General features: G+C 64.5%; 52 protein-coding genes and 12 pseudogenes (1 of these 64 only partly in view). 28 read left to right on the top strand and 36 right to left on the bottom strand.

Going from position 1 to position 56094, the window contains the following annotated elements:
- The 6 genes and pseudogenes from ALC15_RS25055 to ALC15_RS25030 all read right to left on the bottom strand — a co-directional run.
- Nucleotides 1–110 (bottom strand): annotated as a pseudogene (locus ALC15_RS25055) (feruloyl-CoA synthase); it reaches 1761 nt to the left of the window's first position.
- Nucleotides 107–901, bottom strand: coding sequence for a crotonase/enoyl-CoA hydratase family protein (locus ALC15_RS25050; protein ID WP_050629564.1), 795 nt, complete (start codon nucleotides 899–901; stop codon nucleotides 107–109). The pseudogene ALC15_RS25055 and the gene ALC15_RS25050 overlap by 4 nt, the downstream one beginning before the upstream one ends.
- 427 nt (nucleotides 902–1328) lie before the next feature.
- Nucleotides 1329–1790, bottom strand: a complete 462-nt coding sequence (locus tag ALC15_RS25045) for a DUF3237 domain-containing protein (protein ID WP_050629563.1) — start codon at nucleotides 1788–1790, stop codon at nucleotides 1329–1331.
- A 4-nt stretch (nucleotides 1791–1794) separates the two neighbouring features.
- Nucleotides 1795–3111: a TRAP transporter large permease gene (locus ALC15_RS25040; protein ID WP_050629562.1), complete on the bottom strand. Its 1317-nt coding sequence runs from the start codon at nucleotides 3109–3111 to the stop codon at nucleotides 1795–1797.
- 6 nt (nucleotides 3112–3117) lie between these two features.
- Nucleotides 3118–3627, bottom strand: coding sequence for a TRAP transporter small permease (locus tag ALC15_RS25035; protein WP_035652977.1), 510 nt, complete (start codon nucleotides 3625–3627; stop codon nucleotides 3118–3120).
- A 211-nt stretch (nucleotides 3628–3838) separates the two neighbouring features.
- Nucleotides 3839–4873, bottom strand: a complete 1035-nt coding sequence (locus tag ALC15_RS25030; protein WP_050629561.1) for a TRAP transporter substrate-binding protein — start codon at nucleotides 4871–4873, stop codon at nucleotides 3839–3841.
- 270 nt (nucleotides 4874–5143) lie between these two features.
- Between ALC15_RS25030 and pobA the strand changes: the two genes are divergently transcribed.
- From pobA to ALC15_RS25015, 3 genes are all read left to right on the top strand, one after another.
- The gene (gene pobA / locus ALC15_RS25025) at nucleotides 5144–6313 is read left to right on the top strand and encodes a 4-hydroxybenzoate 3-monooxygenase (RefSeq protein ID WP_050629560.1); all 1170 of its coding nucleotides are present in this window, start codon (nucleotides 5144–5146) and stop codon (nucleotides 6311–6313) included.
- Nucleotides 6314–6360: 47 nt separating this feature from the next.
- The gene (locus ALC15_RS25020; protein ID WP_050629559.1) at nucleotides 6361–6939 is read left to right on the top strand and encodes a glutathione S-transferase family protein; all 579 of its coding nucleotides are present in this window, start codon (nucleotides 6361–6363) and stop codon (nucleotides 6937–6939) included.
- 120 nt (nucleotides 6940–7059) lie between these two features.
- Entirely contained in the window at nucleotides 7060–7515 is a 456-nt protein-coding gene (locus ALC15_RS25015; RefSeq protein ID WP_050629558.1) for a PaaI family thioesterase, read from the top strand.
- Here the strand turns inward: ALC15_RS25015 and ALC15_RS25010 are convergent.
- The gene (locus ALC15_RS25010) at nucleotides 7512–8405 is read right to left on the bottom strand and encodes a LysR family transcriptional regulator (protein ID WP_050629557.1); all 894 of its coding nucleotides are present in this window, start codon (nucleotides 8403–8405) and stop codon (nucleotides 7512–7514) included. The genes ALC15_RS25015 and ALC15_RS25010 overlap by 4 nt on opposite strands.
- Nucleotides 8406–8511: 106 nt before the next feature.
- Here ALC15_RS25010 and ALC15_RS25005 point away from each other — a divergent pair, with 106 nt between their 5' ends.
- A complete protein-coding gene (locus ALC15_RS25005; RefSeq protein WP_050629556.1) occupies nucleotides 8512–9147 on the top strand; it encodes a pyridoxamine 5'-phosphate oxidase family protein in 636 nt (211 codons plus the stop codon).
- On the opposite strand, the pseudogene ALC15_RS25000 reads toward ALC15_RS25005, so the two are convergent.
- Both ALC15_RS25000 and ALC15_RS24995 read right to left on the bottom strand, forming a co-directional pair.
- Nucleotides 9144–9873, bottom strand: a pseudogene (locus ALC15_RS25000) (glutathione S-transferase family protein). The gene ALC15_RS25005 and the pseudogene ALC15_RS25000 sit on opposite strands and share 4 nt — an antisense overlap.
- Nucleotides 9874–9937: 64 nt before the next feature.
- Complete coding sequence (locus tag ALC15_RS24995; protein WP_050629555.1) at nucleotides 9938–10171, bottom strand: hypothetical protein; 234 nt, start codon at nucleotides 10169–10171, stop codon at nucleotides 9938–9940.
- A 170-nt stretch (nucleotides 10172–10341) separates the two neighbouring features.
- Here ALC15_RS24995 and ALC15_RS24990 point away from each other — a divergent pair, with 170 nt between their 5' ends.
- Together ALC15_RS24990 and ALC15_RS24985 are read left to right on the top strand one after the other, a co-directional pair.
- The gene (locus ALC15_RS24990) at nucleotides 10342–11040 is read left to right on the top strand and encodes a helix-turn-helix transcriptional regulator (RefSeq protein WP_050629554.1); all 699 of its coding nucleotides are present in this window, start codon (nucleotides 10342–10344) and stop codon (nucleotides 11038–11040) included.
- Complete coding sequence (locus ALC15_RS24985) at nucleotides 11040–11375, top strand: YkgJ family cysteine cluster protein (RefSeq protein ID WP_050629553.1); 336 nt, start codon at nucleotides 11040–11042, stop codon at nucleotides 11373–11375. The genes ALC15_RS24990 and ALC15_RS24985 overlap by 1 nt, the downstream gene beginning before the upstream one ends.
- A 7-nt stretch (nucleotides 11376–11382) precedes the next feature.
- On the opposite strand, the gene ALC15_RS24980 is transcribed toward ALC15_RS24985, so the two are convergent.
- A complete protein-coding gene (locus ALC15_RS24980) occupies nucleotides 11383–11784 on the bottom strand; it encodes a hypothetical protein (protein ID WP_050629552.1) in 402 nt (133 codons plus the stop codon).
- A 169-nt stretch (nucleotides 11785–11953) separates the two neighbouring features.
- The gene (locus ALC15_RS24975; protein ID WP_094194084.1) at nucleotides 11954–12307 is read right to left on the bottom strand and encodes a DUF3307 domain-containing protein; all 354 of its coding nucleotides are present in this window, start codon (nucleotides 12305–12307) and stop codon (nucleotides 11954–11956) included.
- Between ALC15_RS24975 and ALC15_RS45535 the strand changes: the two genes are divergently transcribed.
- Nucleotides 12294–12623: a hypothetical protein gene (locus ALC15_RS45535; protein ID WP_210168605.1), complete on the top strand. Its 330-nt coding sequence runs from the start codon at nucleotides 12294–12296 to the stop codon at nucleotides 12621–12623. The two genes, ALC15_RS24975 and ALC15_RS45535, sit on opposite strands and share 14 nt — an antisense overlap.
- Before the next feature lie 90 nt (nucleotides 12624–12713).
- Nucleotides 12714–14113, top strand: a pseudogene (locus ALC15_RS24970) (TAXI family TRAP transporter solute-binding subunit).
- Nucleotides 14114–14403: 290 nt separating this feature from the next.
- On the opposite strand, the gene ALC15_RS24965 reads toward ALC15_RS24970, so the two are convergent.
- From ALC15_RS24965 to ALC15_RS24945, 6 genes are all read right to left on the bottom strand, one after another.
- Nucleotides 14404–16155 (bottom strand): hypothetical protein, encoded by a 1752-nt coding sequence (locus tag ALC15_RS24965; protein ID WP_200914693.1) that lies wholly within the window; start codon nucleotides 16153–16155, stop codon nucleotides 14404–14406.
- Between the two features lie 185 nt (nucleotides 16156–16340).
- The gene (locus tag ALC15_RS43500; protein ID WP_157860939.1) at nucleotides 16341–16559 is read right to left on the bottom strand and encodes a hypothetical protein; all 219 of its coding nucleotides are present in this window, start codon (nucleotides 16557–16559) and stop codon (nucleotides 16341–16343) included.
- Between the two features lie 199 nt (nucleotides 16560–16758).
- Nucleotides 16759–17133 (bottom strand): DUF6894 family protein, encoded by a 375-nt coding sequence (locus ALC15_RS47650; protein ID WP_347336313.1) that lies wholly within the window; start codon nucleotides 17131–17133, stop codon nucleotides 16759–16761.
- A 30-nt stretch (nucleotides 17134–17163) separates the two neighbouring features.
- The gene (locus ALC15_RS24955) at nucleotides 17164–17925 is read right to left on the bottom strand and encodes a Crp/Fnr family transcriptional regulator (RefSeq protein ID WP_050629618.1); all 762 of its coding nucleotides are present in this window, start codon (nucleotides 17923–17925) and stop codon (nucleotides 17164–17166) included.
- 238 nt (nucleotides 17926–18163) lie between these two features.
- Nucleotides 18164–18526 carry a PRC-barrel domain-containing protein gene (locus ALC15_RS24950; RefSeq protein WP_162240513.1) on the bottom strand — a complete coding sequence of 121 codons (363 nt, stop codon included), beginning with the start codon at nucleotides 18524–18526 and terminating at the stop codon, nucleotides 18164–18166.
- Nucleotides 18527–18616: 90 nt separating this feature from the next.
- A complete protein-coding gene (locus ALC15_RS24945; RefSeq protein ID WP_244486247.1) occupies nucleotides 18617–18907 on the bottom strand; it encodes a hypothetical protein in 291 nt (96 codons plus the stop codon).
- A 171-nt stretch (nucleotides 18908–19078) separates the two neighbouring features.
- Between ALC15_RS24945 and ALC15_RS24940 the strand changes: the two genes are divergently transcribed.
- The 3 genes from ALC15_RS24940 (at nucleotide 19079) to ALC15_RS24930 (ending at nucleotide 19811) form a co-directional block, all read left to right on the top strand.
- Nucleotides 19079–19270 carry a hypothetical protein gene (locus ALC15_RS24940; RefSeq protein ID WP_050629547.1) on the top strand — a complete coding sequence of 64 codons (192 nt, stop codon included), beginning with the start codon at nucleotides 19079–19081 and terminating at the stop codon, nucleotides 19268–19270.
- A gap of 35 nt (nucleotides 19271–19305) precedes the next feature.
- Nucleotides 19306–19521, top strand: a complete 216-nt coding sequence (locus tag ALC15_RS24935; RefSeq protein ID WP_050629546.1) for a hypothetical protein — start codon at nucleotides 19306–19308, stop codon at nucleotides 19519–19521.
- Nucleotides 19522–19592: 71 nt separating this feature from the next.
- Entirely contained in the window at nucleotides 19593–19811 is a 219-nt protein-coding gene (locus ALC15_RS24930; RefSeq protein ID WP_050629545.1) for a hypothetical protein, read from the top strand.
- Between the two features lie 31 nt (nucleotides 19812–19842).
- Here ALC15_RS24930 and ALC15_RS24925 read toward each other — a convergent pair whose 3' ends face one another.
- Nucleotides 19843–20700, bottom strand: a complete 858-nt coding sequence (locus tag ALC15_RS24925) for a DUF6537 domain-containing protein (RefSeq protein ID WP_050629544.1) — start codon at nucleotides 20698–20700, stop codon at nucleotides 19843–19845.
- Nucleotides 20701–20729: 29 nt separating this feature from the next.
- Nucleotides 20730–21397: pseudogene (locus tag ALC15_RS24920) on the bottom strand (Crp/Fnr family transcriptional regulator).
- A gap of 328 nt (nucleotides 21398–21725) precedes the next feature.
- On the opposite strand from ALC15_RS24920, the gene ALC15_RS24915 reads away from it, so the two are divergent.
- Together ALC15_RS24915 and ALC15_RS24910 are read left to right on the top strand one after the other, a co-directional pair.
- Nucleotides 21726–22838, top strand: a complete 1113-nt coding sequence (locus ALC15_RS24915) for a cyclic nucleotide-gated ion channel (RefSeq protein ID WP_050629543.1) — start codon at nucleotides 21726–21728, stop codon at nucleotides 22836–22838.
- 11 nt (nucleotides 22839–22849) lie between these two features.
- Nucleotides 22850–23634 (top strand): annotated as a pseudogene (locus ALC15_RS24910) (enoyl-CoA hydratase/isomerase family protein).
- Between the two features lie 58 nt (nucleotides 23635–23692).
- On the opposite strand, the gene ALC15_RS24905 reads toward ALC15_RS24910, so the two are convergent.
- Both ALC15_RS24905 and ALC15_RS24900 read right to left on the bottom strand, forming a co-directional pair.
- Nucleotides 23693–24127: a DUF6157 family protein gene (locus ALC15_RS24905; protein ID WP_050629542.1), complete on the bottom strand. Its 435-nt coding sequence runs from the start codon at nucleotides 24125–24127 to the stop codon at nucleotides 23693–23695.
- A gap of 14 nt (nucleotides 24128–24141) precedes the next feature.
- On the bottom strand, nucleotides 24142–24795 hold the full coding sequence (locus ALC15_RS24900) for a glutathione S-transferase family protein (RefSeq protein WP_050629541.1): 654 nt from the start codon (nucleotides 24793–24795) through the stop codon (nucleotides 24142–24144).
- An 82-nt stretch (nucleotides 24796–24877) separates the two neighbouring features.
- On the opposite strand from ALC15_RS24900, the gene ALC15_RS24895 reads away from it, so the two are divergent.
- Entirely contained in the window at nucleotides 24878–25888 is a 1011-nt protein-coding gene (locus ALC15_RS24895; RefSeq protein ID WP_050629540.1) for a helix-turn-helix transcriptional regulator, read from the top strand.
- Here the strand turns inward: ALC15_RS24895 and ALC15_RS24890 are convergent.
- From ALC15_RS24890 to ALC15_RS24850, 9 genes and pseudogenes are all read right to left on the bottom strand, one after another.
- Nucleotides 25882–26292, bottom strand: coding sequence for a hypothetical protein (locus tag ALC15_RS24890; RefSeq protein WP_050629539.1), 411 nt, complete (start codon nucleotides 26290–26292; stop codon nucleotides 25882–25884). The two genes, ALC15_RS24895 and ALC15_RS24890, sit on opposite strands and share 7 nt — an antisense overlap.
- Before the next feature lie 71 nt (nucleotides 26293–26363).
- A complete protein-coding gene (locus ALC15_RS24885; RefSeq protein ID WP_050629538.1) occupies nucleotides 26364–27074 on the bottom strand; it encodes a nitroreductase in 711 nt (236 codons plus the stop codon).
- A 2-nt stretch (nucleotides 27075–27076) separates the two neighbouring features.
- Nucleotides 27077–28320: pseudogene (locus tag ALC15_RS24880) on the bottom strand (acyl-CoA dehydrogenase).
- A gap of 29 nt (nucleotides 28321–28349) precedes the next feature.
- Nucleotides 28350–29596, bottom strand: a pseudogene (locus tag ALC15_RS24875) (acyl-CoA dehydrogenase).
- A 12-nt stretch (nucleotides 29597–29608) separates the two neighbouring features.
- Nucleotides 29609–30735: pseudogene (locus tag ALC15_RS24870) on the bottom strand (acyl-CoA dehydrogenase family protein).
- 156 nt (nucleotides 30736–30891) lie between these two features.
- Nucleotides 30892–32760, bottom strand: a complete 1869-nt coding sequence (locus ALC15_RS24865; protein WP_050629537.1) for an AMP-binding protein — start codon at nucleotides 32758–32760, stop codon at nucleotides 30892–30894.
- Nucleotides 32761–32801: 41 nt separating this feature from the next.
- Entirely contained in the window at nucleotides 32802–33608 is an 807-nt protein-coding gene (locus tag ALC15_RS24860; protein ID WP_050629617.1) for an enoyl-CoA hydratase/isomerase family protein, read from the bottom strand.
- Nucleotides 33609–33770: 162 nt separating this feature from the next.
- Complete coding sequence (locus tag ALC15_RS24855; RefSeq protein WP_050629536.1) at nucleotides 33771–34529, bottom strand: SDR family NAD(P)-dependent oxidoreductase; 759 nt, start codon at nucleotides 34527–34529, stop codon at nucleotides 33771–33773.
- A 46-nt stretch (nucleotides 34530–34575) separates the two neighbouring features.
- Nucleotides 34576–35159 (bottom strand): annotated as a pseudogene (locus ALC15_RS24850) (TetR family transcriptional regulator).
- Between the two features lie 249 nt (nucleotides 35160–35408).
- On the opposite strand from ALC15_RS24850, the gene ALC15_RS24845 reads away from it, so the two are divergent.
- Both ALC15_RS24845 and ALC15_RS24840 read left to right on the top strand, forming a co-directional pair.
- Entirely contained in the window at nucleotides 35409–36581 is a 1173-nt protein-coding gene (locus ALC15_RS24845) for an acetyl-CoA C-acetyltransferase (protein ID WP_050629535.1), read from the top strand.
- A gap of 185 nt (nucleotides 36582–36766) precedes the next feature.
- Nucleotides 36767–38311, top strand: a complete 1545-nt coding sequence (locus ALC15_RS24840) for an acyl-CoA synthetase (RefSeq protein WP_050629534.1) — start codon at nucleotides 36767–36769, stop codon at nucleotides 38309–38311.
- Between the two features lie 87 nt (nucleotides 38312–38398).
- On the opposite strand, the gene ALC15_RS24835 is transcribed toward ALC15_RS24840, so the two are convergent.
- The gene (locus tag ALC15_RS24835) at nucleotides 38399–38869 is read right to left on the bottom strand and encodes a hypothetical protein (protein ID WP_244486246.1); all 471 of its coding nucleotides are present in this window, start codon (nucleotides 38867–38869) and stop codon (nucleotides 38399–38401) included.
- 163 nt (nucleotides 38870–39032) lie between these two features.
- On the opposite strand from ALC15_RS24835, the pseudogene ALC15_RS24830 reads away from it, so the two are divergent.
- A pseudogene (locus tag ALC15_RS24830) lies at nucleotides 39033–40179 on the top strand (alpha/beta fold hydrolase).
- A 106-nt stretch (nucleotides 40180–40285) separates the two neighbouring features.
- Complete coding sequence (locus ALC15_RS24825) at nucleotides 40286–40663, top strand: hypothetical protein (protein WP_050629532.1); 378 nt, start codon at nucleotides 40286–40288, stop codon at nucleotides 40661–40663.
- A 74-nt stretch (nucleotides 40664–40737) separates the two neighbouring features.
- Here ALC15_RS24825 and ALC15_RS24820 read toward each other — a convergent pair whose 3' ends face one another.
- Entirely contained in the window at nucleotides 40738–41460 is a 723-nt protein-coding gene (locus tag ALC15_RS24820) for a hypothetical protein (RefSeq protein ID WP_050629531.1), read from the bottom strand.
- Between the two features lie 167 nt (nucleotides 41461–41627).
- Here ALC15_RS24820 and mbfA point away from each other — a divergent pair.
- From mbfA to ALC15_RS24795, 5 genes and pseudogenes are all read left to right on the top strand, one after another.
- Nucleotides 41628–42598, top strand: a pseudogene (mbfA, locus tag ALC15_RS24815) (iron exporter MbfA).
- Nucleotides 42599–42614: 16 nt separating this feature from the next.
- Nucleotides 42615–43481, top strand: coding sequence for a hypothetical protein (locus ALC15_RS24810; RefSeq protein WP_128089578.1), 867 nt, complete (start codon nucleotides 42615–42617; stop codon nucleotides 43479–43481).
- 37 nt (nucleotides 43482–43518) lie between these two features.
- Nucleotides 43519–44049 (top strand): cytochrome b, encoded by a 531-nt coding sequence (locus ALC15_RS24805; protein WP_050629530.1) that lies wholly within the window; start codon nucleotides 43519–43521, stop codon nucleotides 44047–44049.
- Between the two features lie 82 nt (nucleotides 44050–44131).
- Nucleotides 44132–45604 (top strand): amidase, encoded by a 1473-nt coding sequence (locus ALC15_RS24800; protein ID WP_050629529.1) that lies wholly within the window; start codon nucleotides 44132–44134, stop codon nucleotides 45602–45604.
- 184 nt (nucleotides 45605–45788) lie between these two features.
- On the top strand, nucleotides 45789–46142 hold the full coding sequence (locus tag ALC15_RS24795) for a nuclear transport factor 2 family protein (RefSeq protein WP_050629528.1): 354 nt from the start codon (nucleotides 45789–45791) through the stop codon (nucleotides 46140–46142).
- Nucleotides 46143–46308: 166 nt separating this feature from the next.
- Here ALC15_RS24795 and ALC15_RS24790 read toward each other — a convergent pair whose 3' ends face one another.
- Nucleotides 46309–47397 carry a Zn-dependent alcohol dehydrogenase gene (locus ALC15_RS24790; RefSeq protein WP_050629527.1) on the bottom strand — a complete coding sequence of 363 codons (1089 nt, stop codon included), beginning with the start codon at nucleotides 47395–47397 and terminating at the stop codon, nucleotides 46309–46311.
- 52 nt (nucleotides 47398–47449) lie between these two features.
- Nucleotides 47450–49231, bottom strand: a complete 1782-nt coding sequence (locus ALC15_RS24785) for an acyl-CoA dehydrogenase family protein (RefSeq protein WP_050629615.1) — start codon at nucleotides 49229–49231, stop codon at nucleotides 47450–47452.
- A 71-nt stretch (nucleotides 49232–49302) separates the two neighbouring features.
- On the opposite strand from ALC15_RS24785, the gene ALC15_RS24780 reads away from it, so the two are divergent.
- A complete protein-coding gene (locus ALC15_RS24780) occupies nucleotides 49303–50004 on the top strand; it encodes an SDR family NAD(P)-dependent oxidoreductase (RefSeq protein ID WP_050629526.1) in 702 nt (233 codons plus the stop codon).
- Nucleotides 50005–50162: 158 nt separating this feature from the next.
- On the top strand, nucleotides 50163–50993 hold the full coding sequence (locus ALC15_RS24775) for an enoyl-CoA hydratase (RefSeq protein WP_050629525.1): 831 nt from the start codon (nucleotides 50163–50165) through the stop codon (nucleotides 50991–50993).
- A gap of 121 nt (nucleotides 50994–51114) precedes the next feature.
- Here ALC15_RS24775 and ALC15_RS24770 read toward each other — a convergent pair whose 3' ends face one another.
- Both ALC15_RS24770 and ALC15_RS24765 read right to left on the bottom strand, forming a co-directional pair.
- Complete coding sequence (locus tag ALC15_RS24770; RefSeq protein WP_050629524.1) at nucleotides 51115–51738, bottom strand: GNAT family N-acetyltransferase; 624 nt, start codon at nucleotides 51736–51738, stop codon at nucleotides 51115–51117.
- 66 nt (nucleotides 51739–51804) lie between these two features.
- Complete coding sequence (locus ALC15_RS24765) at nucleotides 51805–52008, bottom strand: DUF1127 domain-containing protein (RefSeq protein ID WP_050629523.1); 204 nt, start codon at nucleotides 52006–52008, stop codon at nucleotides 51805–51807.
- A gap of 118 nt (nucleotides 52009–52126) precedes the next feature.
- On the opposite strand from ALC15_RS24765, the gene ALC15_RS24760 reads away from it, so the two are divergent.
- The 3 genes and pseudogenes from ALC15_RS24760 to tcuA all read left to right on the top strand — a co-directional run bounded on the left by ALC15_RS24760 (nucleotide 52127) and on the right by tcuA (nucleotide 55990).
- Entirely contained in the window at nucleotides 52127–53026 is a 900-nt protein-coding gene (locus tag ALC15_RS24760) for a transcriptional regulator GcvA (protein ID WP_050629522.1), read from the top strand.
- A gap of 162 nt (nucleotides 53027–53188) precedes the next feature.
- The gene (gene tcuC, locus ALC15_RS24755; RefSeq protein WP_050629521.1) at nucleotides 53189–54511 is read left to right on the top strand and encodes an MFS transporter; all 1323 of its coding nucleotides are present in this window, start codon (nucleotides 53189–53191) and stop codon (nucleotides 54509–54511) included.
- A gap of 79 nt (nucleotides 54512–54590) precedes the next feature.
- Nucleotides 54591–55990 (top strand): annotated as a pseudogene (gene tcuA / locus ALC15_RS24750) (FAD-dependent tricarballylate dehydrogenase TcuA).
- Nucleotides 55991–56094 lie beyond the last annotated feature (104 nt).

Here is a 56094-nt window from a genome sequence, read left to right as displayed (position 1 = left end):
AGATAGATGGTGCCGTCGGCGCGGCGCTCGACGGTGACGTCGGGATTGCCGAACGAGATCGGACGCAGCGGATGCGCATTCGCAGCTGATGCAGACGTCGTGACGCTCATGTCGGCTTCACCTTGGCGGTCTTGCGATCCAGAAAGGCGCGGATCCGCTTTTTGGCTTCCTTGTCGCTCTGCGCCACCGTCGCCATCAGCGATTCCATCAGGAGGCCGGTCTGCGGATTGGCCTCGGCGATCATCGGCAGCGCCTGCAACACCGCGAAATTGGTCAACGGCGCGTTGGCGGCAACGCGCTCGGCGAGCTCCAGCGCCTTGGGCAATGCGCCGTCTGCTTCGGTGAGGTATTGCGAGAAGCCGTAGGCCGCACCTTCGGTCGCCGAGTAGACCCGGCCGGTCAGCATCATGTCCGCCATCCGCGGCACCCCGATCAGGCGCGGCAGCCGCACCGACCCGCCGCCGCCGACGAAGATGCCGCGCTGCCCCTCCGGCAGCGCGAAATAGGCCGACGGCTCGGCAACCCGGATATGCGCCGCGCAGGCCAGCTCCAGCCCGCCGCCGATCACCGCGCCCTTCAGCGCGGCGATGACAGGCACTCGGCAATACTGGATGCGGTCGAACACGCGGTGCCACATCTGGGAATGCACCAGCCCCTCGGTGGCGTCGCGCTCGGTGAGTTCGGAGAGATCGAGGCCGGACGAGAAATGGTCGCCGACGCCGTGGATGACCACCGCGCCGATTTCCTCAGGGATGGCAGAAAAACAGTCCCGCAGCGCCAGGATAATGCCATCGTTCAGCGCATTGCGCTTGGCGGGCCGGTTCAGCCCGACGGTCAGCACCGCCCCTCGCGTCTCGATCCTGAGCAGCGAGGCGTCACCCGCGTCGGCAGCGTTTCCCATGGCGTTATTGTTTCCTGTTCAGAATAGTTATGTTTTATAACTATCATCGCAGGAGTCAATATGGGTTCACGATCGCCGTCCTGGCGAAGCTAGGACCCATAACCACCGCACTTGATGATGAATGGCATCGTGGCATCGACGCGCGCGACAATTGGGATTGGGGGTAATGGGTCCTGGCTTTCGCCAGGACGACGTGAAAATGGCGCTCGATTCAAGATGTCCAACAACGCGGTGTCATCACCAGCGAAAGCGGGTTTCCAGTATTCCAGAGGCAGCAGTGCTTGCGCCGAGAGGCCGAGGCGTACCGGATCGCCCGGTCGAGCCGGGCGATGACGGTGTGGGTGGGCCACGCCTCGCAATCTCGCGACGTGAATAGTCCGAGCTTTGCTTTTCGTCTCGTGCGGGCGCGACGAACCTGCCTAAAGCCTCACAACACCTGATGCACGTCGATCACGACGCGGTCGGCGTGGCGAGCGGCGGAACCGATGAAGATGCGCTCCATCAGCCAGCGGTATTTTTCGGCGCCGGTTTCGAATTTCGGCACGGTGCGGAAATAGATCAGCTTCGGATCGACCGGCTCGCCGCGCTTCAGCTTCTGCAGAAGTTCGACCGGCCCGAAGCGGATTCCCTTGTTCTCGACATAGACGACGGCGCCGTCGTCGGTCTCGAAGGCGTATTTGGCCTCGAGGTCGATCAGCTCATTGGGCCGGATGATCTGGAAGTCGGCGCCGAAGGGAAGCACCTTGCCGTTGATCCCCTTGCCTTTCACGTCGCCGCCGATGATCGGGATGATGCGGCGGACGCCGGTGCCGATATCGCCGGCGGACGTCACTTCCGCGATCCGGGCGGTGATGGTGAAGACATACTTGGTGTGGAGTTCCGGGCTCATCCGCCTAGCCTATCATGCGCTGCGGCAGCCAGGTGGCGAGCAGCGGGAAAAGGATCAGGATCACCAGTCGGATCAGGTCGGTGATCACGAACGGGAGCACGCCGACGAAGATCGTCGACATGTTGACGTCCTTGATCACGCTCTTGATCACGAACACGTTCATCCCGACCGGCGGATGGATCAACCCGAGCTCGACCGTCATGACGATGATGATGCCGAACCAGATCGGGTCGAAGCCGAGCGCGGTCACCACCGGGAACACGATCGGCACGGTGAGGATCACCATCGCCATCGCGTCCATCAGGCAGCCGAGCACCAGATACATCATCAGGATCAGTGCCAGCACGCCATAGGGTCCGATGCCGAGCCCGGTGAGGAATTCGGTGACGTGCTGCGGCGTCTGGGTGATGGTCAGGAAATAGCCGAAGCAGAGCGCGCCGATCAGCACGGTGAACACCGCAGCCGCGGTGCGCGTCGCCTGCAGCAGCGATTGCAGGATGCCGTCCTTGGTCAGCTTGCCACGGAGGAGGCCGATGATGAAGGCACCGACCGCGCCGACCGCGCCGGCTTCGGTCGGCACGAAGAAGCCACCATAGAGGCCGCCGATCACGAACAGGAACAGCAGCAGCGGCGACCAGACGTCGCGCAGCGCCATCAAGCGTTCGTGCCACGATGCCTTCTTTCCCGCCGGCAGGAAGCCCGGCCGCGTCACGCCGATGATGCCGATCGTGATCATGTGCATCAGGATCGCAAGCAGGCCCGGCACCACGCCGGCGATGAACAGCTTGCCGATGTCCTGCTGGGTGATGATGCCGTAGACCGCGAGCACGGTGGACGGCGGCAGCATCGCCCCCAGCGTGCCGCCGACCGCGATCACGCCGGTCGCGAACGACTGCGGATAACCGAAGCGGCGCATCTCGGGGTAGGCCACCGCCGAGAAGGTCGCGGCGGTGGCGACCGACGAGCCCGAGATCGCGGCGAATCCGCCGCAGGCCGCAATGGTCGCGATGCCGAGCCCGCCCTTCCAATGGCCGACGAAGGTGTTGGCGGCGCGGAACAGCTCACGGCTGATGCCCGAGACGGACACGAAAGCGCCCATCAGCAGGAACATCGGGATCACGCCGAACGAATAATCCGTCACCGTGCGCATCGTGGTCTGGCCGACCAGCTTCAGCGCGGGGGCAAAGCCGGTGAGATAGCCGAAGCCGGTGATGCCGACGAGGCCCATCGCCATGCCGACGGGCACGCGCAGCAGCATCAGCGCAAACAGGCAGACAAAGCCGACGACGGCGACGGCCTCGGGACTGAGATCAAGACTCATGGCCGTCTACTCCGCCGTCTTGATCTTGGCATCGTGGATATCTTCCGGATGGAAGATCAGGCGGTAGGTGCGGATCGCGATCAGCAGCACGGCCGAGACGTCGCCGATCCACGACACCAGGAAGAACGGCCAGACCGGGACGCCGAGGTCCATCGTCACGATATGGCTGTTCCTGGTGTCGATCACCTTGTCGACCAGCGTGTAGGTCTGCACGCTCACCACGAACAGCAGCACCAACGTCGCGAAGATGTCGATCCAGCGCTGATAGCGCGGTGAGGCATTGGCCCAGACCAGGTCCACGGTGATGTGGGTGCCGCGATAGCTCGTCGCCGCTATGCCCCAGAAGATCAGGATGCCGAGCAGGAACTGGCCGAAATTGTAGTAGTCGGGGATCGTCACCGCGAAGAACTTGCGCATGAACACCGCGGTGAAGGTGTTGAGCGCGACGACGCCGACGAAGAAGGCCGCAACCCATTCGATCGAATCGATGAAACGGTCCATGAAATTCTTGCGCACCGGCTCGGGTGGACCGGTGATCGCGCCGTCCTGGGTGACTTCGGAATTCGCGGCCATGATTTGATCTTCGCTTCCCGCGGCTCGTCATTCTCGGTGCGCAATTGCGCACCTGGGGGCGCGACGAAGTCGCGAGCCCGGAATCCATAACCACGATAGTGAGTAAGGATTCCGGGTCTGCGCCAAGTGGCGCATCCCGGAATGACGAAGTCGCCTAGATCCCCGCCTCGTACTTCTTCAGCGTGGCCTGCAGATCGGCCTCGATCTTCTCCGGATCGCCGCCGGCCTTCTTCACCGCCTCGGCCCAGCTGTCGCGCAGCGGCTTGACCGCCTTCTTCCACTCGGCGAGCTGATCAGGGGTCAGCGGATAGACCTCGTGGCCTTGCAGCGCCTTCATCTTGGTGCGGCCGTTGGCTTCGAAATCGGTCCAGGGATCGGTGACCTTGGAGGCCCATTCCGGCGTGCAGTGATCGTCGATCACCTTCTTCTGGGCGTCCGACATCGAATTGTATTTGGCGAGATTGATGTTGTAGGTGAACACCGTCGTATAGAGCGGCACGTCCATGTGGTACTTCACCACCTTGTCGATGCCGAACAGGAAGATCGAGCCCCAGGGGAAGGTGATCTCGTCGGCCACGCCGCGTTCGATCGCGTCACGCGATTCCGGCGCGGAGGCCTGCACATTGGTGCCGCCGAACATCTTCACCATCTCGCCGATGGTGCTCTGCGCGGGCCGCACCTTGACGCCGGAGAGGTCGCTCGGCAGCACGATCTTCTTCTTGCCGTGCAGCGCGCCCGGATCATGGATGAAGGCGAAGCAGAGCTTGGTGTCCTTCATCTCGGTCGGTGCGTATTTGTGGTACCATTCGTTCAGCGCCAGCGTGCCCTTCTTGCCGTCCGAGAACACGAACGGGAGCTGGCCCGCAGCCGCGATCGGGAAGCGGCCGGGCTGATAGCCGGGATTGACATAGGTGACGTCGGCGATGCCGTCGCGCGCCATGTCGTAATGGTCGAACGCCTTGCCGAGCTGCTCGGACGGAAACACGGTGACCTTGATGGTGCCGCCCGATGCCTTCTCGATGTCGGCGGCCCAGGCCTGCGTCGCCGGCACCAGCGGATGCGCCGGCGGCACCCAGAGCGACACCTTGAGATTGACGGTCTTGTCCTGCGCCAGGGCAGGTCCAATGGCGGGACCCGCGGCCGGTATGACGGCGGCTGCCATCAGCAGCGCCAGCACTGTTTTCCTCATCACGCCTCCTCCTCTCCATGACGGCGGGCTTCTTGCCCGGTCTCGTTACTTAACATGTTATCTAATTCGCCCGCATATTCAAGACGGAATATGCGGGGCGGACGCCTCGTCGCACCCGGCCGCTCCGGCATCTTGCGATGCGGCGAAAGCAGTCCGCGGCAAATCGGCCTTGCCAAACCTGTTATATGATATAGTTGCCATGGCAAGTTGACGGTGTCCGCCCGGCGCGGGGCGCCCGACTCAAGCCTATCCGATCGGGAGGAGCAGGTATTGCGGACAAAAGTAGCAATCATAGGCGCAGGTCCGGCCGGACTGTTGCTTGGGCAACTACTTCATACTTTCGGCGTAGACAACGTCATTCTCGAGCGGCAGACCCCGGACTACGTGCTGGGGCGGATTCGCGCCGGCCTGCTCGAGGAAGGCACGGTGTCATTGCTCGACAGCGTCGGCGCGGGCGCCCGGCTGCACCAGGAAGGCCTGGTGCATCACGGCGTCGAGCTGGCCTTCGGCGGCGCGCGGCACCGCATCGACATGCATGCGGCGACCGGCAAAACCGTCACGATCTACGGCCAGACCGAAGTCACGCTCGACCTGATGAACGCCCGCAAGGCCGCCGGCCTGACCACGATCTACTCCGCCGCCGACGTCAAACCGCACGACTTCGACACCGATCATCCGCGCGTCAGCTACGTCAAGGACGGCGTCGCCCATGAAATCGCCTGTGATTTCATCGCCGGCTGCGACGGTTTCCATGGCATCAGCCGGGCCAGCGTTCCGGCCTCGGCGATCACCAGCTATGAGCGGGTGTATCCGTTCGGCTGGCTCGGCATCCTCTCGGAAACGCCGCCGGTCTCGCCGGAACTGATCTACAACAACCACGAGCGAGGCTTTGCGCTGTGCACGATGCGCTCGACCCATCGCAGCCGCTACTACGTGCAGTGCCCGCTCGACGATCAGGTCGACCAATGGTCGGACGAGCGGTTCTGGGACGAACTGAAGCGGCGGCTCGACCAGAAGGCCGCCGATGAGATCATCACCGGCCCCTCGATCGAAAAGAGCATCGCGCCGCTGCGCAGCTTCGTCGCCGAACCGATGCGGTTCGGCCGCATGTTCCTGGCCGGCGACGCCTCGCATATCGTGCCGCCGACCGGCGCCAAGGGCCTGAACCTTGCGGCCAGCGACGTGCACTATCTGTCGCAAGCGCTGCGCGAATATTACGACGAGAAATCCTCCGCCGGCCTCGACGGCTATTCGGCCAGGGCGCTGGCGCGGGTCTGGAAGGCGGTGCGCTTCTCCTGGTGGATGACCTCGATGCTGCACAAATTCCCCGACGAGGGCGAATTCGCCGCGCGCATCCAGATCGCCGAACTCGACTACCTCGTCAGCTCGAAGGCGGCGTCGACCTCGCTGTCGGAGAACTATGTAGGGCTGCCGTTCTAGGCGATGATGGAATAGGCTGGCGTCTCAAGGTTCCGGGAGCAGCCACCATGTTCACACTGTACTTCGCACCGGGCGCCAGCTCGATGGCGGTGCACATCGCCTTGCACGAGATCGGTACGGGTTTCGAAGCCCGGCCGATGTCGTTCAAGCGCAACGACATGCAGGCCCCCGACTATCTCGCACTCAATCCGGAGGGCAAGGTCCCGACGCTCGTGATCGACGGCCGGCCGCTGACCGAGGTGGCGGCGATCCTGTTCTATCTCGCCCGGCGCTTTCCTGAGGCCAACCTGCTGCCGCGCGACAATCTCGAGGCCGAGGCGCAGGCGCTGTCGTGGATGTCGTTCATCGCTTCCACGCTGCATCCCGCAAGGGCGCGCGGGCTCGATTACGCGAAGACCGTCTGGGGCATCGCCGACCGCCGTCTCGGTCACGGCTGGGCGATCGGCAGCTATTCGGTCGCCGACATCCATCTGTTCCGCCTGTACTGGCGGCTCGCCAATTCGGTCAAGCTGCCGCCGGAGACGTTTCCAAACCTCACGGCGCATTACGAGAGAATGATGGCGCGACCGGCGGTGCAGAAGACGATCGAGATCGAGAGCGAAGTCGGCTACGAATTGCCGGCGTAGCGGCCGCGCGTCGGTGCTTTCAAACACCCGCGCAAATGCCGTTTAAAACTTTGTAGGCGGTGAAACCGTCATCGACATCGCATTCAATGGCGTCAACCCAACGTCATAAGCGAGATTCAGATGACCACCGAAACGCAACTTGCTCCCGACATTCCCCAAGACATCCCGCAAGGCTTCGAGCCGCTGTTCCGCAAGAGCCCGCTCACCGAGCCGTGGGAGCCGCTCTACCAGAAGAAGACCGAGCGGTCCGTCATCATCGGCCTGCGGCTGGCCCGACCGCACACCAACGGCCGCGGCCTGATCCATGGCGGACTGATCGCGGCACTTTCCGACAATGCGATGGGCTATAGCTGCGGCCAGGCGACCGGCTGGACCACCTCGTATGTGACGATCTCGCTGACGGTCGATTTCGTCGGCTCGGCCAATGTCGGGCAGTGGCTCGCGATCGAGAGCGACGTGATCAAGACCGGCAGCACGATCTGCTTCGCGCAGAGCCTGATCAAGGCCGATAGCGTGACGATCGCGCGCGCCAGCGGCACCTTCCGCGTGGTGCCGAAGAAGCCGCCGGTGAGCTAGCTGAAATGCCAGTCGGTGATCTCGGTGACGAGATCGATGAAGGTCCGCACCTTCGCCGACAGCAGCCGGGATGTCGGATAGACGACATGGATCGGCACCGGCGGCTGCTCGAACGCGGCGAGCACGATTCGGACCCGCTTCGCCTTCAGCGATTCGGCGGCCTGGTAGGCCATCACCCGGGTCAGCCCGCCATCCTGCTCGGCGAATTGGATGGCGGAATCCGAGCTGTTGCTGGTGAAGCGCGGCGTCGGGGTGATGCGGATCTCCTGGCCGTCCTCCACGAAGCGCCAGTCAGGCGTCGCGGTCATGGCGCCGAACTGGATCGTGTCATGGGAGGTCAAGTCTGCCGGCCGCTTCGGCTCGCCGCGGAGCTTGAGATAGCCGTGTGAGGCCACCACGATGCGGCGCATCTGGCCGACATGCCGCGCCACCAGAGTCGAATCCGGCAGGTGCCCGAGCCTGACCGCGAGGTCGACGCCGTCCTCGACGAGGTTGATCCGGCGGTCCGACAGCCGCAGGTCGACGCCGACATCGGGATAGCGCTTCAGGTAGGCGGAGACGACCGGGCTGACATGCAGCCGGCCGAAGCCGAACGGCGCCGAGATCACGAGGCGCCCTTCGGGGCGGGTGCGCTCGCTCTCCACCGCGTCCTCAGCCTCCTCGACATCGGCGAGGATCCGCCGCGCCCGCTCCAGATAGCGCGAGCCGGCGTCGGTCAGCGTCACCTGCCGCGTCGTCCGTTGCAGCAGCCGCGCGCCGAGCCGCTCCTCCAGCGCCGCGATCAGCCGGGTGATGGCGGATGGCGACAGGCCGAGCTTGCGGGCGGCAGGGGCAAACCCCTCGAGGTCCGCCACCGCGACGAAGGCCTGCATGGCATCGATCCGGTCCATGGAACTATTGCATAATCGGCAACAGTGAAGTGTCAATTCACAAGATTGCTTACGATACGGAAACGTCCATGTTGTGGTGGCAGGACGCCCGTTTCGGGAGGCCAAGATGTCCGATGCCCACACCTATCCCAGCGACGTCGCCTTCACCCCGGCGGTCAAGGCGATCCAGACCCGCAAGGGGTCGCGCGATACCTATGCCGAGGTCGAGGCGCACGGCGGCTGGCGCACCGAGATCGACGAGAACCTCGCAGGCTTCCTCGGCGAGGTGAACAGCTTCTATTTCGCGACCGCCTCGGCGGACGGACAGCCTTATATCCAGCATCGCGGCGGGCCGAAGGGCTTCATCAAGGTGCTCGACAAGCACACCATCGCGTTCACCGATTACAGCGGCAACCGGCAATTCATCACGCAAGGCAATCTCTCGGAGAATCCTAAGGCCTATATCTTCGTGATGGACTATGCGCATCGCCGCCGCGTCAAGCTGTGGGGCGAGGCGCGGGTCGTGGAGGACGATCCGGCGCTGACACGCGCGCTGATGCCGCAGGGCTATCGCGCGCGTCCCGAGCAGGTGATCATGTTCAAGGTCGCGGCGTGGGACACCAACTGCCCGCAACACATTCCGCAGAAGTTCGACGCCGCCGATGTGGCACAAGCCCTCGCCGCGCGCGATCAGCGCATCGCCGAGCTCGAGGCGGAGCTCGCCGCATTAAAGGGCCAGCCCGCGCCTGCTGTGCCGACCTAAGCTGCCTGCTGCTGCAGCGGCGCCCAGGCGAACTCCGGATAGTACTGCTGCATCATCCGGCCGACATAGGCGGTGAGATTGTCGAACTTCTCGGTACGCTCGCGCAGCGGCGAATCGAAGAACGGCGTCAGGATCCCCGCGAGCGCGCCGAATGCAGTGGCGTCCGAGCCGCAAGGTGCGTTGCCCATCAGATAGGGCTTGTCGCCGAGTTGCACCGAGAGCGCAAACAGCGAGCGCATGGCGACATCGACGTCCTCGTCGGGGCCGTGGCGGCCAAGCCCGCTCAACAGATAGTTCTCGGCGACGCGGAACTGGGCGTCCTCGCGCATCTTGTCGCGCAGATGATCGGGCGCGCCGTCGAAGAAATGCGCGGGTCCCTTGGCGAAATTGGTATCGTCGACCCAGCGCGCGCCGACCAGCGCCCAGTAGACGTGATGCTCGATCATGCGCTCGAAAGCCCAGGCCTGCGCGCGCCTGCAGGCTCAGCGGCGCATCGAAATCGAAACCGTATTTGCCCTCGATATGGGCGCGGATGAAGGTCGAATCGGCGATCGTCTCGCCGTCGTCGACGATGAACGGCAGCTGGCCCTTGGGAGAGGCCGGCGGCATCGCCTTTTCCTTGGTGTAGGCAAGCCCGGCCATCTTGAGCTGGACCTCGGTCTTGGTCACGAAGGGGCTGATTTCCGGCAGCCCGAAGCCCGTGCCAAAGCCAAAAAGCGTAATCATATGAAGCTCCCGATCGCCTGTGGTCGTGAATTGAAGCTAGCTGTCCCCTGCTGCCAGCATGGTGTCAGCAGTAGTGGCATTCACTGCCGAGCGGGGTTGCGGGCGCGAGGCGGCGAACCGCCTCGCGAACCCGCTTGACCAGCCGTGCCCGCCCGTAGGACCAGACCGTGCTGACCGACTGTGCGATCAGCGCGACCAGGGCCCAGCGCAGGTCGCCGGAGGTGGAGTAGACCGTGACCAGTTGTTCCAGTGCGAAGCTCTGCGCTTGCCGGAAACCGAGTTCATCAAGATTCGTCATGGACAAATTCCCTTCACTTGAGGTGTTGTCCTGATATAGCCCCCAGCTGCTGCCAACATGCTGTCAGCAGCAGTGACAGGGGGCGCGAAAAGGCGACGCGTCGAGACACCGCGAGATCCGTCAAGACAGTCGTCAAGACCGCTGCAAGAGAGCGACCAAAGAGAACTGCCATGAGACGCGCCGACCGGCTGTTTCAGATCATCCAGGTGCTCCGCCGCACCCGCAAACCGTTGACTGCGGACGCGATCGCAGCCGAGCTCGAGACCTCGAAGCGGACCATCTATCGCGACATCGCGAGCCTGATCGAGCAGCGGGTACCGATCCGCGGCGAGGCCGGCATGGGCTACATCCTCGAGAAGGGTTTTGACCTGCCGCCCTTGATGCTGACACCCGACGAGATCGAGGCCTGCGTGCTCGGCGCACAATGGGTGATCGGCCACGCCGATCCGGCATTGGCGCGCGCGGCCGAGGACCTGATGGCCAAGATCGCGGAGACCGTGCCCGACCGGCTGCGGCCGTTCGTGCTGGAGCCGGCGAGCCGCGCTCGCTCCGCCTGGAACCGCGAGCCCGACCGTATCGACATGGTCAGGACCCGCAGCCAGATCCACGAGGGCAAGAAGATCACGCTGAACTATCGCGACGAGCATGGCCGCGACAGCGAGCGCACGATCTGGCCGATCGCGGTCGGCTATCACGAGGCGGTGCGGCTGCTCGCCGCCTGGTGCGAACTGCGCAGGGATTTCCGCAGCTTCCGCACCGACCGCGTGGTCACCGCTGTTTACCACGACGAGAAGTATCCGGAGCGGCGCGACCTGCTCAGGGCGCGCTGGCGGCGCAGCCTAGTCTGGGAAGCACCGAGGGACACCTGATGGAGGATGACGCGATCGATACGGCCGGCGCAAGCCCCTGCCAGTCCTGCGGCGCCTGCTGCAGCTATTCGGAGAACTGGCCGCGCTTCACGACCGAGGACGATGCAGAGCTCGACCTGATCCCGGCGCAATTCGTCAACGCGCGACAATCAGGGATGCGCTGCGAGGGCGATCGCTGCTCGGCGTTGTCGGGGAAGATCGGAGAGGCGACGCGCTGCGTCGTCTATGCGGTGCGGCCGGAGGTGTGCCGAACTTGTCTGCCGGGCGACGCGGAATGCGCGATGGCGCGCCGCCGGCACGGGCTGCCGCTCATTCCGGGCGCGCAACCGACTTGAGCAGGGCTTAAGCCGTGACCCTGTCGCTGACATCCTCGTCGTCGAGCTCGTCATCGACAACGGGCGCGAAGGTCGACAGCGGCTTGGTCGACAGCGTGATCGGCTTGCGGCCACCATGCGACACGGTCGCAGTGCGAGCCGGCTCGCGCGACAGCGCATAGAGCGTCGACCCGACACGGCCGCCGGAATTGACCAGCTCCCATTCGCTGCAGCTCGACGCGATCGCCACCGCGAGCGCGTGCAGATGGCTGCGCCGATAGCAGAATAGCGCCAGCCTCGCCCGGACATCGGGCGCGACATTGGCGACCAGCAGTGAAAGCCCGTTGGGATTGGCGCGGTACATCTGGCCGAGCAGGTCGTCCGCAACTGGGCAGGCATCGTTCTCGAAGGCGTCGCGGCTTGAAAACATTTGCAAATCCCCCTCGATCGGGAAGATGCCGCGCAATCCTCTAACGAAAGGTTAACCACGGCCTCCGGTCGTCTCCGGAGAGGCTTGCCCGTTGCACGCGAATCACATCCGCCCGCGGTCGGCGGATGGTCGATTGCCTGAAATGAAGGAAGAGGCGTCCGTCAGCCGCTCAGTTCGCGGCCATGTAGATCGACAGCGCGAAGCCGGTGAGGTGGTGCAGCGCCTGGTCGACCCCGATCAGGGTCCAGAACCAGGGATGGTGCGCTTCCAGCGTCACGCCGAAATGCGAGGCGCAGTATCCCTTGCAGCGATCGACGATGACGTGGATCACGAAGTCGACGAAGGCGACGTACCAGAACCGCGGCGCCACCACCAGGATCAGCGCCAGCGCGACCGCGAGATGGACCAGGCAATGCGCGAGCAGCGGCATGGCCCAGCCGGTCTTCTGGTCCTTGCCGATCGCCATCCAGGCGTTCTGCAGCATGAAGTCGGCGATGATGTGCTTCGCCGTGAGAAGCAACATCCATCCCACCAGGGCACCAACCGACACCGACGACGACATGGCAGGAAACAACAAGCTGACGCCCTTTACTTCGATGAATGTGATTGCAAGAAATCCGGGTCAGGCCGTCAGCATAATTCCGCAAACCGAAGCTTGTCTCATTTATGACATCTCCGGCGACGGAATGCACCTGCGGCCCGTCGAAAATCACATCTGGGTGCAGCCGTCGACAGTGGCGATCGTCATGTCGCAGCGCGGCGCAGGCGAGCCAGGATCAAGGTTACGGCCGGCGGCCGGTTTGCGTTCCGCCCGGGGAAGTATATCGTCGCCTGCGTAGGAAATTTTCTTTCTTTTATAGTGATTTACGGATTCACCGGGCAGCGCGGCGCCGTTCCGGCAACGGGCCGTCCCGGACGGGTGATCAGCCATGAGTGCCGAAGCCCCCTCGCCTGCGCCAACGCCGCCGCAGCCGCGCGCTCCGGTCGCCAAGAGCAACCGCGCGCAGATCGTCGTCTTCACCCTGCTGACACTGCTGCTCAGCGCCGTCACCGTGGCCGGCGGCCGGCTCTGGCTGCGCAACTCCGAGACGCTGGTGTTCGCGGTCGGCGATGCCAACGGCCCGGAGGCGAAGTTCGCCGCCCGCCTTGCGACCGTGCTGAAGACCAATTCGTCGCGGCTGCGGCTGAAGATTGCGCCGAACCCCGACAATGCCAAGCGCTGGCACAGTTCGATCGCCGCGACGCCTCGCTTGCCATCCTGCGCACCGACGCCAAGGTGCCGCCGCGCGCCCGCGCCATCGCGATCCTCGAGCATGACGTGGTGCTGGTGCTCAGCCCCGGCGGCAAGAAGATCAAGTCGCTGCCCGAGCTAAAGCGGAAGAAGATCGCGGTCGTCGGCGACGGCGAGAACAGCGTCAATTTTGTCCGCAGTGCGCTCGAGATTTCCGACAGCCCGGATGCCGCGCAGCGGGTGCAGCAGGCGCCGCCGAACACGCCGCTGGACAAGCTGTTCGCCTCGGGCTTTGCCGCCGTGGTCGTGATCGAGCACGCCTCGAAGATCATCAAGGACAAGACCTACGAGCAATATGCCAAGCGCTCCGGCGGGTTCACGTTGAACGCAATCGACGAAGCAAAGGCGCTGGCGCGCAAATATCCGGCGATCTCGGAGGAGACGATCTCGACCGGGATGCTGTCGTCCTCGCCCGCGATCCCCGATGACGAGGTCGACACTATCGGGCTGCAATGGCTGCTGGTGGCCCAATCCTGGATGCCCACGACGACGGCCGCCGAGCTCGCGCGCATCGTCTATGAGAACAAGTCCGAGCTCGCGCTCGACAACGGCTTCGCCTCCAGGATCGAGCCGGCAGCGACCGACAAGGACGCCTTCATCGTCGCCCATCAGGGCGCCGCCGAATACATCAACGACGACACCAAGTCGTTCATGGATCGCTACAGCGACGTGATGTATCTCGGCGCCGCCGCGCTCAGCATCATCGGCTCGATCTTCGCCGCGATCTACACCAAGATCACCCGCGTCGCGCCGGCGAAGGCCAGCGAGCTGGCGGGCCGGATCCTCGATATCGGTGAACGCGTCGCGCGCACCACCTGCACCGAAGACCTCGACGAACTGCAGGACGAGCTCGAGGCGATCCTGCGCGGCGCGGTGATCGGCCTGCGCGACGGCACGGTTTCCGGCGACGGCCTCGACACCTTCAAGCTCGGCTACGAGCTGGTCCGCGACGAGATCGCCCTGCGCCGCGATCACCTCAAGCGCCATCCCCCGGCCGTCGACGACAATCTCGTGGTGGTGAAGAGCGCGAACGCGTGAGTTCTGTTTCAACCGCCGAGCAACTCGTTCGGCGTCATCACGCCGCGCATGCGGGTGATCCGGTGCGAGAGTCCACGGCTCTCCCCGTGCGTCGTCCCTGCGAAAGCAGGGACCCATGTTCCGCGGCGGGCGTAATGAATCGGACCTGTCGTCCCAGCGTCGCTCAACAATGACAGCGATGACAGTTGAGGATGGAATATTGGAGCAAGAAACGTCAGTGCCCGGCGCAAGGCCGGGCATGACGAACCGGCGGAGACAAGCGCGGCAGACAGCGCCGCAACCCCCTTGCTTCAATCGGTGTCGCGGCAGTCGCCGTCGCCCCTGCCGTGGCCGCACGAGCTGCGGTCATGGGCTTCTTCATCGCGGCCGAGGTCGGTGCCGGGCGTGAACGACACGCCGCGCAGCGCTTCGCCGGCGTTCGCGGTACGCAGCGTGGCAAAATGCTCGCCGGCCGGAAGCGTGGTGGCGGACAGCTTGTCGGTGATCGACACAAGCCGGTTCGGATCCGCACCCTGGTCACCGCTGCCGCTTACGGTCGCGGTGATCGCAAAGATCGTCGCGGTACCGTCGCGGTTGACGCGGCCGGTGATGTTGCGCAGGCCGTCGGTCGCCGGCGACCACGGCAACTTGGTCGCCGCATTGTTGCCGGTCGGATAGCCCTTGACCGTATAGGGCACGCCGAGGCCAAGTCCCGCCTGCAGCGTGTAGGCAAGCGTCCAGGTCGTGCCGTTGAACACCCACTTCTGCAATCCCGCGCCGGTCTGCGACGCCGCCGCGGTGTAGGTGTTCGAGGCCGCATCATAGGTCGTGGTGCCGTTGCCCTCATCCGCCACATAGAGCGTCTCGGCGTCGGCGAACCACACGCCGAACGGGAACGAGGTCGCGGTCTTGGCCGGATTGGTCGGGAAACCGCTCAGCACGCACATGTTGTAGGGCGTGACGCCGGTCGTCTGCACCGTCGCGGCGTTGTAGAAGATCGGCGTCGTCGGCAGCGTCGCCGACGGGTTCGGCACCCCGGTGCCGTTCGGGCACGCCTTCGGATTGCCGTTGGCGGCGTTGCCGGAGGTGTCGATGAAGTACAGCGTGTTGACGCCGTTGCCGCCGCTGCCCTTGGTCAGGTAGACCACGTTGTCGAACACGGTCAGACCGCGGAAGTTGGTGTCCTTGCCGATCTTGTCGATCGGCTGGCCGAGCTCGGTGACATTGAAGCTGCCGACCGGAGTCGGCTGGGCCGGATCGGGCTGCTGGGCAAGCGCCGCATCAGCCTCCGTCATGATCTGGGTGCCGGTGCCGACGATCACGCCGACCGGCTGCGTCTTGCCGCCGTTGCCGGCGTTGCCCACCGTGTAGAAAACCCTGCCGCCATGGCGATCGTTGAGGATCGCGGCGCGGCCGTTGTTGCCGCTATAGGCGTTGGTCTTGGTGAAGTGGAAGCGGCCATGCTCGTCGACTTCAGCGACCAGGCGATAATAGGTGCTGGTCACCGGGTTGGTGGGATCGACCACGAAGGGCGTGTTGGAGTTGGAGACATCGATCGCGCCGATCGGGGCGAGGTAACCCATGAACGATACGGTGCGGTGATCGAGCGACAGATTGAGCGCGAGCTCGGATTTCGACGAGAAGCTCGTGACCATCTGGTCCTTGCCCGGCGAGACGCCGCGCGAGGCGCTGTTCGGCACCTCGCGCGAGCGCACATGGTCACCGTCGAGCCGCAACTCGTCGAGCACGATCTTTGCGGTCAGGCCGAACGAGCCGTCGACGAGATCGTTGTTGAACACGGTCGGATAAGTGCCATCCGCCGTGGCGGTCACGCAGTTGGGCGACACGCAGTTCGGAGGCAGCTGGGTGACGCCGGGCGTGATGGTCACGGCGTTATTGGCGAACACGGCGCGGCTCAACAGCAAATGGCCCGGCCGGAAATGAATGTCATCCTCATCGGCGCGCGCGAAGCTGCCGGCAAGCGCGGTCGAGGCGAGCGTGAGTGCAAGAACGGATTTGGAAAGCGGAAGCCCGACAAACAGGCGTGATCCTCTGGCGATCATTGTCATTCTCCCAATGTAAGATTTTTGCAGAGCGAGTGCCGTAATTGCCCACCGCGTCGAGGGGATCGACGCGCGCAATCTGCGGGCGGATTGTTACAGGAGTGCGAACGCGACGACGGCGGAAGGCCCAAGGCTCGATCGTGCTCGCACGAACGCACGCGCGTTTCCGCTCTCCCTGGCCTTATTCACTTGTCACCGTAATGAGTTCGCCGCTTCGGCGTGAAGCCGCCGAAGATTTCACCAGCTCGGTAATCCAGATGGACGGCGCCGCCACTGAAACATTGCGACACATTGTGTTGCCATCGTCGTGTCGAATCACCCGCTCGGGACTTCACTTTGCGGGCGCGCTTGATCGCGCTCGCGATCATGAATTGGCTGCCACCGCTTGGAACGAAGCGGAACACCGGGAGTCGACTCATAGCTCCCGACTTTTAGCCCCCGAGCGCATCGGGAGTAGCGACCCCCTGGTGCCGCCAAACCTCCGGTCCCGGGGGTCGCTGGTCGGCTCGTCCAGGTGCGGGATATTTGTGGCGCTACAAGACCGCGAAAGCGAGCCTTGGGTGGCCCTTGGGTGCGCGGACTTCACAGTCAGTTGAGGCAGCCTTATTGCCTTAGATGGGTCGTCTCGAAAACGAAGACGACCTTGAAGACGGGGCCGTCTTCGGTCCGCACCTCGATCGCAAAATCGTGCCGGTCGTCCAGCGACGCAAGGTCTCTGGCCAACTCGCCGAGCGTACGAGCGGCCTCTAGTTCTGCGGCCCGTTGATCTTCAAATTCCAGCCCCTCTTCATCCGGATAGAGCCCAGTGCCATCTCTGATATCGAAGAAATAGCGCACCATCCAATCGCCTCCATCATTGTCGGCGACAATGGTCAACAACGCGAAGCATAGGGAAATCGTTCCTAAGCGGGCGACGACAGCCAGGCGCTCATGCGAACCGCTGCGCGCCTGATGCCGCTTGCACCCGTGGAGGACCAAGCGTTGCGTCTCCCCGAAAGGACGCGCCGGTCATCCCGCGGCGGCGTCCGACGGCGTGCCGACGGCGTCGAGCTGCCGCCCCTCGTGATCCATGTGCAGATAGTTCGGATTGAACAGGCCGGCGCGCATCAGCCGGTCGAGATTGGGGACGGACAGGGTCTTGCCCTTGAGCACGATCAGCCCCTCGGCGCGCAACTCCTGTAGCGTCCGGTTGACGTGGACCTTGGAGAGTCCAGTGGCGTCGGCGAGGTCGCCCTGGGTCAACGGGAAGTCGCAGCTGTCGCCCTGGGTCAATCCGGCAAGACGCAGCCGCAGCCAGATCTCGCAGAGCAGATGAGCGATTCGCTCCAGCGCCGTGCGCTGGCCGAGGCTCATGGTCCATTCGCGCTGGATCGCCGCATTGACCAGGGTTTCCCACCAGAACGCGGTGACGATGCGCGGATGCTCGGCCGCGACCTTGTCGAAGAACTCGCGCGAGAGATCTGCGATCGACACCGCGGTGATGGTGCCGATCGAATGATCCATCTCGCGCAGGATGAAGACGTTCACGTCGCAGATGTCGCCGGGCAGGAAGAACGACACCACCTGGCGCCTTCCGTCCTCGAGCTGCTTGTAGCGACAGGCCCAACCGGAGAGGATCAGATGGACGTCCTTCGGCTTCTCGCCTTCACGGACGATATCGACACGCGGCCCAAAGTGGCGGACACGCTCGGTCGACGCGCGATTGAGAATGACGTGGTCTACCGGCGAAAGCCGTACGAACTGCTCTAATTTACGGACTAGCGACGCCAACGACATTGATCTCCCCGGATGTCTAATCGGGTAACTGCCGGGCCGTTTTCAATAACGTATGTTACATTGCACAGCTATTGACGTCTGTGCACTAGTGTACAGACGCCGGAGGACTCGACGGTTACAGTCCTCAAGCGCCGTACAATTCGGTTACTGTCAGGGCATCGCCGCCGTTGGCGTTTCAAAAGCCTTGCAAGGGGCGGCCTTGCAAAGCGCCAGCCCTGCAAGCCGTCGCCGCTCAGACGAGCGGCACACCGTAGTAATCATTCACCGCCCGCGTGGTACCGATGTCGGCCCAATTCCAGTCCCGCTCGCTGCCGTATTTGGGCGCGCCGCGCAGCTGCTGCTCGGTCACGCCGGTGACGTAGCCGCCCAGCCTTGTGTCGTATTTGAGCGACTGCCAGGGCAGCGGATAGTGGTCGTTGCCGAGGCCGAGAATGCCGCCGAAGCCGAGCACGGCATAGGACACCCGGCCGCTTTTCTTGTCGATCATCACGCGCTCGATCGAGCCGATCTTGCGCTCGTCCGATCCATAGACCGCGGTGCCTTCGACCTTGTCGCTGCCGATCAGGTTTCCGAGCTCCTTGTCGTCCATCGCCATATCATTCTCCATCGATCTCCCGGGGCCAACGATGGAGCAGCACCTTCGTTCCTGCCGCGTTGCCGCAGGTGCTGCACAGCAAAACATGGTTCAGCCGCTTGGGGGATCTCCGCGATCGTCCGACATCATGCCGGATCCCGGAGTTTTGTCCGCGTCGTTCAACTTTGGATCCCGCGTCGCTTCGGGCTTTCCCGGTTTTCGCTGATCCGTCTTGTGGGCGGTCTGCGCGCGCGCCTTGTCGGCCGGTTGCTCCTGGCCCTTGTCGTCCTTCACGATGCCATGGTTCGAATGTGCCATTGCGTTTCCCTTGGTTCGTTCCCTTGGTTCGATTGCCTTGAAGCTATGCGGGCCCCGGCGATGCAATTCGCCGAGGCCCGTCACCAGAGTGGTCCACTGCCTTCGGGGAGCAAGCAGCGAACGCACGAGCGTTACGCATGGCGCCGAAGATCGTTCCTGCGGTGCTAACGACGATTTCGTTTAAGCCGATGTCATGGGTTAACGACGGCCTCTTGGGAACATGCCTAGTATCGCTGGTTCCACTCTGGAGGCAGCATGATCAAGAAGAAGCGCAACAGGTCGCGGCCTCCCGGATCGTTAGAAGATCGCCTGCAGAAATTCGCCGAGGATTCGCGCCTTGCAGCGCGCAAGCTGCCACCGGGACGGGAACGCGAAACGCTGATGAAGAAAGCCAGGCAGACCGAGACCGTGATGGAAGTCAGCGAGTGGCTGACACTCCGCAAATAGCCGCGCCCCGAAGATGGCCGACAGGGAGAGCTGCGATGATCGAGGAACGGTTTGACTCACGCACGCTTGCCGCCATGAACTTCGCGCTCGACCAGGTCTGCGCCGATGCGCTCCATGGCGAGGAACATGCCACCCGCAAGCGCGTTGCCAGATACATCATCAAGTGCGCCAGGAGCGGCAGAACGACGCTCCCCGAGCTCACCGAAGCCGGGCAGCAGGCGCTGGCCAAGGCCATCGCCGCGGCGGGATAATCGGCACAACCTGCCTTACAACCCGTCTTGCAGACTGCCTTGCTCCTGGCCTTCAGCAAAGGCAGAACCCCATGCGCATTGCAATCAGCATCGGCCTGCTCGTCTTCCTCGTCGCCGTCGGCGCCTACGCCTATGAAGGGCTCACGGTAGACGCTCCGGTGCCGACCTTCGGCATCGTCATGTTCACGATCGGAATTGCAGTTCTGGGCACGGTCTGCGCCGGCCTGATGGGCCTCTTGTTCTATTCCAGCCGCCGCGGCTACGACGAGCCGCCGCATCTGAAGCGGTAGATCCCTCAGAGGCCCCTCGCCTCTTGACCCGTCATCCCCGCGCGCGAATCTCCGCGATCTTGCGCTTGAGCGACGCCTGCCGCGGATCGGGCATGATGGCGGCGCGGGCCTCGGTGATGGCGCCGGCAAGGTCGGCAAGCGCGAGCACGCCGTCGAAGGTCGGCTTGACCAGCCCGTCGATGATCACATGCCAGTCCGCGATGCCCTGGCGATAGGGATCGCCGTACCCCTGGATCATGGTCGCGGTCTGCACGACGGCCGGGGCGGCGGTCGGCTGCTTGGTCAGGCTGCGGTCGATCATGTGCAGCCAGCGCTCGACCCAGACCCGCTCCTTGGCGTAGCGCCCCGAGAACAGCCGCCAGCGCTTCAGGCCCGCCTCGATCCTGAGCCGGCGAACGCTGAAGCGATTGTTGGCGCTGAAGCGGATCGACACCCGGCGGCGACGCCAGCCGAACTGGTCGAGCACGGCAAGCATCGGATCGGCGACCATCTCCGGCAAGGCTTCGATCAACTCGTCAAGGCGGAGCTTCTTGACGTCGTCGGCCGAGCGCACGGCGAGGCCGGCCGCCGCATCAACCTCACCAAGCTTGAGCTGTGCGATCCGGATTGCATCCTCATAGGCCATGCGCTCCGCCATCAGGCAGGCGATGTCGCCGAGCAGCGCGTCGTCGACGCCGCGGCGGCCGACGAAGCGATTGAGCCGGTCGACATAGAGCTGGGCGTAGCTCGTGCTCTGATAGGCGATCAAGCGATGGATGGCCTCGGTGACAACAGGCCCGAGATGACCCGGGCAGGCGTCAGGCAACACGGGCGGCCCCTCGTCCTCATCGCCGATGATGTCGGCGAACAGGTAGCGGAGCGAAGCCAGCAGACTGTCGTCATCCGGCACTGTGGCGCCTCAATAACTCGTCGCGGGGCTCATGCAGGTTTGGGCTCCGCGACTGGTGGGGTGGCGTGCTGCGCGAGCCGCTGCTCGAGCGTCGCGATATTCTGGAACAGGCGGGCGGAGAACAGACGCAGCAAGTAGAAGCCGAACGCCGGGTTCTGGACGTAGAGCTGCTCGACCTGGTCATAGGTCACCGACAGCACCATGCCGGTCTCGACGCATTCCAGCGTCTGGGTTCGCGTGTTCGACGGCGACAGCATGCCGAATTCGCCGACGAGGGCGCCGACCGGCAGCTCGATACCGGATTCGACCAGGCGGAAGCGACCGCTGACGATGTAGAATATGCTGTCGGCCTTCTCGTCCTTGTAGAACAGGACCTCGCCCGCGGCGCATTTGCGCTCCGTCGTGAACGGCCGCAGCCAGTCCATCGACAGGTCGCTGTTGACCGATCGCTTCACGCTGCGGACCAGCTGCAGCATCTGGTGCAGACGATAGGTGTTCACCGGCAGCAGCACGGCATGCAGGATCAGCGTCCCGTAATTGTGGGTCGGGATCGCGGTCACGATCAGGATGATGTTGGTCAGGATGGCGAAGACGCGCAACGGGATCATGGTCCGCATCGACAGCGTCGCGACCACGAAGATCGATGCGAAGAAACTACCGGCGGCGCGGCGTGCTCCGCGAGATGTGAGGTATCCATCGGAAACCAACCAATCCTCAAGAAATGAACAGGATCGCCTTATTAGTCGCTTCATTCCTGCCGAGGTTGCCGACCCTCGCGTCGCAGGCCAACATCCCCTGATATAGGAAGGAAAAGGCGACGATTTGTCCGATTTCTCACATTCGCGGGCGCAAAATCGGGCCAACATGGTTATGCCATTCGTCCGGCCTATGGGCCTTTTGCCGCGATCATGCCGCCACCGCCTGCGCGTTGACGGCCTCAACCGGGAGAGGCACGTTGTGACCTCGGCCCGGCCACGCGCGGGGTCTCGATTCCCGCAGTTCAGCGACAGGCAAGCACCGTTCCGATGTCCAAGCCGCTCGTCCTTCCGGCCTTGACGCGCTTCGTTGCCGCCACCGCCGGTCGCAACATGACCACTGCGGCCTATGTCGCGGTCGCGGTAGGCGTCGCCATGATGACGCTGCTGACGGTCGCGCCTGCCTATGACGCGGTCCCGCGCTGGGTCGACGCACTGCTGTGGGCCTGCCTGGCGTATTTCGTGTTCGAATGGCTGGTGCGGCTGCGCCACATGCGACGGCAGGACAAGTTCTGGTTCTACCAGCTGTCCAGCGCCGGCATCGTCGACGCGATCGGCGCGCTGGCGGTGCCGCTGGCGCTGCTCTCCGGGATCGAGCCGAAGACCGCATGGCTGCTCGGCGTGCTCTGGGTGCTCAAGGTGGTGCCCGGCATTCCCGGCCTGCGCCAGCTCCGGCGCGTGCTGGTGGTGGAGTCCGGGCCGCTGCTCAGCGTGCTCGTGATCTTCCTGATGGTGGTGTTCCTCGCCTCGGTCGCCGAATATTTCCTGGAGCGCGACGTCCAGCCGCAAACCTTCGGCAGCGTGCCGGCGGCGCTATGGTGGGCGGTGGTGACGCTGACCACGACAGGCTATGGCGACGTGGTGCCGATCACCCCGCTCGGCCGCGTGGTCGCCGCCATGGTGATGATCTCGGGCCTCGGCGTGTTCGGGCTGTGGACCGGTATTCTGGCGACCGGTTTTGCCAACGAGACCCGCCGCGACAATTTTCTGAGAACCTGGGAGGCGGTCAGCAAGGTGCCGTTCTTCGCGCATCTCGGCCCGGCCGCGATCGCCGACGTCACCCAGATGCTGCGGACCATGGATCTGCCGCCGCGCACCATGATCATCCGCAAGGACACCAACGGCGACTGCATGTATTTCGTCGCCGCCGGCGAGGTCGAGGTCGACCTGCCGGGGCGTAAGGTCAAGCTCGGCGAAGGCGCGTTCTTCGGCGAGATGGCGCTGCTCGGCAACGCCAAGCGCGGCGCCAGCGTCTCGACCAGCAAGGTGACCCGGCTGTTGGTGCTTGACCTCGTCGATTTCCGCCTGTTGATGGCAAGGCATCCCGATCTCGCCGAGACCATCGATGCCGAGGCGAGGCGGCGCGAACGTGAGAACCAATGATGGAGACCAAGATGGCTGATGCGGCCGACACCGCCAGCGGACCCGTGCTCGAAATCGCGGGCGCGCGCGCCACGGTCCGCCTCAACCGGCCGAAGCATCTCAACCGGTTGCAGGCCGAGGACCTCGGCGAGCTCGTCCGGCTGTTCGACCGTATCGAGGCTGACCCGGCGATCCGGGTGCTGGTGCTGACCGGGACCGGCCGCGCGTTCTCGGCCGGCTATGATCTCAACTCGGTGGCGGAGCGCGCGGTGAGCGCCAGCGAGCAGCAGAGCGCGGGCTCTGCGTTCGAGGTCGTGGTCAACCGCCTCGAGGATTTGAGCGTGCCGACGATCTGCCGGCTCAATGGCGGCGTCTATGGCGGCTCGACAGACCTCGCGCTCGCCTGCGACTTCCGTATCGGCGTCGATACCGCCGAGATGTTCATGCCGGCGGCGCGGCTCGGGCTGCACTATTACAAGAGCGGCATCCAGCGCTACGTGACGCGGCTCGGCGTCGACAACGCCAAGATGCTGTTCTTGACCGCGCAGAAGATCTCGGCGCCGGAGATGCTGCGGATCGGCTACCTCACCGCGATGGTGCCGCCCGAAATTCTCGACGAGGAAGTGGACAGGCTGGCGACGATCCTGGCCGGCAACGCGCCGAAGGCGATGGCCGGCATGAAGCGCGCCATCAACGAATTCGCCCGCGGCGAGCTCGATGAGGCCGCGGCCGACCAACGCCATCGCGACAGCATGCGCGGCGACGAGATCAAGGAAGGCATCAAGCGTTCGCCGAGAAGCGGGCGCCAAGGTTTTAGTCGAACGGCCGGATAGCGTCTCACCCTCCCCTGGAGGGGGAGGTGAAGCAGCGACCCGCTACGCCCGCTTGCTCCGCATCGCGCGCGTCTGCGCGACCTCGGGATCACCAGCCAGCGCCTGGTAGCGCTTGCTGTCGACGGCGTAGATCGCGATGCGGCCTTCGGCGTCGGCGTGCACGCCCCAGCCGAAACGCTTACCGAGCGGCGAGGCGCGCATGCAGGCCTGGCCGCGCGAGAAGAACGTCTCGCGGGCAAGGCCGCGTTCCTTCTTCCCCGCCTTGCCATCAAGCGCGCGGCCGGCCGACGACGTGGCGAACACCACATCGTCGGACGTGTATTTATAGGGCGCGCCGGCAATCATCCGGTATTGCAGCACGGCGACCGTCGGCTGGCCGCCGCGCGGCTGCGGCTCCTCGCCGCGCTGCGCCGGGCAATCCTCGGCGACGCGGATCAGGGTGTTGAAGCAGTTGGTGCTGTGCAGGACTTTCGCCATCGGCACGATCCGTATCACACTCCGGCGGCGACGGCATGCTGCGCCGCCATCTCGTCGTCGGCCTTCGAGATCCGGACGAAGGCCGGACGCGCGACGATGCGTTCAGCGTAACGGACGAACACGTCCCGTTTCGGCACGATACCGAACATCATGGTCCAGGAGAGCGCAACGCCCCAGAGGATGTCGGCCGCCGTGATCTCTTCGCCGAACAGATAAGGCCCCTTGGCGAGCTGCGCCTCGAGTGCGGCCAGCATGGTGTCGTAATCGGCATAGGGCGATTGCGTGATCGGCGCCGGCACGCGCTTCATGAAATGATCGATCACGGCCGGCTCGAACGAAGAGCCGTAATAGGCGATCCAGCGCAGATACGGGCCGCGTCGGGGGTCGTTCAGCGCCGGCGTCAGGCCGGCCTGCGGAAACAGATCGGCGAGATAGATGAAGATCGCGACCTGCTCGGTCACCAGCGCGTCGCCGTGGCGGATCGCCGGCACCTTGCCGAGCGGATTGATGGCGAGATAGGCGTCCTTGCGCTGCTCGCCCGCCTTCATGTTGAGGATGTGCAGATCATAGGGCGCGCCGAGTTCCTCGAGCAGCACGCGGGTGCCGGTGGCGCGGCTCTGCGGCGAGTAATACAGCGTGAGGCGGTCGGTGGGGGCAGCGGTGGTCATGGCAGGTCTCCTTGCGCCGACAGGGGCATGATCCCTTTATGTCCGCCTATACCTGACATCCTGTGTCAGGTATGATTTTCCCATGCGCGCGAGCCGGCTGTTTTCCATCCTTACCACCCTGCAGGCGCGGGGACAGGTCACCGCGCCCGAGCTGGCCGAGGCCTGCGAAGTCTCGGTGCGCACGATCTATCGCGACATCGACGCGCTCTCGGCCGCAGGCGTGCCCGTCTATGCCGACCGCGGCGCCGAGGGCGGCTACCGGCTGCTCGACGGCTACCGGGTGCGGCTCAATGGGCTGTCGCAGGGCGAGGCCGAGGCGCTGTTCATGACCGGGCTTCCGGGACCCGCCGCCGCGCTCGGCCTCGATGCCGCGATGATGGCGGCACAGACCAAGCTGATGGCGGCGCTGCCGGAGAACTTGCGCCCCAACGCGAACCGCTTGCAGCAGCGTTTCCATCTCGACGCGCCGAACTGGTTCGGCGAAACCGAGGAGCCGAAGCATCTGCGCGCGATTGCCGGCGCGGTGCTGCGCGAGAACCTGATCGAGATCCGCTACCAGAGCTGGAAGGCCGAGAAGCGGCGGCGCGCGGCGCCGCTCGGCCTCGTGCTGAAGGGCGGCAGCTGGTATCTTGCCGGTCTCGTCGACGGCAATGTGCGCACCTACCGCGTCGCGCGGGTGCTGGATTGCACGATCCTGGAGAGGCCGTTCACGCGTCCGGCAGACTTCGACCTCGCGGCCTACTGGCGCGACTCGATCGAGCGGCTCGAGGCCGAGCTGCATCCGAACGAGGCCACGGTGCGGCTGTCGCCGCTCGGGCTGAAGCTGTTCGATGCGCTGGCGCATCCTTACGTGAAGGCGCGGATGCGGCTCGCCGATGGCACCGACACCGACGGCTGGCGCGTCGCCACCATGCCGGTCGGCAAGACCGTATGGCACGCGGCGAGCGAGCTGCTGCGGCTCGGCGCCGAGGCCGAGGTGATCGCGCCCGACGAACTGCGCGAGAAGATGGCCGAACTCACCGGCGCAATGGCTGAGCGCTATGCCGACGCACCGCCGCGGCGCGTGGCAAAGCGCCGGGCCAATGGTCAGTAACGGCTGTCCGAACTGATGACGAAGCGATCGACAAGATTGACCGGCAATATCTCGAACTTGTCGAGCGTCAGCGTAATCCCGGTCACGAAATCAATCGCCTTGATCGTGCCCTGGAGATCGATCCGACGGCCGCGGCGCAGGCCGCGTGTTTCCGGATGTTGCTCGATATCGATATAGGCATAGATCGGATTGTCGAGCCGCGCATGGCGGTGCCAACCTCGTTGCAGGAAGCTGAATTGCAGCACCGAACCTGCGCCCCAGTCGATCGCGTCGAAGAAACGGGTCTTCCACGCGACGCCCTGCCCCAGATAATGCGCGGCGATGTACGCGTCGCGCTCGAGCGCAGGCAGCCGGTGCAGTTGCCAGCTGATCTCAGCCGGCGTCGGAGCGGCGTTGTTCGCCATTGTTCTTCTTGACGTTTCTCGTGTCGCTTCTTCTTGTCCTCGGCAGAGGGGTAAGTCCCGCCTTGAGGAAACTATACATCAACGAATGTGACAGTATCAGCCACAGTTGCGCGTGACGTGCGGTAGCTGTTCACTTTGTGTGCATGATCCGCATAGCCGAACGAGATACCGCAGACCACGCGGCGATCGTCAGCCAGGTTGAAATGGCGGCGGATCAAGCCGGAATGGCGGGCGAGCGCGGCCTGCGGGATGGTGCCGAGCCCGAGCGCCTGCGCGGCCAGCATGAAGTTCGAGACATATCCGCCGCAGTCGATTGCACCATAGATGCCGAGCGGCTCGTTGGTGTGGATGACGGCGACATGTGGGGCGCCGAAGAAATTGTAGTTCTCCAGCGCCTGCTTCGAATAGGCGGCCTTGTCGCCTCGCGCAATGCCGAGCGTGTTGTAGAGCTGGAAGCCGCTTTCGCGGCGCCGCTCCAGATAGACCCCGACATATTCGCGCGGCGGCGTGAAGTCGTGATCGTCCTTGGCTCCGGACGCGGCCTCGGCATAGATCGCCTTGCGGAAACGCTCCTTGGCCTCGCCGCTCGCGATCAGCACCTGCCAGGGCTGGCTGTTGCACCAGGACGCGGTGCGCTGCGCGACACTGAGGATATGTTCGATGACCTCGCGCGGCACCTCACGCGGCAGAAACGCTCGCACCGAGTAGCGCTCGTTGAGCAACTCCTCGAGCGCACCGATGCGGTCTTCGGATGAATAGCGCGTGTTCGTTTTCGCATCCATGCTCAGCGCCCCTTGGTCGGGATCTTGTTGTAAGGCACGTCCTTGTCGACCCGGATGTCGCCGGGCAGGCCCAGCACGCGCTCGGCGATGATGTTGCGGAGGATCTCGTCGGTGCCGCCGGCGATGCGCATCGAGGGCGACGACAGCAGCATCTGCTGGAACTGGCCGTTGGCCTGCTCCTCATCGGTGCCGGTGAGGCTGCCGGCTGCGCCCTCCAGGTCCATCGCATAGGTCGCGATGTCCTGCAGCATCAGGCCGGAGACGAGCTTGCCGATGGAATTCTCCGGCCCCGGCCGCTCGCCCTTCGACAGCGCTGAGATGGCGCGGTAGCTGGTGTATTTCAGCCCGCTCGCCTTCACCGCCCAGCTCGCAAGCTTGGAACGGACCGCCGGATCGTCGATCGCAAGCCCGTCCTCGAGCATCAGGTTGGAGCAGAACTCGAACATCTCGGGCACGCCGGTCGCAAGCCGCGCGCCGATCGACATGCGCTCGTTCATGAGCGTGGTCAGCGACACGCTCCAGCCCTCGCCGACCGCACCAAGGCGCTGGCTGTCCGGGATCACGACGTCGGTGAAATAGACCTCGTTGAATTCCTGCATGCCGTTGGCCTGCTTGATCGGCCGCACTTCGCGCCCGGGCTCTTCATGTCGAGGAAGAACATCGTGAGGCCCTTGTGCTTGGGCACATTCGGATCGGTACGCGCGATCAACAAGCCGTAATCGGAGTAGTGCGCGCCCGAGGTCCAGATCTTCTGGCCGTTGACGACCCAGTTGTCGCCCTTCTTCTCGGCGCGGGTACGAAGCCCCGCGACGTCGGAGCCGGCCGACGGCTCGGAGAACAGCTGGCACCAGATCTCCTCGCCCGCAGCGAGCTTCGGCAGATAGCGGCGCTTGGCATCCTCGCTGCCCCAGGCCATCACGGTCGGGCCGCACATGCCCTCGCCGATCTGGAACGGTTGGGTGAGCTTGCCGTAGACGCCCTCTTCCTGCTGCCAGATCACGCGCTCGATCGGGGTGGCGCCACGGCCGCCATATTCCTTCGGCCAGTGCAGGCAGGCCCAGCCGCCTTCCGCCTTCTTCTTCTGCCAGGCCTTGCCGACCTCGACCATGTCGTGCTTGGCGAGCCTGATGCGGCCGAGCGACGACTTCGAGAGCTCGGGCTCGAACTCCTTGGGCGCGTTGGCGGCGATCCACTTGCGCGCAGTGGTGCGGAACTCGGCTTCCTGCGGCGTGTCATCGAAATTCATGGCGAACCTCTTTTTGATTTCACGCGCGCTCAGGCGCGGCCCTTGGTCGGGATCTTGTTGAAGGGAACGTCCTTGTCGACCCGGATATCGCCGGGCAGGCCCAGCACGCGCTCGGCAATGATGTTGCGCATGATCTCGTCGGTGCCGCCCTCGACGCGGGTACCCGGCGCACGGAGCAGCATCGCCTGGAACTTGCCGGCGACCTCAGCATCCTCGGGCCCGCTCAAGGCGCCGGCGGCACCCTGCAGGTCGAGCGCATAGGTCGCGACATCCTGGATCATCGAGCCGGCGACCAGCTTGCCGATCGAGTTCTCCGGTCCCGGGCGCTCACCGCGCGACAGCGCGGAGATCGCCCGCATGCTGGTATATTTCAACCCGCTCGCCTTCACCGCCCAGCTCGCAAGCTTGGAGCGGACCGCGCGGTTCTCGATCGCGGGCCCATCCTCCAGCATCAGGCTGTTGCAGAAATCGAACAGCTCGGGAAAGCCGGTGGCGACGCCGGCGCCGATCGACATGCGCTCGTTCATCAGCGTCGTCAGCGACACGTTCCAGCCGTCATTGACATTGCCGAGCCGCTGCGAGTCCGGAATCCGCACGTCGGTGAAGTAGACCTCGTTGAAGTCGGACGCGCCGCTCGCTTGCTTGATCGGCCTGACCTCGACACCCGGGCTCTTCATGTCCAGGAAGAACATGGTGAGACCCTTGTGCTTGGCAACCGTCGGATCGGTGCGGGTCAGCAGGATGCCGTAGTCGGAATAATGCGCGCCCGAGGTCCAGATCTTCTGGCCGTTGATCACCCATTCGTCGCCGTGCTTCTCGGCACGGGTGCGCAGGCCGGCGACGTCGGAGCCGCCGGCGGGCTCGGAGAACAACTGGCACCAGATCTTCTCGCCGGAGGCAGCGGCGGCAGATATTTGCGCTTCTGCTCCTCGCCGGCGAACGCCATCATGGTCGGCCCACACATGCCGTGACCGATGATGAACATCGAGCTGAGGCGGCCGAACGGGCCCTCCTCCTGCTGCCAGATCACGCGCTCGATCGGCGAGGCGCCGCGGCCGCCATACTCCTTCGGCCAGTGCAGGCAGGCCCAGCCGGCATCGGCCTTCTTCTTCTGCCAGGCCTTGGCGACCTCGAGAATGTTGGCGCCCTTGAGCGCAACGCGGCCGAGCGAGGCCTTGCGCAGTTCGTCTTCATATTGCTTCGGCGCATTGGCTCCGATCCAGGCTTTCGCCTCGGCGCGGAATGCGGCCTCCTGCGCGGTATCGTCGAAATTCATGACGGTCCCCGCTTACGCCGCGTTCTTCTTGCGCATGCGATCGATCAGCGCGTCTTCCCAATAGGAAAGACTGCCGAGCCCGAGCGCCACCGCGTTGGCGCGGCGGTAGTACATGTGGCAGTCGAACTCCCAGGTGAAGCCCATGCCGCCATGAACCTGGATGTTGTTCTTGGCGCAGTGCTGGAACGCCTGCGTCGCGCTGATGCGCGCGGCGGCGGCCGCTTCCGGCAATTCGCCGGCGTTGGTGGAAAGCGCCCAGGCGCCGTAGTAGCAGTTCGAGCGCGCCAGGGTCGCCGAGACGTACATGTCGGCCAGCATGTGCTTGACCGCCTGGAACGAGCCGATTGGACGGCCGAACGCGATGCGGTCGAGCGCGTAGTCGCGGCCCATCTCCAGCGCGCGATCGGCGCCGCCAACCTGCTCGAACGCCATCAGCACGGCCGCGCGATCCAGCACCTGGGTGATGACGCTCCAGCCCTCGCCGGTGGCGCCGAGCGGCTCGCCCTTGGCATCCTTGAAGGTGATCTCGGCTTGGCCGCGGGTGAGATCGATGTTGGTCAACGACTTCACCTCGACGCCGCCGGCCTTGAGATCGACGATGAACAGCGAGATATCGGACTCGCGTCCGCTCGAGCCGGTGCGCGCGGCGACCACGGCGAAATCGGCGATAGCGCCATCGGCAACCGGCTTCTTGACGCCGTTGAGCACACCGCCATTGGCCGTGACCTTGACCGCCTTCGGCGAAGGATTGCCCTTGCCCTCGAACAGCGCCAGCGTGCCGATGGCATCGCCGGAGGCGATCTTCGGCAGCCATTTCTGCTTCTGCGCGTCGCTGCCCGCGATCAGCAGCGCTTCGGCGGCGAGATAGACGGTGGAGGAGAACGGCACCGGCGCCAGCGCGCGGCCCATTTCCTCGGCAATCACGCAGAGCTCGAGATGGCCGGCGCCCGCGCCGCCGAACTGTTCGGGGATCGCAACCCCGAGGAAGCCCATCTCGGCGAGGCCCTTCCAGAGCGACTTGTCGTACGGCGCCTTGCGTCGAGCACTTCGCGCACGGCCTTCGGCGGGCACTGTTCGCTCAGGAATTTCCGCGCCTCGTCGCGCATCTGCTTCTGTTCGTCGGAGAAATCGAAATTCATGGCGTTTCCTTTTTTCTTGCTGTCACGTGTTCTTCGTCATTCCGGGGCGCGACGAAGTCGCGAACCCGGAATCCATCGGACTCCGGATTCGCTGAAAGACGGATTCCGGGCTCGCGCTTCGCGCGCTCCGGAATGACGAGTGGAGAGAGTCTTGCCTCAGCACAGCACGATCACCTCGCCGCAGGGCTGCTCGGCATAAAGCTTCTCGACCAGTGCAGCGCGGCGTTCGAGGCCGGCGCGCTGGTTGATGTAGCCCTTGTCGGTGAGCTCGTTGCCGTCGATCGACGGCGGCTCGACCATCAGCATCGCGCGCGCGATCCGCATGCTGCTGCCTGTGGTGGACGCGTTGTGGGCCTGCAAGCCCTTTTCGAGACAGGCAATCACGGCCGGATGCCGGATCACGTCCTCATAGCTCGCGTCCGCGTTGCCGACGAGCTGACGGCAGGCATGCAGGTTCGGCCAGCACAGCAGGCCGATGAATTCGCGATCCTGCCCGGCCACCAGCGCGTCATGCACGACCGGCGTCGCGGCCGCGATTGCATCGGTACGCAGCGAGCCGACATGGACGAAGGTGCCGGTGGTCAGCTTGAAGTCCTCGACCACGCGGCCGGCAAAGATGATGCCTTGCAGCGGATCCTCGGGATCCACGAACACGCCGGCATCGCCGATGCAATAGAAGCCTTCCTCGTCGAACATCTTCGCCGTGAGGTCCGGCTGGCCGAAATAGCCCGGCGTGACGTTGACGCCGCGCAGCCGCAACTCGTATTTCGAACCGCACGGCACCATCTTCAGCTCGACGCCCGGGAACGGCAGGCCGATCAGGCCGACGCGCTCGGTGTCCCAATAGGTGCCGGTCGAGGTCGGCGCGGTCTCGGTCGAGCCCCAGCCGGTGTAGAACACGATGCGCTCGCCCGTGGTCTTCACCGCCAGCGCCTGCATGCGGTCATAGAGATCGTCGGGCAGCCGCGCGCCGCCATAGGCCATGATCGAGAGGTTCTTGAAGAAGCTCTCGCACAGCGCCTCGTCCTTCTCCATCGCGGCCGCAAGCGCGGCATAGCCGGCCGGCACGTTAGCGTAATAGGTCGGCGAGACCTCGCGCAGATTCCTGATGGTTTCCGCGAGCTGGCCCGGCATCGGCCGGCCGTCGTCGATATAGAGCGTGCCGCCGTCGACCAGCACCGGATTGAACGCGGCGTTGCCGCCCATGGTATGGTTCCACGGCATCCAGTCGAGCACGGTCGGTATCGGCCCGGCCGTTTCGCGTGGCCGCACTTGCATCATCATCGCCGCGTTGGCGCACATCATCTCCTGGGTGTTGATGACGGCCTTCGGCATGCCGGTCGAGCCCGAGGTGAACAGCAGCTTGCCGACGGTATCAGGCGTGATCTTCGCGATCGACGCGTCGACATCGGCCGTGACCTTCGTTGCCGCGAGATCGGCAAACGCCACGCTCTTGATGCCCTCGCAGGGACGCAGCACGTGGACGACCGTGATGCCGCTGAGATCGAGCGCTTTCAGCGCCTTCTCGAAGGCAGGTCCATCCTGCACCATCACGACGGCGGGCTTGATCAGGTTGAAGAGATATTTGAGCTTGAGATGATCCTGGCTCATCAGCGAGTAGGCCGGCGACACCGGCGCGGCCGGCAGCCGTGCCTGCATCGCGGCCTGCGTCATCAGCGCGTGCTCGATCGAATTGCCCGAGAGGATCGCGACGGGCCTGCCCTCGGCAATGCCGAGATCGAGCAGGCCCTGCGTCAGCGCATCGACGGTGCGCTTGGCTTCGCCATAGGAGACCTTGCGCCACTGCCGGTCGGGACCGCCGCGTTGCGCGAGCCAGATGCGCTCCGGCGCCTGCGCCGCCCATTTGGCGAGATAGGCCGGGATGTGCGTCTCGTAGGCCTGGAGCGGGATCCGCGACTTCAGGACGACGGTGCCGTCGTCGCGCCGATCAATCGCGATGTCACGTGCGAGCCAATCCACCTTGCGGAAGGCGGGTTTCGTCAGCATCGCCGCGTCTCCATCCATTTTGCGTCTCCCGGAATTCTTGTCCTTTTGAGGATCTGTTCTCAGCGCCTGATATAGACAGGCTTTCGTTTCTCAAGGAAGGCCCTGATGCCCTCCTGGAAATCCTCCGAGCGGCTGCACAGCACCTGGTTGCGATCCTCCATCGCAATCACGGCCTCGATCGAGCCGGCATCGACGCTCATGTTGATGCATTCCTTCGAGAGGCGCAGACCGACCGGTGAGGCTGTCATCATCGCATCGACACAAGGATTGGCAGCGCTATCGAGATCGGTGGCCTCGACGACTTCAGACACGAGACCGACGGCGAGCGCGCGATCGGCGTTGATGAAGCGCCCGGTCAGGATCAATTCGGAGGCGACCGACACGCCGACGAGGCGCGGCAGGAAATAGCTGGTGCCGATGTCGCAGCCGCCGAGCCCGAGCTTGATGAAGGCGCAGTTCATGCGCGCGTTCTTCGCCGCGATGCGGATGTCGGCGGCAAGCGCCAGCGCAAAGCCGCCGCCGGCGGCCGCGCCCTGCACCAGCGCGATGATCGGCTGCGGAGCACGCCGCATCAGCATCACGATGTCGGCAATGCGGCGCTGCGAGTCCAGGGAGTCAGTGACGCTCGGCGGTTCGGTCTGGCCGCCGCGTCGCGCCATCGCGTGCTTGAGGTCGAGCCCGGCGCAGAAATTCGCGCCGGCGCCCTTCAGCACCACGACGCGAGTGTCGCGATTGCGCTGCAAGCCCTGGAAATAGACATTGAGCGCATCGATCAGCGAGGGATCGAGCGCGTTCAGGCTCTCGGGACGATTGAGCGTGACCCAATCTGTTCCGTCATGATGTTCGATCAGCAGCGGTTGAGACACGCGCATGGTCCTCCCGACCGTCGTCCCAGCCAAGCGAAGCGCGAGCCGGGACCCATAACCACAGGCTTTTGTTGTTTTGCGCGGCGTCTGCCAGGTTTGCCTGTTACAAACGCCGCGGAGTATGGGTCCCTGCGTTCGCAGGGACGACGGCGGAGTATGCCGTTAGCGCGGCGCCATGCGGATGGCACCGTCGAGGCGGATGGTCTCGCCGTTGAGCATCGGGTTCTCGACGATGTGGACGGCGAGGTTGCCGTATTCCGAGGCGTCGCCGAGACGGGCCGGATGCGGCACCTGGGCGCCGAGGCTCTTGCGGGCTTCTTCGTTGAGACCCATCAGCAGCGGCGTCAGGAACAGGCCGGGCGCGATGGTGTTGACGCGGATCTTCAGGCTGGCGAGGTCGCGCGCGGCCGGCAGCGTGAGGCCGACCACGCCGCCCTTCGAGGCGGAATAGGCGATCTGGCCGATCTGGCCTTCATAAGCCGCGACCGACGCGGTGTTGATCACGACGCCGCGCTCCTCGCCGATCGTCTCGGCGGTGGCAAGGCGCTCGGCGAACAGGCGCAGCACGTTGAATGTGCCGATCAGATTGACGTTGATGATGCGGACGAATTTCGCCAGCGGGTACGTTCCGTCCTTGCCGATAATGCGCTGCGAGCCGCCAATGCCGGCGCAGTTCATCAGCACGCGCGCGACGCCGTGCGCGGCTTCGGCCTTGGCGATCGCAGCCTTGATCGCTTCCTCGTCGGTGACGTCGGCGTGCAGGGCAACGCCCTTCACCTCGGCGGCGACCTTCTCGGCGTTTTCCTTGTTCTGGTCGATCACGCCGATCTTGGCGCCCTTGGCGGCCATGGCGCGCGCGGTTGCGGCGCCGAGGCCGGAGCCACCGCCGGTGATGAGAACGGCAACGTCTTTCAACTGCATGAGAGCAACCTTTCCTTGGGCGTTTCTTCTCTAGACTTCGAGCTTGTTATCCGGCGGCGATCGCTGCCGTTTCCTTATCGGGATTGAGCACGCCACCGAAGATCAAGGCTTCCATGTGCTTGATATATTCGCGGCAGACCTCGTCGGTGACCGGACCGACGCCGACCGCGCGCGACATTGCGTGGCGGCCGAAGAACAGGTGATCGCAAGCGCCGATCAGGCTGGTGTAGAACAGCACCGGATCGATCTTGCGGAATTGGCCGGCTTGATGCCCTCGGCGAGCAGTCGGCGGTGAAAATCCAGCAGCGGCGCGACGAAGAATTTCGACACTTCGTCCGCAGCGCCAGCCGAGCTCTCGTGCAGGAGATAATGGATCAGCCGGTTCATATAGGGGAACTGGTGGTAGGCGCGGATGATGCCGCCGATATGCAGGCGCAATTTCTCCGCCGGCGTGATCGGCTGCGCCAGCAGATATTCGAGCTGCGATATCTCGGTGGCGGCGTCGCGCGCCAAAAGCGCCAGCAACAGCCCGTCCTTGTTGCCGAAATGATATTTCACCAGCGCAGCGTTGACCCCGGACTTCTGCGCGATGTCGGACAGCGAGACCTCGATCGAGGCGCGTTCGATCATCAGCTCGCTGGCTGCGACCAATAGCTTGTCGGCAGTGGCGTTTCTGCCTGCGGCGAGTTTCGTCGGTACGCTGGTATTCAACTGCGCTCTGGTCCCGCTTGGTGTCTCGACGGTAAATCGAGGCCGCACATAAGCCCATGGCGGGGCTGCACTCAAGAGTTAATTGATTGATTGACTAAATGCTGGACCGCCCCTTAAATCCGGCCCAACTTGAAGACCACCCCCAAGAAAACCTCAGGGAGATCAGACATGGCCGAGGCATATATCGTCGCCGCCGCTCGCACCGCGGGCGGCCGCAAGGGAGGGCGCCTCGCCGGCTGGCATCCGGCCGATCTGGCCGCGACCGTGCTTGATGCACTGGTCGACCGCACCGGCGTCGACCCGGCGCAGGTCGAGGACGTGATCATGGGCTGCGTGATGCAGACCGGCGAGCAGTCCACCAACATCGCGCGCAATGCGGTGATGGCCTCGAAGCTGCCGGAGAGCGTGCCCGCGACCTCGATCGACCGCCAGTGCGGCTCCTCGCAGCAGGCGCTGCATTTTGCGGCGCAGGCGGTGATGAGCGGCACCATGGACTGCGTGATCGCGGCCGGCGTGGAATCAATGACCCGCGTGCCGATGGGGCTTGCCTCCTCGCTGCCCGCCAAGAACGGCTTCGGCCACTACAAGAGCCCGGGCATCGAGGCGAAGTATCCCAACATCGTGTTCAGCCAGTTCACCGGCGCGGAGATGATGGCCGAGAAGTACGGCCTGTCGAAGGATGAGCTCGACGAATACTCGTACAACAGCCATCAGCGCGCGATTGCGGCCACGCAAGCGGGTCACTTCAAGGACGAGATCGTGCCGGTGAAGATCACCCGCGCCGACGGCTCGACCGACACCCACCATATCGACGAAGGCATCCGCTTCGACGCCAGCCTCGACGGTATCAAGGGCGTCAAGCTGATCGCCGAGAACGGCAAGCTGACCGCGGCCAGCGCCAGCCAGATCTGCGACGGCGCCTCCGGCGTGATGGTCGTCAACGAGAAGGGCCTCAAGGCGCTTGGCGTCAAGCCGATGGCGCGCGTCCACCATCTCACCATGATCGGCGGCGATCCCGTGATCATGCTGGAAGCGCCGCTGCCGGCAACCCAGCGCGCGCTGCAGAAGGCCGGCATGAAGATCGACGACATTGACCTGTTCGAGGTCAACGAGGCCTTCGCCTCGGTGCCGACCGCATGGCTGAAGACCACCGGCGCCGATCCGGCCCGGCTCAACGTCAATGGCGGCGCGATAGCACTCGGCCATCCGCTCGGCGGATCCGGCACCAAGCTGATGACCACGCTGCTGCATGCCCTGAAGCAGCGCAACAAGCGCTACGGCCTGCAGACAATGTGCGAAGGCGGCGGCATGGCGAACGTGACAATCGTCGAGCGGCTGTAAGAGGCCTCCGCTGAGGCCGTAGCTGCCTCCATGCAAAAGGTGTCGTCCCGGCCTTGAGCCGGGACCCATAACCACAGGTCGATGTGGTTATGCCGGGCTGCGGCCCCAACTCATTTCAACAACACAACACGGTGGTTATGGGTCCCTGCTTTCGCAGGGACGACGCATCACCCGAGGAAACGTCTTTGACCCATCCGTCGATCCACGCGCGCAACCATCCGGACAAGATCGCCTACCAGATGGCGGGCAGCGGCAAGGCTATCACCTATCGCGAGCTCGACGAGCTCTCGAACCAGGGCGCGCATCTGTTTCGCTCGCTCGGCATGAAGCCCGGCGACCACATCGCGCTCCTGATGGAGAACCGCCTTGCCTTCATGGAGATCTGCTGGGCCGCGCAGCGCTCGGGGCTCTATTACACGGCGATCAGCCGCTACCTCACCGAAGAGGAGATCGCCTACATCATCAAGGATTGTGGGGCGAAGGTGTTCATCACCACGCCGCAATGCGCCGACAAGGTGAAGGGCCTGATCAAGGGCGAGGTGGGCGAACCGCTGTTCTACATGATGGACGAGCCGGCACCGGGCTTCCGCTCCTATGACAAGGAGGCCGCCGCGCAGCCGACCACGCCGGTTGCCGACGAGGTCGCCGGCTACGACATGCTGTATTCCTCCGGCACCACCGGCCGGCCCAAGGGCATCAAGAAGGAGTTCGAAGGCAACCGGATCGACGTGCCGAACCCGTTCCTGCGGATTCTCACCGCCGACATGTGCGGCATGAACGCCGACAGCATCTACCTGTCGCCGGCGCCGCTCTATCACGCGGCTCCCCTGCGCTTCAACATGATGGCGACGGTGCTGGGCGGCACCTCCGTGATCATGGAGCATTTCGATGCCGAGGAATTCCTGAAGCAGGTCGAGAAGCACAAGGTGACACAGTCGCAGCTGGTGCCGACCATGTTCGTGCGCATGCTGAAGCTGCCCGACGAGGTGCGCGCCCGCTACAACGTCTCCTCTCTGAAGGGCGCAATTCACGCCGCGGCGCCCTGCCCGGTCGACGTGAAGGCCAAGATGATCGAGTGGTGGGGGCCGATCCTGATCGAGTATTACGCCGGCTCCGAAGGCAACGGCGTCACGGTCTCGACCTCGCAGCAATGGCTGACCCACCGCGGCACGGTCGGCCGCGCCGTGGTCGGCAAGGTCAAGATCCTCGACGAGAACGACGAGGAAGCGCCGACCGGGCAGATCGGCCAAGTCTATTTCGCCGACGCGCCTGTGTTCAGCTATCACAACGATCCCGAGAAGACCAAGAAGGCCTACAATGCCAAGGGCTGGTCGACGCTCGGCGACGTCGGCTACCTCGACGAAGAGGGCTTCCTTTATCTCACTGACCGCAAGAGCTACATGATCATCTCCGGCGGCGTGAACATCTATCCGCAGGAGACCGAGGACGTGCTGATCACGCATCCCGCGGTGTCCGACGTTGCGGTGTTCGGCGTGCCGAACGAGGAGATGGGCGAAGAGGTCAAGGCCGTGGTGCAGCCGCACGACATCGGCAAGGCCGGCAAGGCGCTCGAAGCCGAGCTGATCGCGTTCTGCCGGCAGCATCTGTCGCCGATCAAATGCCCGAAGAGCATCGACTTCGAGCAGGAGCTGCCGCGCACGCCGACCGGCAAGCTGGTGAAGCGCCATCTGCGCGACCGTTATTGGCCGAAGGCTCCGGCGAAGGCCTAGATCTCCTTATCGTCCCCCTCCAGGGGAGGGTGAAGCGTGCATCGGGGCGGCGCTCGCTCCCCACCTGCGGACTTTGCCGACCCAGACCTACAACTCCGCCGCCGGCTCGCAGGCGGCGGAGGCTGCGGCGCGCAGATGCAGCTGGCCGTGCTTGCCTGACGCCGTGGTGGTCCACTGCGCGTCGATCTGCTGCAAATCTGCCGACAGCTTGCCGCGATGGCTGCCGTTGGCCTCGAACGCTCCCCCGTCGTCCGGCGACCGTTCGAAGATTTCGACCTCGAGGTCGGACAGCCGGATAAACATCTCCACGCCGATCTTGGTCACGTGACGGCCGACCTCATATGAACCGCAGCCGCGCGCCTCCGCATTCTGCTCGTTCAGGGCCTTGATCTTGTCGAAGGTGATGACGACGTTCTGCACCGTGTTGTCGCCGTCCCACAGGAACTCGCCGATATAGGCCCGCGGCAGCTTCTCGGTCAGCTGCTTGATGTCGGCGGCGCGCGCGGCCGACATCAGCACCAGACTTGCAGCCGCGGCCGTCAGACCGAGGCGCGCCATCCGGCCAGGCAGCCCTGCAGTCCCTCTTGCAATCCTCTTTGCAATTCTCGCATGGCGCATGCGGTAGGCACCCCCTGGGCAAAGTTGCTATCGTCACGACAATGACCGCCAGCATACAGCCAAATGCGCTGGTTGTGCGGCGATGCCCAACAGGTGATCCCAGATGGAAGCCCTCCCCGACGTCCCGCTGCCTTCCACCATCCGCTCGCGCTATGTCGACGGGATCAACGGCCTCAACATGCATGTGCTGGAATCCGGATTCGAGACGGCAGGCCGGCCCTGTCTGCTATTGCTGCACGGCTTTCCGGAGCTGGCGTTTTCCTGGCGCAAGGTGATGCCTGTCCTCGCCGCCGCCGGCTATCACGTGATCGCACCGGACCAGCGCGGCTATGGCCGCACCACGGGCTGGAGCGCGGATTATGACGGCGATCTCGCCCCTTTCCGCCTGCCCAATCTGGTGCGCGATGCGCTCGGACTGGTCGCGGCGGTCGGCTACCAGCACGTCGATGCGGTGATCGGGCATGATTTCGGCTCGTCGGTTGCAGCGTGGTGCGCGCTGATCCGCCCCGACGTGTTCCGCGCCGTCGTGATGATGAGCGCGCCGTTCGCGGGTCCGCCGTCACTGCCGTTCAACATCGCCAACGAACCGGCGAAGCCGCGACTGAGGACCCCGTGCATCGCGACCTCGCCGCGCTGCCGCGTCCGCGCAAGCATTACCAATGGTACTATTCGACTCGACCGGCCAATGCGACATGCATCACGCGCCGCAGGGCGTGCACGATTTCCTGCGCGCCTACTACCATCACAAGAGCGCGGACTGGAAAGACAACACGCCGTATCCGCTGCAGTCATGGTCCGCAGGTGAACTGGCAAAACTGCCGACCTATTACGTGATGGATCTCGCCAAGGACATGGCCGCGACGGTCGCCGAGGAGATGCCGTCGCGCGAGGCGATCGCCGTCAACACCTGGCTGCCCGATCGCGAGCTCGCCTACTACAGCGCGGAATATCGGCGCACGGGATTCCAGGGCGGGCTGCAATGGTATCGCTGCGGCACATCAGGCGCATTCACGGCGGAATTGCAGACCTGGAGCGGCCGTAGCATCGACCAGCCATCCGCCTTCATCTCCGGCAAACAGGATTGGGGGACCTATCAACGGCCCGGCGTATTCGAGGCGATGCAGACGAAGGCCTGTACCAAAATGATCGGCTGCCATCTGGTCGACGGCGCCGGCCACTGGGTGCAGCAGGAGCAGCCGGACGAGGTGAGCCGGCTGCTGCTCCAGTTCCTCGCGCGTGCGGCGCAATAGCGAGCTGACGCTTAGGGAAATGCTCCGGAAATTTCCGGGAACATTCCCTGGAACCTGGCGTTGCAGTCAGCCGGTCTTGTCCGGCAGACCGATCTGGAGGAGGACTATGGAAAAGAAGATTGCCGGACTGTTGGGAGCTGTCGCATCGCTAGGCGCGCTCGGGGTCGCGCAAGCTGCGCCGGCACCCGCGCCGACTGACGTGTTACAGGCGAACTCCTACGCGGAATTGCTGGCGCCGATCACCAACGCCTCGGCAAAACTGCAAGCCCTGGACGAGGCGACGCCTCCTCCGGCACGCGAGACCGTCCAGCTCGCGCAGTTCTATCACCACCACCATCATCACCATCACCACCACCATGGCTACTATCGCGGCTATGATCGTGGCTACGGACCTCCGGTCATCGTGGTGCCGCGCTATCGGCGATACCATCACCATCATCACCACCACCATCATCACCACAGCTTCTATCGGCGCGACTACTGAGCCGCGGCGGTTGGGCGATGCGACAACGGGGCCTGCGGGCCCCGTTGGTTTGCCTGCGATGATGCGACGACGCCTCAGTCTCCTCGCGCCTTCTCCTTGGCGGCGCGGTGGAGATGGCGATAGGTGCCGTCGAACACCGTGTCGGTCGACGAGGTCCATTCGGTGCCGGCCGCCAGTTTGGGCCGATTGCTGTAGATGCGGCGCGCCTGCAATTCGCGCTCGGCGGCTTCCTCCTCGCCCATCGGCTCGAGCTGAAAGTTCGCCTCCTCCGGGATCACGATGATCTGCGCGAACGGCTCGTTCGGCCGGAAGATGTGCGTGCGCCCTTCGGCCGGCGCCTTGAACACGCAGAAGAACATCATCGGCCACCAGTTGCGGATCAGCGCCGGAACGGCGATCGGCACGGTGTCGGTGCGGTCGGTGTAGAAGCGCGGATGCGGCTCGGTGCGGACCGCCATGCCCTGCTCGACCTTGAGATCGAGCAGGATCTGGTAGGTGTAGAATGTGTCGCCGAAATTCCGGAATGGCGGCCACTGCACGCCGCTGTCGGGCGGCTCGCCCCAATCCGCATCAAGATGCAAACGGCCGTCACGCGTGGTGACGTGCAGTTCGAAGGCGTAGGGGTAGAACAGCTCGATCCCGTATTGCGCGCCCTCCGAGAACGGTACGCAATGCCAGACCTGCTCACGTGAACCGTCGGTGCGCGGTTCACGTGTGCCCGACCAGCCCGGAATCTCGAGCTTGGTCCGCCGCGGCGCCAGGCGCGCGTCGTTCAGGCGATATTTGACGGTCGTCATTGCGTCCCCCGGTCATGAGCAGCAGGAACTCGAACGGGCAAGGGATCACCCGGTTCCCGTGATCGTGATCACAAACGGTACGACGAAACGGCGTCCGGATTGACCCGAACCGCCCCACACAATATTAGAATTATTCTAATTCTAAACTTACTGAAGAAGGCGCTGCCGTGAAGAATTTCGCCGATCTGACCGAGCGCGAGGTGCTGGCGGTCGCGATTGCCTCCGAGGAGGAGGACAGCCGCATCTACATGTCCTTCGCCGAGGACCTCGCCAGCCGCTATCCGGATACCGCAAAGATCTTCGAGGAGATGGCGGAGGAGGAGCGCGGCCACCGCCACCGGCTGCTCGAAACCTACGAGCAGCGCTTCGGCGCGCATCTGCCGCCGATCCGGCGCGAGGACGTCAAAGGCTTCCTGCGCCGGCGACCGATCTGGCTGACCAAGAATTTGCCGCTCGACACCATCCGCAAGGAAGTCGAGACCATGGAGCTGGAGGCCGAGCGCTTCTACGCCAAGCCGCCGAGAAGGCCGAGGATACCGGCGTACGCCGCCTGCTCGGCGATCTCGCCGAGGAGGAGAAGGGCCACGAGAAACTCGCGGTCAAGCTGACCGGCGACATCCTCAAGCCCGATGTGCGCGCCGAGGAAGACCGCACCCGGCGGCGGATGTTCGTGTTGCAATATGTGCAGCCGGGCCTCGCCGGACTGATGGACGGCTCGGTCTCGACGCTCGCGCCACTATTCGCTGCCGCTTTCGCCACCCATCATAACTGGCAGACGTTCCTGGTCGGCCTCGCCGCCTCGATCGGTGCCGGCATCAGCATGGGCTTTGCCGAGGCGTTGTCCGATGACGGCTCGCTGACCGGCCGCGGCTCGCCCTGGCTGCGCGGCATGACCTGCGGATTGATGACGACGCTCGGCGGTCTCGGCCACACCATCCCCTATCTCGTTCCCGATTCGTGGGCGAATGCGTTCTGGATCGCGACCGCGATCGCCGGGATCGTGGTGTTCTTCGAATTGTGGGCGATCGCCTTCATCCGCTCGCGCTACATGGACACACCATTCCTGCAGGCGGTGTTCCAGATCGTGCTGGGCGGCGCGATCGTGCTCGCGGTCGGCATATTGATCGGCGCGGCATAGGACGGCGAGGTCACCGATGCGATCCCGACACCAATATCGAGATACTGCCGGCGCGGCGCTGCTTGCGCTCGCTGCGGTCGGATACAGCAGCCAGGCACAAGCAACCGACGAAATCCAGGTCTACAACGCCGGGATCGCGGCGGTCGGCCAGCTCACCGTCCAGCAGCATCTCAACTATGTCGGCATCGGCCAGAAGGATCCGCCCTTTCCCGGCGGTTTTCCGTCCAACCACAGCCTCAACGGCACGCCGGAATTTGCCTATGGCATGACGGATTGGTGGGAGCTCGGGCTCTATCTGCCGTTTGCCGTGCAGGACCGGCAGTTCCTGTCCGACGCCTTCAAGCTGCGCACGCTGTTCGTCTCGCCCAACGCCGATAACCGCAATTTGTTCTACGGCATCAATTTCGAGCTCAGCTACGAGATGCCGAAATTCGCGCAGACCCGCTGGGGTCTCGAGATCCGGCCGATCGTCGGCGTGCGCAATGCGGACTATGAATTCATCGTCAACCCGATCGTCGATATCGGCTTCGGCCGATATGGCGAGGCGGATTTCGCGCCTGCCGCACGCGTGGCGCGCAAGCTGAAGGACGATCTGTATGTCGGGCTCGAATACTATGCCGATTTCGGCAAAATCGGCAATTTCGGCCCCCTCGCCGAACAGCAGCATACCTTGTTCGCAGTGACCGACTTCAAGGTGGGTGACGTCGACATCGATTTCGGCGTCGGCTACGGCCTGACCCGCGCATCCGACCGGTTCGTCGTCAAGACCATCATTGGTTATGCCTTTCCAGTGCCCGGAGCGAAGCAGGACAGCCAGCGCGCCAGCGCGAGCGGAGCCATCAATCCGATGGCGCATCTGTCGGCGCGCAGCACGCCGTATTAGACTGTCCGGACGGCTTCAGAATCGGCTTGAGGAGTCCATGACCGACCGTCCGCACTACGGCACCACCGCGAAGCTGCTGCATTGGGTGATCGTCGCCCTGCTGGCCGTGCAATATCCGATTGGCTGGCTGATGCCGGACATTCATCGCGGCCAGGCGCCTGGCGCCGCCATGACCTTTCACATTTCGTTCGGCATCATCATCCTGGTTCTGATCTTGGTTCGGTTCATCTGGAGATTGACACATCCGGTTGCGCCGGAGAGTACGCTTCCGGCCTGGCAACGGCTGAGCTCGGAAGCCGTACACTGGATGCTCTATGTTCTTGTGCTGGCAACGACCGTCAGCGGCTGGCTGTTTGCATCATTTCGCGGCTGGACCGTCTCGTTCCTATACATGATGCCGCTGCCTATGCTGGCCTCGGACAATGCGGCGGCAGGGAAGGCGATCGATGGCCTGCATCAGGCCGCTGAATGGTCCCTTCTCGTGCTGATCTGCCTCCACGTCGCGACAGCGCTAGTGCACCTATTGATCTACCGCGACCGCATCATGCAGCGTATGCTCCCGGGCTAGGTTGTCGGCGCAATCGCGATCAAGCCGGCCTTGCCCGACTGCTCCATTCTGCGCATGATCCGCCAAAATCAGGGAGCACGCCGTGGCCAAATCGCAATGGAGTTTCAAGACCGCCGTCGAATTGTCGGAGGCGCTGCGCAACAAGCAGGTTTCGGCCGTGGAGCTCGCGGAGGATGCGATCGGCCGCATCGAGCGCCATGACGGCAAGGTCAACGCGGTCTGCGTGCGCGATTTCGAGCGAGGCCTCGCTGCCGCCCGTGCCGCCGATGCCGCAATCGCGCGCGGCGAGCACAGGCCGCTGCTCGGCATTCCCATGACGGTGAAGGAATCCTTCAACGTCGCCGGATTGCCGACCACCTGGGGCTTCCCGCCGCACAAGGATTTTACGCCGACCGAGGACGCGCTCGCGATCACGCGGGTGAAAGATGCCGGCGGCGTGATCCTCGGCAAGACCAACGTGCCGGTCGGGCTCGCCGACTGGCAGAGCTATAACGAGATCTACGGCACCACCAACAACCCCTACGACCTCGGCCGCACGCCGGGCGGCTCCTCCGGCGGATCGGCGGCGGCACTTGCCGCGGGCTACGGCGCGCTGTCGCTCGGCTCCGACATCGGCGGCTCACTGCGCGTGCCCGGCTTCCACTGCGGCATCTATGCGCATAAGCCGACCTTCAATCTGCTGGCGTCGCGCGGCCACACCGCACCGCCGGCGCCGCCGATCATCTACGAGCGCGACCTTGCGGTGATCGGCCCGATGGCGCGCGGCGCGGCCGACCTGTCGCTGCTGCTCGACGTGATGGCCGGCCCCGATCCGCTCGATGCCGGCAAGGCCTACAAGCTCGACTTGCCGGCGGCACGGCATACCAACTTGAAGGATTTCCGCGTCCTCGTCATCGACACCGATCCGGTGCTGCCGACCGACAGAGCGGTTCGCGGCAGCATCGACAAGCTCGCCAGCAATCTCGACAAGGCCGGCGCGAAGGTATCGCGTTCGAGCCCGCTGCTGCCGGATTTCGCGACGTCCTCGCGGCTTTATATGCGGATGCTGCTGTCGTTCCTTGCGGCGTCCTTCCCGCCGGAGGTCTATGCCGGCGCCTGCGCCGCGGCGGCCACGCTGCCTGCCAGCGACAACAGCCTGCAGGCCGAGCGGCTCCGCGGTATCGCGCTCAGCCATCGCGACTGGGTGCAGGCGACCTACGCCCGCTCGCGACTGCGCGCGCAATGGCGCGAGCTGTTCAAATCGTTCGACGCGGTGATCTGCCCGATCATGCCGACGCCGGCCTATCCGCACGATCACGCGCCCGACCAGGAGCAGCGGCGGATTTCGATCGATGGCGAGCCGCACGTCTACACCGACCAGCTCGCCTGGCCCGGTATCGCAACCCTGCCCGGCCTGCCCTCCACCGCGATCCCGACCGGCTTTGCGCCCGACGGATTGCCGGTGGGCGTGCAGATCGTCGGCCCCATGCTGGAGGACCGCACGCCGCTGAAGCTCGCCGAGCTGATCGAGCGCGAGTTCGGCGGCTTCGCGCCGCCGAAGATGTTCAACGATTGAATGACGCGCGCCGTCATTGCGAGCGAAGCGACTTGTCCGCCGAAGCCTTTGGCGAAGGCAGAAGCAATCCATATATCCGCACATGCGGAGGCATGGATTGCTTCGTCGCCGAGCCTGTCATCGGGCGCGCGTTCGCGCGACCCGTTGGCGCCTCGCAATGTCGAAGGGACCAGGGAGGAAACCAATGAGCAACGACCTCGAAGAGCTGACGAAACTCAACAAGGACTACGTCGACTCGGTGCAGAACTGCGACGTCAAGCGCTTCGATGAAATCCTGGCGCAGGACTTCTACTGCTCCAATCCCGACAAGAGCCTGGTCGACCGCGCCGCCTTCCTGAAGCAGACGGCGATCCCGGTGAAGATCAAGGGCCTGAAGGCCGAGGACGTCAAGATCCGCATCCTCGGCGATTTCGCCATCATCCACGCCCGTACCAGCTACACCACCGCGGACGGCGAACAGGCCTATGGCCGCTACACCGATTGCTGGGCGAGGCAGAACGGGAAATGGCTCGCGGTGTCCGCGCACGTCGCGCGGTGAACCCGATCACAATCTCAACCGTCGTCCCGGCGAATGTCGGGACCCATAACCACCATTGTTTGTGGTTAGCCAAGAAGGCCGTCCACCACTGCCCAAAGCACAGCCACGGCGTATCGGTCCCGGCTCGCGTGCGCAACTGCGCGACTAGAGCCGGGACGAAACAATCTCAGCTATCGAACATGATCACGCTGCGCAGCGTCTTGCCGGCTTTCATGTTGGCAAAGCCCTCGTTGATCTCGCTGAGCTTCAGCTTGGCCGAGATCCAATCTTCCAGATGCAGCCTGCCACGCATGTAGAAGTCGACGAGGCGCGGCATGTCGACACGGAAGTGGTTGGAGCCCATCGACGAACCCTGGATGCGGCGCTCGCGCAGGAAGTCGAAGCCGTGCAGCTCGATCTTCTGGCCGAACGGGATCATGCCGACGATGGTCGCGGTGCCGCCCGCGGCCAGCATGGCAAAGGCCTGCTCGGCGGTGTCCTTGCGGCCGAGCACCTCGAAGGAGTGCTGCACGCCGCCGCCGGTGATCTCGCGCACCTGCTGGACCACGTCGCCGCGGGCCGGGTCGACGATGTCGGTGGCGCCGAGCTTGGTCGCAAGCTGCAGCTTGGCCGGGTTGGTGTCGATGGCGATGATGCGGCCAGCGCCGGCGATCTGCGCGCCGTTGATCGCGGCCATGCCGACGCCGCCGCAGCCGATCACGGCCACGGTCTCGCCGGCGGTCACCTTCGCGGTGTTCACCACCGCGCCGTAGCCGGTGATGACGCCGCAGCCGATCAGTGCGGCGAGATCGAGCGGCATCTCCTTCTTGATCTTGACGATGGCATTCTCGTGCACCAGCATCTGCTCGGCGAACGACGACAGATTGAGGAACTGGTTGAGCTTCTCCTTCCGGCCCCAGGACAGCCGATTGGAGGCGCCGGGAAGCATCTTCACCGTGGTGTCGGTGCAGAGCACCGTGCGGCCGGTGGTGCAGTTGTCGCAGGTGCCGCAGAACACCGACAGACAAGTCACGACGTGATCGCCGGGCTTCACGTAATTGACGTCGGAGCCGACCTTCTCGACCACGCCGGCCGATTCATGGCCGAGGACCGCAGGCAGCGGATGCGGATAAAGCCCTTCCATGAAATGCAGGTCGGAATGACAGAGGCCCGCGACCGCGGTGCGGATCAGGACCTCGCGCGGCCCCGGATTGGGCACGCTGACATCCTCGATCACCAGCGGCTGATTGACTTCATGCAGGACGGCGGCCTTCATCGGGGTCTCCCTTGACGTTTTTGATTGTTTGAAAAGTGCGCTCGTGCGCAGCCTACGCTGCGACGAGCAATTCGCCAACCTCGGCCATGCCGATCGCGCGATCGCCGAGCAGGTGCTCGGTCATCCTGCGCTGAACGGTATTTTCCGCAAGCCGGAACGGATCGCCCGGCATCACGCGGTGATCGACCACCATCCGCGACAGCAACAACCGGCGCGCGTCGCCGCGCATCTCATGGATGCGTCCGCCTTCCCATGCCAGCGCCACCGCGCTTGCGACATGATAGAGCAGACTTGTCGCTCGCCGCGCGTCGCCCTCATTGTCGATGCGGCCCGCGACCTCGCGTGCAAACCCGATCGCGCGGTCGCTGAGCTCACGCAGCCGGTTGCGCCAGGCCTGCGGCACGTTGGCGCTGTCATCGAGCCGCGCATGCAGATCGGCGGCGAGCGCATTGTCGGCGCCATGACGTCCGATCGCGCGCTTCAACGCATCGATCGCGACGATGTTGCCGGTGCCCTCCCAGATCGAACCGAGATGGGCATCGCGCAGCAGCCGCGGCGTGACGAATTCCTCGATGTAGCCGATGCCGCCACGCATCTCCATGGCGTCGCCGCAGACCTTGCGGGCATCGCGGGTGGCGCGGAATTTCAACGTCGGGGTCAGGATGCGGAGCAGCGCCGCCGCGTCCTGGCTACCGGCTTCGGCGCGGTCGAGCGCGTCGGCGGTCAGAAAGCTCATCGACAGCGCCTGCTCCGTCGGCAGCATGATCTTCATCAGCTGACGCCGCGCCAGCGGCAGATCGATGATGCGCTGACCGAACACTACGCGGCCCCGCGCCACCGTGACGGCGTCGTGCCAGGCGCGACGCATCAGCGCGGTCGATTTCACGCCGTTGGACAGTCGCGACGAGTTGACCATCTCGGCCATCTGCACGAAGCCGCGGTCGAGCTTGCCGACCGCGTAGGCGATCGCGCCATCGAACTTGATCTCGCCCGACGCCATCGAGCGGGTGCCGAGCTTGTCCTTCAGTCGCACGATCCGGTAGTGGTTCTGCGAGCCGTCATCGAGGAAGCGCGGCATCAGGAACAGGCCGACGCCTTTCGTGCCCGGCCCCGCACCTTCCGGCCGCGCCAGCAGCATCACCACCTTCGCGTCGGCGTTCGAGCAGAACCATTTCTCGCCGTAGAGCCGCCAGTGGTCGCCGTCCTGCACCGCGCGCGTGGTCAGCGTGCCGACGTCGGATCCACCCTCCTTCTCGGTCATGAACTGGCCGCCCTGGGTCAGCTTGCTCATGTCGGTCTGGGTCAGGCCGTCGAGATATTTCGCCTTCAACGCCTCGCTGCCGAAATTATTGAGCAGCTTGGCGCAGCCGTCAGTGACGTTGATCGGGCAACCCATGCCGAATTCGGTCTGGTTGAACAGGAAGGTGAAGGCGTGCTTGGCGACGACTGGATATTTGTCGGGCCAGCCCATGATGCCCTTGCGGATCGACAACGCATGAATACCGAACTCGCCGAACGCGGCGTTCTCGATCTCGCGATAGGCCGGATGATATTCGATTGTTTGCACGTCGCGGCCGAACTTGTCGCGCTGGTGCAGCACCGGCGTGTGCCGGTCGGCAAGCCGCGCGCATTCGTCGAGATAGCCGCCGGCCAGGCCGCCGAGCCGGTCGAGATGCGGCTCGATGTGGCGGAACAACGCCTCGGGCAGATGCAGCTTGAGAAGATCAGTCAGCGCGGGATCGGCCCGGTAGAAATTCATTCCCGTCGTATCGGGCGCCAGCAGGCCCGGCTGACTGGCGGACGACGTTTTCGGATCCTGCTTGTGCGGCTGCATTGAATTCCCGGCTGCGGTGCTCATTTGTTTGGGCACGACTATCCTCCTCCGGCCGAGCAAAGGAAAGCCCAATGGATATTCCAAAGTACAAGATCGCCCTGATCGTCGGCGCCGGCGCGGGCCTCAGCGCCTCGCTGACGCGGCTATTTTCGCGGGAGGGAATTCGCGTGGCGCTGGGCGCCCGCAGCATCGAGAAGCTCGGCGCGCTCTGCACCGAAACCGGTGCGAAGGCCTATGCCTGCGATACCTCCAAGGCCGAGGATGTCGAGCGTCTGTTTGGTCTGGTCGAGCGCGAGATCGGAACACCCGATATCGTGGTCTACAACGCCTCCGGCCGCTCGCGCGGGCCGTTCGTTGAACTGGTGCCTTCGGAGGTCGAGCAGGCGATCGCGGTCTCGGCGTTCGGCGGCTTCCTGGTGGCGCAAGAGGCGGCGAAGCGCATGCTGCCTAACAAGAAAGGCGCGATCCTGCTCACCGGCGCCTCCGCCAGCGTGAAGGGCTACGCGCAATCGGCGCCGTTCGCGATGGGCAAGTTCGCATTGCGCGGGTTGGCGCAGAGCATGGCGCGCGAATTGTCGCCGCAGGGCATCCATGTCGCGCATTTCGTGATTGACGGCGGCATCCGCAGCGCCGCCCGCACCGAGCCCGCCGACAAGCCGGACTCGATGCTCGATCCCGACGCGATCGCGCTGAGCTACTGGAACGTGCTGCAACAGCCGCGCAGCGCCTGGACCTGGGAGCTGGAATTGCGGCCCTGGGTTGAGAAGTTTTGAGATGACGGAGATCATGCAAGCGGCGTAACGTTCAGGGGCACCATCCGCCGCACTCGTCATTGCGAGCGGAGCGAAGCAATCCATCCACCACAAGCGGTGAAGTGGATTGCTTCGGCGCTTCGCGCCTCGCAATGACGAAGGAAACAGGGGAAGGAAACATGACCGCTGAAATCAAGATCGAAACCGGCACCGACGAACTGCTCTGCGTGATCCGCGACCGCGTCGCCATCATCACGCTGAACCGCCCGGATGCCCGCAATTCGCTGTCGGACACGCTGACGCCGGCGTTGCGCACGATGATCCGAACCTGCGGCGAGAATCCCGAGGTCGGCGTGCTGCTGGTCACCGGTGCCGGCAAGGCGTTCTGCGCCGGCGGCAACGTCAAGGGCATGGGCGCCAATCGCGACCCGAAGAAGCTCGAAATGTCCTATGAGGACAAGGTCGCGGATTTGCAGGAGCGCCAGCGCCTGCTCACCGGCGCGCTCGCCTCGGTGCGCAAGCCGACCATCGCCGCACTGCCCGGCCCCGCGGTCGGCGCTGGCCTTGCGATCGCGATGGCCTGCGACATCCGGATCGCGGCGCAATCCGCCTTCATCTCGACTGGTTACCTGCGCGTGGCGCTGAGCGGCGACTACGGCATGGCCTGGCTGTTGACGCGCCTGGTCGGGACCTCGCGCGCCCGCGAGCTGATGTTCACCTCCGAGAAGGTCGATGCGGCAAGGTGTGAGCAAATCGGCCTCGTCAACCGCGTGGTGCCGGACGAGGCATTGCACGACGAGGCGTTTGCGCTGGCAAAGTCGATCGCCGAAGGCCCGACCTTGGCGCTGCGCTACATGAAGGACAATCTCGACGAAGCACTGCAGTTCGACTTCGCCACCGCACGCGACCACGAGGCCGAGCGGTTGATCCGCCTGACCACGACATCAGATCACAAGGAGGCGGTGCAGGCCTTCATCGAGAAGCGCAAGCCGGTGTTCCGGGGGAGCTAGCCGCGTAGCGCCTTTGAAGTCACCGCTCCCCTTGTGGGAGAGGCGACAGCGAAGCAAGCCGTAACAGCATTCAAAAAGAAAAGGGCCCGGTTCTGGAGGGGCCAGAACCGGGCCTAGTCAGTCAAACCGCAAGCGAGGACATCGCGGCCAAGCGGGAAGTGGCGGCAAGCCGCCAGCTGGCACAGGGAATGTCTTGCGGTTCAACGTGGATCTCTTTCGAGAAGCGCACCAGCTTCCAGTCGCCGGGGCTAGCAGTGAAGGCGTAATCCGATTTGCGGGCGAGGCCGATCATCGTCGCGTTGGACCGCAACGTGTCGCCGAAAATGCGCTCGGCTCCAAAGGACGCCGCGCGGCATTCGAGATTCTTGAGCAGCGCCTTGCCAATGCCGTGGCCCTGCCACCGGTCATCGATCGACAGGCCGAACTCGACGCTCGACGTATCGGCATGGAAGGCGTAGCGGGCTTCGCCGACGATGGTCTCGAAACCATCGACCAGCATCGTCGCGACCACCGTGAACCGGTCAGCCTCGCCGACGTGAACGAAACGCTCGAGCTCCGTCTTCGGCAGCTCGTTCAACGCACCCAGGAAGCGGTTGTAACGGGACCCCGCGGAGAGCGAGCGGATGTAGCTCTGCAGCTCCTCGCGGTCGCGCGGCTCGACGAAGCGCACCTTGATCTCGCTGCCGTTCTTGGCGCGCAGCACGTCAGAATATTGCTTGAGATCGTCGAGATGCAGCGCAGTCATGACACGCTCCTCGGTGAAAATTGGCCGGCGCCCCTCATAGAGGCGGCGCCGGCAAAGGCGTCCTCCTCAGGCCCGCCAGAACGGCTTCTCGGTCTCGAATACGATGTCGCTGCGGGACATGCCGATGTCGTGCAGGTCGCGCTCGGTCCACTGCGACAGCTCGCGGCGGCGCTCATAGCGCTCCCACCAGACGTGAAGGGTCTCGCCGACCTGATGCAAAAGGCCCGGCATATGATGATTTGTCATCGATTCATGGGTGAAAATGGACATTTGCGGCTCCTATCGGTAACCTGTTGGCGGTAATATCGGAGCTATTCGGCCCGTTCACAAACGACACTTTGTACCGCTTCGCATGAATTAAAGTCATGCATTTGGAGACGTGCCAGAGATGACCAGCCGCCTGCCTTCGCTGAACGGCCTCAGGGCATTCGAGGCCGCCGCACGGCACATGAGCTTCACGCTGGCGGCCTCCGAGCTGAATGTGACGCAGACCGCGATCAGCCATCAGATCCGGCGGCTCGAGGAAGAGCTCGGCGTCCGCCTGTTCATCCGCCAGAACCGCTCGCTGAGCCTGACGCCGGAGGCTGCCGAATACCTCCCCGGTATCCGCGCCGCCTTCAATGACCTCAGGCTCGCGACCGACCGCCTGCTGCGCCGCGACGACGATCACGTGCTCACCGTCTCGACGCTGGCATCCCTCGCGGCCAAGTGGCTGCTGCCGCGGTTGTCCGCCTTCCAGGAGGCGCATTCCGGCATCGACGTCCGCATCACCACCTCGACCAGCCTGGTCGACTTCCAGCGCGACAAGGTGGACGCTGCGATCCGCTATGGCCGCGGCCAATGGGCGGGCCTGCGCGCCGACTGGCTAATGGCGGATGAGCTGTTTCCGGTGTGCAGCCCATCGCTACTGCAGGGAACCAGACCGCTGAAATGCCCCGAAGACCTCAGGGATCACGTGCTGCTGCACACCAGTAACGCCAACAGCGACGACTGGCGGCTGTGGCTGACTGCGGCGGGCCTTGCGACCGACATCTCCAAGCAGCCGGGGGTGACCTTCGACCTGCTGTTCGTGACGATCCAGGCCGCGATCGACGGCATCGGCATCGCGATGGGCCGCACCTCCTATGTGCAGGACGACATCGCCAAGGGCCGTCTCGTGGTTCCCTTCAAGATCGCACTGCCGGCGGACGCCGGGTTCTACCTGGTCACACCGCAGGGCCGCGCCGATTCACCGAAGCTGTCGGCATTCCGCTCCTGGCTCGGCGCCACGGCGCATACCGCGGCCTGATGCGGCGCACGCAGTCTCTACGGCTTTTTTCCGATAGCGGCGGCGCGATTTCGGGTTGGTCACGCCGGACGGGCGTGCCAAATTGCCGCATACGGCAGTCAACTGCCTTGGCCGGCGAGACAATTTGCGCCGGCCGTTTTGCCACGGGGAGGAAAGGGCGTTATGTCGCAGTCGAGTTCATCGCAAGTCCCGCAAGTCAAATCGCGCCTCGGCGCCATCCTGCGCGCGACCAGCGGCAATTTCCTCGAACAGTTCGACTTCTTCCTGTTCGGCTTCTATGCGCAGGACATCGCTAAGGCGTTCTTTCCCGCCCAGAACGAGACCGCGGCACTGCTCAATGCCTATGGCGTGTTCTGGCTCGGCGCGCTGATGCGCCCCGTCGGCGCCATCGTGCTCGGCTCCTACATCGACCGCATCGGCCGCCGCCAGGGCCTGATCGTGACGCTCGCATTGATGGCGCTCGGCACGGTCGTGATCGCGTTCTGTCCAGGCTATGCCGCGATTGGCATTGCCGCCCCGATCATCGTCCTGGTTGGCCGCCTGATCCAGGGCTTCTCGGCCGGCGTCGAACTCGGCGGCGTGTCCGTCTATCTGTCCGAGATCGCGACGCCGGGCAATCGCGGCTTCTACACGTCGTTCCAATCGTCCAGCCAGCAGGTGGCGATCTTCGTCGCAGCGATCCTCGGCTTCATATTGAGAGAAGCGATTCCGGGCGACACGTTCCTGGATGCCATGGGCGGCATCGCCAAATGGCGTATCCCGTTCTTTGTCGGATGTTTGATCATTCCCGTCATCTTCATGCTGCGGCGGTCGCTCGAGGAAACTCCGGTCTTTCTGGCCATGAAGAAACATCCGACCGCGAGCGAAGTGTTCGCCTCGGCCCTCGCGAACTGGCGCATCGTCATCCTCGGCATGATGATCGCGGTCCTGACCACCACGACCTTCTATTTCATCACGGTGTACGCGCCCGGCTTCGGCAAGGAGCTCCATCTCTCGGCGACCGGAACCCTGCTCGTAACCCTGCTCGTCGCGGTGACGAATTTCATCTGGAATCCGGTCGGAGGGGCCCTCTCGGATCGGATCGGCCGCAAGCCGGTGCTGATCGCGATCGCGTGCCTGTCGTTCGTGACCGCCTACCCGGCGCTGTCCTGGCTCTCGCACGAGCCCACGCTCGGAAAGCTGCTGGCGGTCCAGATGATGCTGTCGTTCTACTTCGGCGTCTACAGCGGCACGATGCTGGGATGTTTGGTCGAGATCGTGCCCGCGCACGTCCGCACCACCTGCTTCTCGATAGCGTTCGCGCTGGCAGCGGGCTTGTTCGGCACCTTCACCCCCTTCGCGGCGACATCGCTGATCGCACGTACGGGCGACAAGGCGTCTCCGGCCTATTGGCTGATGTTCGGCGCGGCGCTCGGCATCATCGCGGCCCTGATCGTCTATCGGGGCGGCCGGACCGTCGAGCAGCGCGAGACGGTGGCGGCCTGATCTTCAGCATGCAATTGGGGCAGGCCGATCGCCTGCCCCGGCATGTTGCTTTCCATGCCAACAACGATAACAAGAGCGCATGGTTGATCTGACGCGCAGGTTCGACGTCTTGGTGATCGGCGGCGGCAACGCTGCCCTCTGCGCTGCGATCAGCGCACGGCGCGCCGGCGCCTCTGTGCTGGTGCTGGAAGGCGCCCCGAAGTTCTACCGCGGCGGCAACACTCGCCACACCCGCAACATGCGCTGCGCCCATGACGCGGCGACCGAGATTCTCACCGGTCCATACACCGAGGAGGAATTCTGGAAAGATTTGCTGCTGGTGACCGGCGGCCAGACCAACGAGGAACTGGCCCGCTTCATGATCCACGAGTCCAAGGACATATTGAACTGGATCGTCGAGCAGGGCGTGCGCTGGCAGCCCTCGCTCGGCGGCACGCTCAGCCTCGGCCGCACCAACTCGTTCTTCCTCGGCGGCGGCCGTGCGATGCTGAACGCGCTGTATCGCACCGCCGAGGAGCTCGGCGTCGATATCCTCTACGATGCGAGGTGATCGATCTGAATATCGAGCACGGCATGTTTCTCTCGGCGCAGCTGAAGCAACCGGTCGGCGGCCGGACCGAGGTGCGCGCCTCGACGCTGGTCGCGGCCGCCGGCGGCTTCGAGGCCAATATCGAATGGCTGAAGGAATATTGGGGCGAGGCCGCCGACAATTTCCTGATCCGCGGCACGCCCTATAATCGCGGCGCGATCCTGAAGATGCTGCTGGCCAAGGGCGTGCAGGAGATCGGCGATCCGACGCAGTGCCACGCGGTCGCGATCGACGCCCGCGCGCCGAAGTTCGACGGTGGCATCATCACGCGGCATGACTCCGTGGTGTTCGGCATCGTCGTCAACAAGCATGCCGAGCGCTTCTACGACGAGGGCGAGGACATCTGGCCGAAGCGCTACGCGATCTGGGGCCGCCTGGTCGCCGCGCAACCGGACCAGATCGCCTACATCATCTTCGATTCGACTGTCGTGACGAGCTTCATGCCGACGCTGTTTCCGCCGATCGCGGGCGCGACGATCGCCGAGCTCGCCGGCAAGCTCGAGCTCGACGCGGCCGCGCTGGAAAAGACCATCACCGACTTCAACGCCGCGGTGCAGACCGGCACGTTCGATCACACCATCCTCGACGACTGCCGGACCGAAGGCATCACGCCGGCGAAGACGCATTGGGCGCGCAGGATCGAGACGCCGCCCTATCTCGCCTATCCGGTGCGGCCCGGCATCACCTTCACCTATCTCGGTACCCGCGTGAACAAGCAGTCGCGGATGCTGATGAAGGACGGCAAGCCGTCGGCCAACATGTTCGCCGCCGGCGAGATCATGGCCGGCAACGTGCTCGGCAAGGGCTATGCCGCCGGCATCGGCATGACCATCGGCAGCGTGTTCGGCCGCGTCGCCGGACGGGAAGCGGCGAAGAATGCGCGGAACTGATACCGCCTTGCTTACCTCGCCCCGCCTGCGGGGAGAGGCCGTATCGCATCGAAGATACGATACAGGTGAGGGGGAGTCTCCAAGAGCACGGTGCCTGGAGAGCC

It is taken from the genome of Bradyrhizobium viridifuturi, assembly GCF_001238275.1.
Lineage (GTDB): Bacteria > Pseudomonadota > Alphaproteobacteria > Rhizobiales > Xanthobacteraceae > Bradyrhizobium > Bradyrhizobium viridifuturi.
The sequence above is the reverse complement of the archived record's forward strand: the minus strand, read 5'-3'. Positions and strand labels throughout refer to the sequence as shown.

Coding starts and splice junctions, on each gene's coding strand:
- ALC15_RS25050 (WP_050629564.1), bottom strand. CDS start 901: ATGGGAAACGCTGCCGACGCGGGTGACGCCTCGCTGCTCAGGATCGAG.
- ALC15_RS25045 (WP_050629563.1), bottom strand. CDS start 1,790: ATGAGCCCGGAACTCCACACCAAGTATGTCTTCACCATCACCGCCCGG.
- ALC15_RS25040 (WP_050629562.1), bottom strand. CDS start 3,111: ATGAGTCTTGATCTCAGTCCCGAGGCCGTCGCCGTCGTCGGCTTTGTC.
- ALC15_RS25030 (WP_050629561.1), bottom strand. CDS start 4,873: ATGAGGAAAACAGTGCTGGCGCTGCTGATGGCAGCCGCCGTCATACCG.
- ALC15_RS25020 (WP_050629559.1), top strand. CDS start 6,361: ATGTTCACACTGTACTTCGCACCGGGCGCCAGCTCGATGGCGGTGCAC.
- ALC15_RS25015 (WP_050629558.1), top strand. CDS start 7,060: ATGACCACCGAAACGCAACTTGCTCCCGACATTCCCCAAGACATCCCG.
- ALC15_RS25010 (WP_050629557.1), bottom strand. CDS start 8,405: ATGGACCGGATCGATGCCATGCAGGCCTTCGTCGCGGTGGCGGACCTC.
- ALC15_RS25005 (WP_050629556.1), top strand. CDS start 8,512: ATGTCCGATGCCCACACCTATCCCAGCGACGTCGCCTTCACCCCGGCG.
- ALC15_RS24995 (WP_050629555.1), bottom strand. CDS start 10,171: ATGACGAATCTTGATGAACTCGGTTTCCGGCAAGCGCAGAGCTTCGCA.
- ALC15_RS24990 (WP_050629554.1), top strand. CDS start 10,342: ATGAGACGCGCCGACCGGCTGTTTCAGATCATCCAGGTGCTCCGCCGC.
- ALC15_RS24985 (WP_050629553.1), top strand. CDS start 11,040: ATGGAGGATGACGCGATCGATACGGCCGGCGCAAGCCCCTGCCAGTCC.
- ALC15_RS24980 (WP_050629552.1), bottom strand. CDS start 11,784: ATGTTTTCAAGCCGCGACGCCTTCGAGAACGATGCCTGCCCAGTTGCG.
- ALC15_RS24975 (WP_094194084.1), bottom strand. CDS start 12,307: ATGTTGCTTCTCACGGCGAAGCACATCATCGCCGACTTCATGCTGCAG.
- ALC15_RS24965 (WP_200914693.1), bottom strand. CDS start 16,155: ATGATCGCCAGAGGATCACGCCTGTTTGTCGGGCTTCCGCTTTCCAAA.
- ALC15_RS24950 (WP_162240513.1), bottom strand. CDS start 18,526: ATGGCGATGGACGACAAGGAGCTCGGAAACCTGATCGGCAGCGACAAG.
- ALC15_RS24940 (WP_050629547.1), top strand. CDS start 19,079: ATGATCAAGAAGAAGCGCAACAGGTCGCGGCCTCCCGGATCGTTAGAA.
- ALC15_RS24935 (WP_050629546.1), top strand. CDS start 19,306: ATGATCGAGGAACGGTTTGACTCACGCACGCTTGCCGCCATGAACTTC.
- ALC15_RS24930 (WP_050629545.1), top strand. CDS start 19,593: ATGCGCATTGCAATCAGCATCGGCCTGCTCGTCTTCCTCGTCGCCGTC.
- ALC15_RS24915 (WP_050629543.1), top strand. CDS start 21,726: ATGTCCAAGCCGCTCGTCCTTCCGGCCTTGACGCGCTTCGTTGCCGCC.
- ALC15_RS24905 (WP_050629542.1), bottom strand. CDS start 24,127: ATGGCGAAAGTCCTGCACAGCACCAACTGCTTCAACACCCTGATCCGC.
- ALC15_RS24900 (WP_050629541.1), bottom strand. CDS start 24,795: ATGACCACCGCTGCCCCCACCGACCGCCTCACGCTGTATTACTCGCCG.
- ALC15_RS24895 (WP_050629540.1), top strand. CDS start 24,878: ATGCGCGCGAGCCGGCTGTTTTCCATCCTTACCACCCTGCAGGCGCGG.
- ALC15_RS24890 (WP_050629539.1), bottom strand. CDS start 26,292: ATGGCGAACAACGCCGCTCCGACGCCGGCTGAGATCAGCTGGCAACTG.
- ALC15_RS24885 (WP_050629538.1), bottom strand. CDS start 27,074: ATGGATGCGAAAACGAACACGCGCTATTCATCCGAAGACCGCATCGGT.
- ALC15_RS24865 (WP_050629537.1), bottom strand. CDS start 32,760: ATGGATGGAGACGCGGCGATGCTGACGAAACCCGCCTTCCGCAAGGTG.
- ALC15_RS24855 (WP_050629536.1), bottom strand. CDS start 34,529: ATGCAGTTGAAAGACGTTGCCGTTCTCATCACCGGCGGTGGCTCCGGC.
- ALC15_RS24845 (WP_050629535.1), top strand. CDS start 35,409: ATGGCCGAGGCATATATCGTCGCCGCCGCTCGCACCGCGGGCGGCCGC.
- ALC15_RS24835 (WP_244486246.1), bottom strand. CDS start 38,869: ATGGCGCGCCTCGGTCTGACGGCCGCGGCTGCAAGTCTGGTGCTGATG.
- ALC15_RS24825 (WP_050629532.1), top strand. CDS start 40,286: ATGGAAAAGAAGATTGCCGGACTGTTGGGAGCTGTCGCATCGCTAGGC.
- ALC15_RS24820 (WP_050629531.1), bottom strand. CDS start 41,460: ATGACGACCGTCAAATATCGCCTGAACGACGCGCGCCTGGCGCCGCGG.
- ALC15_RS24810 (WP_128089578.1), top strand. CDS start 42,615: ATGCGATCCCGACACCAATATCGAGATACTGCCGGCGCGGCGCTGCTT.
- ALC15_RS24805 (WP_050629530.1), top strand. CDS start 43,519: ATGACCGACCGTCCGCACTACGGCACCACCGCGAAGCTGCTGCATTGG.
- ALC15_RS24795 (WP_050629528.1), top strand. CDS start 45,789: ATGAGCAACGACCTCGAAGAGCTGACGAAACTCAACAAGGACTACGTC.
- ALC15_RS24790 (WP_050629527.1), bottom strand. CDS start 47,397: ATGAAGGCCGCCGTCCTGCATGAAGTCAATCAGCCGCTGGTGATCGAG.
- ALC15_RS24785 (WP_050629615.1), bottom strand. CDS start 49,231: ATGCAGCCGCACAAGCAGGATCCGAAAACGTCGTCCGCCAGTCAGCCG.
- ALC15_RS24780 (WP_050629526.1), top strand. CDS start 49,303: ATGGATATTCCAAAGTACAAGATCGCCCTGATCGTCGGCGCCGGCGCG.
- ALC15_RS24775 (WP_050629525.1), top strand. CDS start 50,163: ATGACCGCTGAAATCAAGATCGAAACCGGCACCGACGAACTGCTCTGC.
- ALC15_RS24770 (WP_050629524.1), bottom strand. CDS start 51,738: ATGACTGCGCTGCATCTCGACGATCTCAAGCAATATTCTGACGTGCTG.
- ALC15_RS24765 (WP_050629523.1), bottom strand. CDS start 52,008: ATGTCCATTTTCACCCATGAATCGATGACAAATCATCATATGCCGGGC.
- ALC15_RS24760 (WP_050629522.1), top strand. CDS start 52,127: ATGACCAGCCGCCTGCCTTCGCTGAACGGCCTCAGGGCATTCGAGGCC.
- tcuC (WP_050629521.1), top strand. CDS start 53,189: ATGTCGCAGTCGAGTTCATCGCAAGTCCCGCAAGTCAAATCGCGCCTC.